The organism is Cognatiluteimonas lumbrici, from assembly GCF_006476065.1.
Lineage (GTDB): Bacteria > Pseudomonadota > Gammaproteobacteria > Xanthomonadales > Xanthomonadaceae > Cognatiluteimonas > Cognatiluteimonas lumbrici.
In genome coordinates this window covers 1-52,288 of the sequence record NZ_ML636798.1, presented here as the reverse complement: position 1 = coordinate 52,288, position 52,288 = coordinate 1, and the positions used below count along the sequence as shown (strand labels likewise).

General features: G+C 70.4%; 66 protein-coding genes (1 of these 66 cut by a window edge). 10 read left to right on the top strand and 56 right to left on the bottom strand.

The features are described 5' to 3' along the window. The 5 genes from miaA to rlmE form a co-directional block, all read right to left on the bottom strand. A protein-coding gene (miaA, locus tag E4F25_RS00325; protein ID WP_140908310.1) for a tRNA (adenosine(37)-N6)-dimethylallyltransferase MiaA crosses the window boundary here: on the bottom strand, positions 1-632 show its 5' portion. It extends 307 nt beyond the left edge of the window; only the first 632 of its 939 coding nucleotides appear in the window; its start codon is at positions 630-632; the stop codon falls past the left edge of the window. Positions 633-640: 8 nt separating this feature from the next. Further along, complete coding sequence (gene putP, locus E4F25_RS00320; RefSeq protein ID WP_140908309.1) at positions 641-2,146, bottom strand: sodium/proline symporter PutP; 1,506 nt, start codon at positions 2,144-2,146, stop codon at positions 641-643. Between the two features lie 93 nt (positions 2,147-2,239). Beyond that, positions 2,240-3,139: a dihydropteroate synthase gene (gene folP / locus E4F25_RS00315; RefSeq protein ID WP_140908308.1), complete on the bottom strand. Its 900-nt coding sequence runs from the start codon at positions 3,137-3,139 to the stop codon at positions 2,240-2,242. 349 nt (positions 3,140-3,488) lie between these two features. Then, positions 3,489-5,375, bottom strand: a complete 1,887-nt coding sequence (gene ftsH, locus E4F25_RS00310; protein WP_140908307.1) for an ATP-dependent zinc metalloprotease FtsH — start codon at positions 5,373-5,375, stop codon at positions 3,489-3,491. 13 nt (positions 5,376-5,388) lie between these two features. Beyond that, positions 5,389-6,021 (bottom strand): 23S rRNA (uridine(2552)-2'-O)-methyltransferase RlmE, encoded by a 633-nt coding sequence (gene rlmE, locus E4F25_RS00305; protein WP_140910233.1) that lies wholly within the window; start codon positions 6,019-6,021, stop codon positions 5,389-5,391. Between the two features lie 53 nt (positions 6,022-6,074). Here rlmE and yhbY point away from each other — a divergent pair, with 53 nt between their 5' ends. Continuing rightward, on the top strand, positions 6,075-6,380 hold the full coding sequence (gene yhbY / locus E4F25_RS00300) for a ribosome assembly RNA-binding protein YhbY (protein WP_140908306.1): 306 nt from the start codon (positions 6,075-6,077) through the stop codon (positions 6,378-6,380). A 1-nt stretch (position 6,381) separates the two neighbouring features. Further along, complete coding sequence (locus E4F25_RS00295; protein WP_140908305.1) at positions 6,382-6,756, top strand: Mth938-like domain-containing protein; 375 nt, start codon at positions 6,382-6,384, stop codon at positions 6,754-6,756. 43 nt (positions 6,757-6,799) lie between these two features. On the opposite strand, the gene E4F25_RS00290 is transcribed toward E4F25_RS00295, so the two are convergent. Genes E4F25_RS00290 through surE form a run of 4 tightly spaced genes read right to left on the bottom strand, consistent with a single transcriptional unit; the run spans position 6,800 to position 9,655 of the window. After that, entirely contained in the window at positions 6,800-7,555 is a 756-nt protein-coding gene (locus E4F25_RS00290) for a peptidoglycan DD-metalloendopeptidase family protein (protein ID WP_140908304.1), read from the bottom strand. Continuing rightward, positions 7,552-8,166: a YqaA family protein gene (locus E4F25_RS00285; RefSeq protein WP_140908303.1), complete on the bottom strand. Its 615-nt coding sequence runs from the start codon at positions 8,164-8,166 to the stop codon at positions 7,552-7,554. The genes E4F25_RS00290 and E4F25_RS00285 overlap by 4 nt, the downstream gene beginning before the upstream one ends. Continuing rightward, a complete protein-coding gene (locus E4F25_RS00280) occupies positions 8,166-8,864 on the bottom strand; it encodes a protein-L-isoaspartate(D-aspartate) O-methyltransferase (RefSeq protein ID WP_140908302.1) in 699 nt (232 codons plus the stop codon). The genes E4F25_RS00285 and E4F25_RS00280 overlap by 1 nt, the downstream gene beginning before the upstream one ends. Beyond that, a complete protein-coding gene (gene surE, locus E4F25_RS00275) occupies positions 8,861-9,655 on the bottom strand; it encodes a 5'/3'-nucleotidase SurE (RefSeq protein ID WP_140908301.1) in 795 nt (264 codons plus the stop codon). Before surE ends, E4F25_RS00280 begins: the two co-directional genes overlap by 4 nt. A gap of 22 nt (positions 9,656-9,677) precedes the next feature. Here surE and E4F25_RS00270 point away from each other — a divergent pair, with 22 nt between their 5' ends. Beyond that, the gene (locus E4F25_RS00270; protein ID WP_140908300.1) at positions 9,678-10,229 is read left to right on the top strand and encodes a Smr/MutS family protein; all 552 of its coding nucleotides are present in this window, start codon (positions 9,678-9,680) and stop codon (positions 10,227-10,229) included. 7 nt (positions 10,230-10,236) lie between these two features. On the opposite strand, the gene truD is transcribed toward E4F25_RS00270, so the two are convergent. The 7 genes from truD to leuS are packed head-to-tail and all read right to left on the bottom strand — an operon-like array spanning position 10,237 to position 17,250. Next, entirely contained in the window at positions 10,237-11,259 is a 1,023-nt protein-coding gene (gene truD / locus E4F25_RS00265; protein ID WP_140908299.1) for a tRNA pseudouridine(13) synthase TruD, read from the bottom strand. Then, positions 11,256-11,735 carry a 2-C-methyl-D-erythritol 2,4-cyclodiphosphate synthase gene (ispF, locus tag E4F25_RS00260; protein ID WP_281283935.1) on the bottom strand — a complete coding sequence of 160 codons (480 nt, stop codon included), beginning with the start codon at positions 11,733-11,735 and terminating at the stop codon, positions 11,256-11,258. Before ispF ends, truD begins: the two co-directional genes overlap by 4 nt. A 4-nt stretch (positions 11,736-11,739) precedes the next feature. Beyond that, complete coding sequence (gene rsfS, locus E4F25_RS00255) at positions 11,740-12,183, bottom strand: ribosome silencing factor (protein WP_140908297.1); 444 nt, start codon at positions 12,181-12,183, stop codon at positions 11,740-11,742. 31 nt (positions 12,184-12,214) lie between these two features. Next, positions 12,215-12,895, bottom strand: coding sequence for a nicotinate-nucleotide adenylyltransferase (gene nadD, locus E4F25_RS00250; RefSeq protein WP_140910232.1), 681 nt, complete (start codon positions 12,893-12,895; stop codon positions 12,215-12,217). A 2-nt stretch (positions 12,896-12,897) separates the two neighbouring features. Beyond that, on the bottom strand, positions 12,898-13,905 hold the full coding sequence (gene holA / locus E4F25_RS00245) for a DNA polymerase III subunit delta (protein WP_220433211.1): 1,008 nt from the start codon (positions 13,903-13,905) through the stop codon (positions 12,898-12,900). Next, positions 13,902-14,438 (bottom strand): LPS-assembly lipoprotein LptE, encoded by a 537-nt coding sequence (locus tag E4F25_RS11495; RefSeq protein ID WP_220433158.1) that lies wholly within the window; start codon positions 14,436-14,438, stop codon positions 13,902-13,904. The genes holA and E4F25_RS11495 overlap by 4 nt, the downstream gene beginning before the upstream one ends. A 52-nt stretch (positions 14,439-14,490) precedes the next feature. Continuing rightward, positions 14,491-17,250, bottom strand: a complete 2,760-nt coding sequence (leuS, locus tag E4F25_RS00240; protein ID WP_140908295.1) for a leucine--tRNA ligase — start codon at positions 17,248-17,250, stop codon at positions 14,491-14,493. 120 nt (positions 17,251-17,370) lie between these two features. Between leuS and trxA the strand changes: the two genes are divergently transcribed. Genes trxA through E4F25_RS00220 form a run of 4 tightly spaced genes read left to right on the top strand, consistent with a single transcriptional unit; the run spans position 17,371 to position 20,274 of the window. Continuing rightward, on the top strand, positions 17,371-18,279 hold the full coding sequence (gene trxA / locus E4F25_RS00235; RefSeq protein ID WP_140908294.1) for a thioredoxin: 909 nt from the start codon (positions 17,371-17,373) through the stop codon (positions 18,277-18,279). Positions 18,280-18,283: 4 nt separating this feature from the next. Beyond that, complete coding sequence (locus E4F25_RS00230; protein WP_140908293.1) at positions 18,284-18,748, top strand: DUF4442 domain-containing protein; 465 nt, start codon at positions 18,284-18,286, stop codon at positions 18,746-18,748. 54 nt (positions 18,749-18,802) lie between these two features. After that, positions 18,803-19,495 carry a DUF502 domain-containing protein gene (locus tag E4F25_RS00225; RefSeq protein ID WP_407062798.1) on the top strand — a complete coding sequence of 231 codons (693 nt, stop codon included), beginning with the start codon at positions 18,803-18,805 and terminating at the stop codon, positions 19,493-19,495. Next, a complete protein-coding gene (locus tag E4F25_RS00220) occupies positions 19,492-20,274 on the top strand; it encodes a queuosine precursor transporter (RefSeq protein ID WP_140908291.1) in 783 nt (260 codons plus the stop codon). Before E4F25_RS00225 ends, E4F25_RS00220 begins: the two co-directional genes overlap by 4 nt. Here the strand turns inward: E4F25_RS00220 and E4F25_RS00215 are convergent. From E4F25_RS00215 to E4F25_RS00200, 4 genes are all read right to left on the bottom strand, one after another. Then, positions 20,174-21,466 carry a DEAD/DEAH box helicase gene (locus tag E4F25_RS00215; protein WP_140908290.1) on the bottom strand — a complete coding sequence of 431 codons (1,293 nt, stop codon included), beginning with the start codon at positions 21,464-21,466 and terminating at the stop codon, positions 20,174-20,176. The two genes, E4F25_RS00220 and E4F25_RS00215, sit on opposite strands and share 101 nt — an antisense overlap. Positions 21,467-21,630: 164 nt before the next feature. Beyond that, complete coding sequence (locus E4F25_RS00210; protein ID WP_140908289.1) at positions 21,631-23,769, bottom strand: putative bifunctional diguanylate cyclase/phosphodiesterase; 2,139 nt, start codon at positions 23,767-23,769, stop codon at positions 21,631-21,633. Beyond that, on the bottom strand, positions 23,766-24,626 hold the full coding sequence (locus tag E4F25_RS00205; RefSeq protein WP_140908288.1) for a phosphate/phosphite/phosphonate ABC transporter substrate-binding protein: 861 nt from the start codon (positions 24,624-24,626) through the stop codon (positions 23,766-23,768). Before E4F25_RS00205 ends, E4F25_RS00210 begins: the two co-directional genes overlap by 4 nt. Positions 24,627-24,757: 131 nt before the next feature. Further along, on the bottom strand, positions 24,758-25,543 hold the full coding sequence (locus E4F25_RS00200) for an RNA methyltransferase (RefSeq protein WP_140908287.1): 786 nt from the start codon (positions 25,541-25,543) through the stop codon (positions 24,758-24,760). Positions 25,544-25,598: 55 nt separating this feature from the next. Between E4F25_RS00200 and E4F25_RS00195 the strand changes: the two genes are divergently transcribed. Beyond that, on the top strand, positions 25,599-26,435 hold the full coding sequence (locus tag E4F25_RS00195) for an inositol monophosphatase family protein (protein WP_140908286.1): 837 nt from the start codon (positions 25,599-25,601) through the stop codon (positions 26,433-26,435). A 3-nt stretch (positions 26,436-26,438) separates the two neighbouring features. Here E4F25_RS00195 and prpC read toward each other — a convergent pair whose 3' ends face one another. From prpC to E4F25_RS00170, 5 genes are all read right to left on the bottom strand, one after another. Next, positions 26,439-27,593: a bifunctional 2-methylcitrate synthase/citrate synthase gene (prpC, locus tag E4F25_RS00190; RefSeq protein ID WP_140908285.1), complete on the bottom strand. Its 1,155-nt coding sequence runs from the start codon at positions 27,591-27,593 to the stop codon at positions 26,439-26,441. Continuing rightward, a complete protein-coding gene (gene prpB, locus E4F25_RS00185) occupies positions 27,590-28,474 on the bottom strand; it encodes a methylisocitrate lyase (RefSeq protein ID WP_140908284.1) in 885 nt (294 codons plus the stop codon). Before prpB ends, prpC begins: the two co-directional genes overlap by 4 nt. Positions 28,475-28,478: 4 nt before the next feature. Next, on the bottom strand, positions 28,479-29,462 hold the full coding sequence (locus E4F25_RS00180) for a malate dehydrogenase (protein WP_140908283.1): 984 nt from the start codon (positions 29,460-29,462) through the stop codon (positions 28,479-28,481). Positions 29,463-29,511: 49 nt separating this feature from the next. Beyond that, complete coding sequence (locus tag E4F25_RS00175) at positions 29,512-30,717, bottom strand: pyridoxal phosphate-dependent aminotransferase (RefSeq protein ID WP_140908282.1); 1,206 nt, start codon at positions 30,715-30,717, stop codon at positions 29,512-29,514. Between the two features lie 81 nt (positions 30,718-30,798). After that, positions 30,799-31,293, bottom strand: a complete 495-nt coding sequence (locus tag E4F25_RS00170; protein WP_140908281.1) for a peptidylprolyl isomerase — start codon at positions 31,291-31,293, stop codon at positions 30,799-30,801. Positions 31,294-31,387: 94 nt separating this feature from the next. Here E4F25_RS00170 and typA point away from each other — a divergent pair, with 94 nt between their 5' ends. Together typA and E4F25_RS00160 are read left to right on the top strand one after the other, a co-directional pair. Then, complete coding sequence (gene typA, locus E4F25_RS00165) at positions 31,388-33,235, top strand: translational GTPase TypA (RefSeq protein WP_140908280.1); 1,848 nt, start codon at positions 31,388-31,390, stop codon at positions 33,233-33,235. Between the two features lie 306 nt (positions 33,236-33,541). Further along, positions 33,542-35,152, top strand: coding sequence for an amidase (locus tag E4F25_RS00160; RefSeq protein ID WP_140908279.1), 1,611 nt, complete (start codon positions 33,542-33,544; stop codon positions 35,150-35,152). On the opposite strand, the gene E4F25_RS00155 is transcribed toward E4F25_RS00160, so the two are convergent. The 31 genes from E4F25_RS00155 to E4F25_RS00005 all read right to left on the bottom strand — a co-directional run. Beyond that, a complete protein-coding gene (locus E4F25_RS00155) occupies positions 35,139-36,164 on the bottom strand; it encodes a WD40/YVTN/BNR-like repeat-containing protein (RefSeq protein WP_140908278.1) in 1,026 nt (341 codons plus the stop codon). The two genes, E4F25_RS00160 and E4F25_RS00155, sit on opposite strands and share 14 nt — an antisense overlap. Next, positions 36,164-37,552, bottom strand: a complete 1,389-nt coding sequence (locus E4F25_RS00150; protein WP_140908277.1) for a class II 3-deoxy-7-phosphoheptulonate synthase — start codon at positions 37,550-37,552, stop codon at positions 36,164-36,166. Before E4F25_RS00150 ends, E4F25_RS00155 begins: the two co-directional genes overlap by 1 nt. Then, entirely contained in the window at positions 37,549-38,073 is a 525-nt protein-coding gene (locus tag E4F25_RS00145) for a disulfide bond formation protein B (RefSeq protein ID WP_140908276.1), read from the bottom strand. Before E4F25_RS00145 ends, E4F25_RS00150 begins: the two co-directional genes overlap by 4 nt. A gap of 64 nt (positions 38,074-38,137) precedes the next feature. Continuing rightward, complete coding sequence (rplQ, locus tag E4F25_RS00140; protein WP_140908275.1) at positions 38,138-38,512, bottom strand: 50S ribosomal protein L17; 375 nt, start codon at positions 38,510-38,512, stop codon at positions 38,138-38,140. A 13-nt stretch (positions 38,513-38,525) separates the two neighbouring features. Continuing rightward, complete coding sequence (locus E4F25_RS00135) at positions 38,526-39,524, bottom strand: DNA-directed RNA polymerase subunit alpha (protein ID WP_140908274.1); 999 nt, start codon at positions 39,522-39,524, stop codon at positions 38,526-38,528. A 16-nt stretch (positions 39,525-39,540) separates the two neighbouring features. Next, on the bottom strand, positions 39,541-40,176 hold the full coding sequence (gene rpsD, locus E4F25_RS00130; RefSeq protein WP_140908273.1) for a 30S ribosomal protein S4: 636 nt from the start codon (positions 40,174-40,176) through the stop codon (positions 39,541-39,543). Positions 40,177-40,190: 14 nt separating this feature from the next. Continuing rightward, on the bottom strand, positions 40,191-40,583 hold the full coding sequence (gene rpsK, locus E4F25_RS00125) for a 30S ribosomal protein S11 (RefSeq protein ID WP_140908272.1): 393 nt from the start codon (positions 40,581-40,583) through the stop codon (positions 40,191-40,193). 9 nt (positions 40,584-40,592) lie between these two features. After that, a complete protein-coding gene (rpsM, locus tag E4F25_RS00120) occupies positions 40,593-40,949 on the bottom strand; it encodes a 30S ribosomal protein S13 (protein ID WP_140908271.1) in 357 nt (118 codons plus the stop codon). 298 nt (positions 40,950-41,247) lie between these two features. Further along, a complete protein-coding gene (gene secY / locus E4F25_RS00115; RefSeq protein WP_140908270.1) occupies positions 41,248-42,588 on the bottom strand; it encodes a preprotein translocase subunit SecY in 1,341 nt (446 codons plus the stop codon). A 2-nt stretch (positions 42,589-42,590) separates the two neighbouring features. Next, positions 42,591-43,028 carry a 50S ribosomal protein L15 gene (rplO, locus tag E4F25_RS00110; RefSeq protein ID WP_140908269.1) on the bottom strand — a complete coding sequence of 146 codons (438 nt, stop codon included), beginning with the start codon at positions 43,026-43,028 and terminating at the stop codon, positions 42,591-42,593. Between the two features lie 5 nt (positions 43,029-43,033). Further along, entirely contained in the window at positions 43,034-43,231 is a 198-nt protein-coding gene (gene rpmD / locus E4F25_RS00105) for a 50S ribosomal protein L30 (protein WP_140908268.1), read from the bottom strand. After that, positions 43,224-43,763 carry a 30S ribosomal protein S5 gene (gene rpsE / locus E4F25_RS00100; protein WP_140908267.1) on the bottom strand — a complete coding sequence of 180 codons (540 nt, stop codon included), beginning with the start codon at positions 43,761-43,763 and terminating at the stop codon, positions 43,224-43,226. The genes rpmD and rpsE overlap by 8 nt, the downstream gene beginning before the upstream one ends. A 78-nt stretch (positions 43,764-43,841) precedes the next feature. Next, positions 43,842-44,195, bottom strand: coding sequence for a 50S ribosomal protein L18 (gene rplR, locus E4F25_RS00095; RefSeq protein WP_140908266.1), 354 nt, complete (start codon positions 44,193-44,195; stop codon positions 43,842-43,844). A 32-nt stretch (positions 44,196-44,227) separates the two neighbouring features. Beyond that, positions 44,228-44,755 carry a 50S ribosomal protein L6 gene (gene rplF / locus E4F25_RS00090; RefSeq protein ID WP_140908265.1) on the bottom strand — a complete coding sequence of 176 codons (528 nt, stop codon included), beginning with the start codon at positions 44,753-44,755 and terminating at the stop codon, positions 44,228-44,230. Positions 44,756-44,768: 13 nt separating this feature from the next. Continuing rightward, complete coding sequence (rpsH, locus tag E4F25_RS00085; RefSeq protein ID WP_140908264.1) at positions 44,769-45,164, bottom strand: 30S ribosomal protein S8; 396 nt, start codon at positions 45,162-45,164, stop codon at positions 44,769-44,771. A gap of 58 nt (positions 45,165-45,222) precedes the next feature. Further along, positions 45,223-45,528 carry a 30S ribosomal protein S14 gene (gene rpsN, locus E4F25_RS00080; RefSeq protein ID WP_140908263.1) on the bottom strand — a complete coding sequence of 102 codons (306 nt, stop codon included), beginning with the start codon at positions 45,526-45,528 and terminating at the stop codon, positions 45,223-45,225. A 13-nt stretch (positions 45,529-45,541) separates the two neighbouring features. After that, the gene (gene rplE, locus E4F25_RS00075) at positions 45,542-46,084 is read right to left on the bottom strand and encodes a 50S ribosomal protein L5 (protein WP_140908262.1); all 543 of its coding nucleotides are present in this window, start codon (positions 46,082-46,084) and stop codon (positions 45,542-45,544) included. Positions 46,085-46,095: 11 nt separating this feature from the next. Next, entirely contained in the window at positions 46,096-46,410 is a 315-nt protein-coding gene (gene rplX / locus E4F25_RS00070; RefSeq protein WP_140908261.1) for a 50S ribosomal protein L24, read from the bottom strand. A 14-nt stretch (positions 46,411-46,424) separates the two neighbouring features. After that, positions 46,425-46,793 (bottom strand): 50S ribosomal protein L14, encoded by a 369-nt coding sequence (gene rplN / locus E4F25_RS00065; protein ID WP_140908260.1) that lies wholly within the window; start codon positions 46,791-46,793, stop codon positions 46,425-46,427. Positions 46,794-46,805: 12 nt separating this feature from the next. Continuing rightward, positions 46,806-47,072 (bottom strand): 30S ribosomal protein S17, encoded by a 267-nt coding sequence (gene rpsQ, locus E4F25_RS00060; protein ID WP_140908259.1) that lies wholly within the window; start codon positions 47,070-47,072, stop codon positions 46,806-46,808. Positions 47,073-47,084: 12 nt separating this feature from the next. Next, positions 47,085-47,270: a 50S ribosomal protein L29 gene (rpmC, locus tag E4F25_RS00055; RefSeq protein ID WP_140908258.1), complete on the bottom strand. Its 186-nt coding sequence runs from the start codon at positions 47,268-47,270 to the stop codon at positions 47,085-47,087. After that, on the bottom strand, positions 47,270-47,683 hold the full coding sequence (gene rplP / locus E4F25_RS00050) for a 50S ribosomal protein L16 (protein ID WP_140908257.1): 414 nt from the start codon (positions 47,681-47,683) through the stop codon (positions 47,270-47,272). Before rplP ends, rpmC begins: the two co-directional genes overlap by 1 nt. 3 nt (positions 47,684-47,686) lie before the next feature. Beyond that, positions 47,687-48,436 carry a 30S ribosomal protein S3 gene (rpsC, locus tag E4F25_RS00045; RefSeq protein WP_140908256.1) on the bottom strand — a complete coding sequence of 250 codons (750 nt, stop codon included), beginning with the start codon at positions 48,434-48,436 and terminating at the stop codon, positions 47,687-47,689. A 2-nt stretch (positions 48,437-48,438) separates the two neighbouring features. Then, positions 48,439-48,786, bottom strand: a complete 348-nt coding sequence (gene rplV, locus E4F25_RS00040) for a 50S ribosomal protein L22 (protein ID WP_140910231.1) — start codon at positions 48,784-48,786, stop codon at positions 48,439-48,441. 13 nt (positions 48,787-48,799) lie between these two features. Then, positions 48,800-49,069, bottom strand: a complete 270-nt coding sequence (rpsS, locus tag E4F25_RS00035) for a 30S ribosomal protein S19 (protein ID WP_140908255.1) — start codon at positions 49,067-49,069, stop codon at positions 48,800-48,802. Between the two features lie 5 nt (positions 49,070-49,074). After that, a complete protein-coding gene (gene rplB / locus E4F25_RS00030; RefSeq protein ID WP_140908254.1) occupies positions 49,075-49,902 on the bottom strand; it encodes a 50S ribosomal protein L2 in 828 nt (275 codons plus the stop codon). A 10-nt stretch (positions 49,903-49,912) separates the two neighbouring features. Then, complete coding sequence (gene rplW, locus E4F25_RS00025; RefSeq protein ID WP_140908253.1) at positions 49,913-50,209, bottom strand: 50S ribosomal protein L23; 297 nt, start codon at positions 50,207-50,209, stop codon at positions 49,913-49,915. Beyond that, positions 50,206-50,808 carry a 50S ribosomal protein L4 gene (rplD, locus tag E4F25_RS00020; protein WP_140908252.1) on the bottom strand — a complete coding sequence of 201 codons (603 nt, stop codon included), beginning with the start codon at positions 50,806-50,808 and terminating at the stop codon, positions 50,206-50,208. Before rplD ends, rplW begins: the two co-directional genes overlap by 4 nt. Positions 50,809-50,820: 12 nt before the next feature. Next, a complete protein-coding gene (gene rplC, locus E4F25_RS00015) occupies positions 50,821-51,474 on the bottom strand; it encodes a 50S ribosomal protein L3 (RefSeq protein ID WP_140908251.1) in 654 nt (217 codons plus the stop codon). A gap of 11 nt (positions 51,475-51,485) precedes the next feature. Next, on the bottom strand, positions 51,486-51,797 hold the full coding sequence (rpsJ, locus tag E4F25_RS00010; protein ID WP_140908250.1) for a 30S ribosomal protein S10: 312 nt from the start codon (positions 51,795-51,797) through the stop codon (positions 51,486-51,488). Positions 51,798-52,161: 364 nt separating this feature from the next. Further along, positions 52,162-52,288: EF-Tu C-terminal domain-related protein (locus E4F25_RS00005; RefSeq protein WP_455423388.1), on the bottom strand; the 127-nt coding region annotated here is incomplete at its 5' end.

Below are 52,288 nucleotides of genomic sequence, written 5' to 3'. Positions count from 1 at the left end.
CGGGCGATGCGCTCGTGCAACACCGAACGGTCGGCCGGAGCCAGCACCAGCTGGAGCACGCGCACCGGCAGCCGCGGCCGCAACCCCTCGCGCTGCCACGCGCTGATCGGCCGCCCGCTGAGGCGGTACACCTCGAGCGCGCGCTGGATCCGCTGGGCGTCGGTGGCGTGGATGCGCGCGGCGGCTTCCGGGTCCACCTGCGCGAGCTCGGCGTGCAGGGCGGCCCAGCCGCGCCCGGCGGCCTCCCGTTCCAGCATGGCGCGCATGCCGGCATCGGCGCCAGGCATTCCCGCGAGCCCGCGCAGCAGCGCGCGGAAGTAGAGGCCGGTGCCGCCGGCCAGGATCGGAAAACGCCCGCGCGCGACGATGTCCTCGATCGCGGCGCGCGCGTCGCGCTCGAACTCGGCCGCCGAGTACGCCTGCCACGGATCGCGCAGGTCGATCAGGTGGTGGCGCGCGCGTGCCTGCTCGGCGGGACCCGGCTTGGCGGCGCCGATGTCCAGGCCGCGGTACACCAGCGCCGAATCGACGCTGACCACTTCGCCGCCGTGGCGCTCCGCCAGCTCCAGTGCCAGCGCGGTCTTGCCCGAGGCGGTCGGCCCCATCAGCGCGAGCGCGGGCGGGCGTTGCATGGCCGGGCTCAGTAGCCTCCGCCGAGCTGCGCGCGGACCTTGTCGTGGGTGCGCTGCACGTGGCCCGGCGGCTCGGGTCCGAGCAGGCTCACCACCACGATCGCGACCAGCGCCGAGAAGAAGCCCGGCACCATCTCGTACAGCTGGCTGCCGTACTGGTCCACCGCGACCTGCTTCCAGGCGATGACCACGATCGCGCCGGTGAGCATGCCGGCCAGCGCGCCGGCGCGGGTCATGCGCTTCCACGACAGCGACACCAGCACCAGCGGGCCGAAGGCCGCGCCGAAACCGGCCCAGGCGTAGCTGACCAGGCCGAGTACGCGGCTCTCCGGGTCGCGGGCGATCCAGATCGCCACCAGCGCCACCGCCAGTACCATCGCGCGGCCGACCCAGACCAGCTCGCGCTGCGAGGCCAGCGGGCGCAGGAAGCCGCGATAGAGGTCCTCGGTGAGCGCGCTCGAGCACACCAGCAGCTGGCACGACAGCGTGCTCATGATCGCGGCCAGGATCGCCGACAGCAGCACGCCGGCGACCCACGGGTCGAACAGCAGCGTCGCCAGCGCGATGAAGATCCGCTCCGGGTTGCCCCCGAGCGCCCCGACCTGTTCCGGGTTCATGGCGAAGTAGGCGTTGCCGAACAGGCCCACCGTGATCGCGCCGGCCAGGCACAGGATCATCCAGGTCATGCCGATGCGGCGCGCCCGCGGGATGGTCGCGAGGCTGTCGGCGGCCATGAAGCGGGCGAGGATGTGCGGCTGGCCGCAATAGCCCAGGCCCCAGGCCAGCAGCGAGACGATGCCGACGAAGCCGAGTTCGCCGCCGCGGAACCAGTCCAGCTTGGCCGGGTCCACGTGCTCGATCATCGCCAGGCTGTGGCCGAGCCCGCCGGTGCTGAAGATCACCACCACCGGCGTCAGGATCAGCGCGAAGATCATCAGCGTGGCCTGCACCGTGTCGGTCCAGCTGACCGCCAGGAAGCCGCCGACCAGGGTGTACAGGATGGTCGCCGCCGCGCCCCACCACAGCGCCTGTGCATAGGGCAGCCCGAACACGCTCTCGAACAGGCGCGCGCCGGCGACGATGCCGCTGGCGCAGTACACCGCGAAGAACACCAGGATCACCAGCGCGGCGATCACGCGCAGCAGCTTGCCGGTGTCGGCGAAGCGGTTGGTGAAGTAGTCCGGCAGCGTCAGCGCGTTGCTGGCGTGCTCGGTGTAGACCCGCAGCGGACCGGCCACGAACTTCCAGTTGGCCCAGGCTCCCAGCACCAGGCCGAGCGCGATCCAGGCTTCCGACACGCCGGCCAGGTACAACGCCCCGGGCAGGCCGAGCAGCAGCCAGCCGCTCATGTCGGAGGCGCCGGCCGACAGCGCGGTGACGTAGCTGCCGAGCGAGCGCCCGCCGAGGATGTAGTCGTCGAAGCTGCGCGTGGAGCGCCAGGCCCAGAAGCCGATGCCAACCATCAGCAGCAGGTAGGCGGCGAAGGTCACGAGCAGCGGCGTCGATGCGGTCATGCGGTTCCCCTGTAGGAGCGGCGCGCGCGCCGCGACCGGTGTTCCGGCCGCACAGGGTATCGCGGCGCGAGCGCCGCTCCCACAAGGCGGATGCTAGTCGTCGTCGGGCCAGCGGATCGCGGGGGGCGCGGGCTCGGCCCGGGGCATCGGCTGGGCGGCGACGGCGTTCCAGACCTCCAGCGCGTCCACCGTGGCGGCGACGTCGTGCACGCGCAGGATCCGCGCGCCGCGCTGCGCGGCGACCAGGTGGGCGGCGACCGAGCCGTGCACGCGTTCGCGCGGGTCGTCGCGGCCGGTGAGCTCGCCGATGGTCCGCTTGCGCGACAGGCCGGCGAGCACCGGCACCCCGAGTTCGGTAAAGCGTTCGAGTTGCGCGAGCAGCAGCAGGTTGTGGTCGCGGGTCTTGCCGAAACCGAAGCCCGGGTCCACCACGATCCGCTTCTTGTCGATGCCGGCCATCTCCGCGGCGAAGATGCGCTCCGCCAGGAAACGGTGGACCTCGGCGACGACGTCGTCGTAGCGCGGGTCGTGCTGCATCGAGCGCGGCTCGCCGAGCATGTGCATCAGCACCACCGGCACGCCGAGCGACGCGGCCGTTTCCAGCGCGCCTTCGCGGCGCAGGGCGTAGACGTCGTTGAGCATGCCGGCGCCGGCTTCCACCGCGGCGCGCATCACCTCCGGCTTGGAGGTGTCGACGCTCACCGGCAGCCCGGTCTCGCGCGCGAGCTGGGTGACGACCGGCACCACGCGGCGCAGTTCTTCCTCGAGGGGGACTTCCTCGGCACCGGGACGGGTGGATTCGCCGCCGACGTCGAGGATGTCGGCGCCCTCTTCGGCCAGCCTCAGCCCGTGCGCGACGGCGTCCTCCAGGCTGGCGTGTTCGCCGCCGTCCGAGAACGAGTCCGGAGTGACGTTGACGATGCCCATGACCCGGGGGCGGTCGAGCTTGAGGATGCGGCCGGCGCAGTCGAGCTGGGGGGCGGTGTCGAACATCCCGAGAGCATACCCGCAGCGGACGCGGTGGCATGCGCGGACCCCCGAAGTGCGAGCTTCGGGTAGGCGCTCTCGCGGGAAAGGCGGTGCCCCTGCCCTCCTCCAGAGCGTTTTGAGTCGTCGGTCAGGGGCACCGCCTTCCCCGCTACGCTTCCCGGCACTCGAAGCCTGCGGCTTCTTGTAGCCGAGCATGCGCTACTCGCTTGAGGTACGCGCTGCCGGGTGGGGTAGCCCTTTGGGCGAAATCAAGGAGGAGGCCGAAGGCCGGGGGACATTCGCCCAAAGGGCTGCCCCACCCGGCAAGAAGCGCCGACCCGAAGCGGGCCGGCGTCGCGGCGCAAGCGCCGCCCTACACTTCGGCGGGGCCGCCGATGGTGATGGTCTTGGGGCGCTCCTTGGCCGGGCCGCCGGGGCTCCAGCCCATCGGCGGCGGCGGGTCGCGGCCTTCCATGATCGCGTCGATCTGCGGCACGTCGATGGTCTCGTACTCCAGCAGCAGCTTGGCCATCGCGTGCAGCTTGTCGAGGTTCTCGGTCAGCAGCTGGCGGGTGCGGCCGTAGGCGCGGTCGAGGATGTCGCGCACGACCTCGTCGATCTTGCGCGCGGTCTCGTCCGACACGTTCTTGTGCTGGGTCACCGAGCGGCCGAGGAACACTTCGTCCTCCTCCTCGCCGAAGGTGATCGGTCCCAGCTCCGACAGGCCCCACTTGGTGACCATGTTGCGCGCCATCTTGGTCGCGCGCTCGATGTCGTTGCTGGCGCCGGTGGTGACCTTGTCCTCGCCGAAGATCAGCTCCTCGGCCACGCGCCCGCCGTACAGCGAGCACAGCTGCGATTCGATCGCGGTCTTGTTGTAGCTGTACTTGTCGCCCTCGGGGAGGTACATGGTCACGCCCAGGGCGCGGCCGCGGGGGATGATCGTGACCTTGTAGACCGGGTCGTGCTCCGGCACCAGGCGGCCGACGATCGCGTGCCCGGCCTCGTGGTAGGCGGTGAGCGTCTTCTCCTGCTCGCTCATCGCCATCGAGCGGCGCTCGGCGCCCATCATGATCTTGTCGCGGGCCTTGTCGAAGTGCTCCATGCGCACTTCCTTGGCGTTCTCGCGCGCGGCGAACAGCGCCGCCTCGTTGACCAGGTTGGCGAGGTCCGCGCCGGAGAAACCCGGGGTGCCGCGCGCGACCACCATGGCCTCGACGTCGTCCGCCAGCGGCACCTTGCGCATGTGCACGCGCAGGATCTGCTCGCGGCCCTTGACGTCGGGCAGGCCGACCACGACCTGGCGGTCGAAGCGGCCCGGGCGCAGCAGCGCGGGGTCGAGCACGTCGGGGCGGTTGGTCGCCGCGACCACGATCACGCCCTCGCCGCCCTCGAAGCCGTCCATCTCGACCAGCAGCTGGTTGAGGGTCTGCTCGCGCTCGTCGTGGCCGCCGCCGAGGCCGGCGCCGCGGTGGCGGCCGACCGCGTCGATCTCGTCGATGAAGATGATGCACGGCGCGTGCTTCTTGGCCTGCTCGAACATGTCGCGCACGCGCGAGGCGCCGACGCCGACGAACATCTCGACGAAGTCGGAACCGGAAATAGAGAAGAACGGCACCTTGGCCTCGCCGGCGATGGCCTTGGCCAGCAGCGTCTTGCCGGTGCCCGGCGGGCCGACCATCAGCACGCCGCGCGGGATCTTGCCGCCCAGCTTCTGGAACTTGGTCGGGTCGCGCAGGAACTCGACCAGTTCGGACACTTCCTCCTTGGCCTCGTCGCAGCCGGCGACGTCGGCAAAGGTGATCTTGGTCTGGTCCTCGTTGAGCAGCTTGGCGCGCGAACGGCCGAAGGACATCGCGCCCTTGCCGCCGCCCTGCTGCATCTGGCGCATGAAATACACCCAGATGCCGATGAACAGCAGCCAGGGCAGCACGTTGATCAGGATCATGCCCAGCGAGAGCCCGCTCGACGGCGGCGCCTGCACCAGGCGCACGTCGTGGTTCAGCAGGTCCGCGACCAGGTCCTTGTCGTTCGGCGCATAGGTGGTGAACTTGCTGCCGTCCTTGCGCTCGCCGGTGATGGTGGTGCGGTCCTCTGCGATCTTGACCTGGGCCACGCGGTCGGCCTGCACTTCCTGCACGAACTGGTCGTAGGTCAGCGGCTGGGTGGCCGCGGACTTCGGGCTGAAGCTCTGGAACACTAGCATCAGCACGGCGGCGACGACGACCCAGAGCAGCAGGTTTTTCACGAGATCGTTCATTTGGCAGGGGCGTTCACTTTGGGCTGGACAACTTGTCCTGGGCGAGGGCGTAGACCTCGGGCGAGCGCCTGCGCGAGGCGGCAGGCTTGCGGATGGACACTTTCGCATACCTGCGCCGCAGTTCCCGCAGGTAGTCGTCGAACCCGGCGCCCTGGAACAGCTTGATCAGGAAGGTCCCGCCCGGTCGCAGGTGGTTGTCGGCGAAGTCCATGGCCAGCTCCGCCAGGTACATCATGCGCGGCTGGTCCACCGCGTCCATGCCACTTTTATTGGGGGCCATGTCGGAAAGCACAAGGTCGACCGGGGCGCCGCCCAGCGTCGCTTCCAGTTCCGATAGGACCGCATCCTCCCTGAAGTCGCCATGAAGGAACTCGACCCCGGCCAGCGAGGGCATCTCCAGGATGTCCAGCGCGATCACCCGCCCCTGCTCGCCCAGCGCCTGCCGCACCCACTGCGACCAGCCCCCGGGAGCGGCGCCGAGGTCCACTACGGTCATGCCCGGCTTGAGGAAGCGGTCGCGCGCGACCAGCTCCTCGAGCTTGTACGCCGCACGCGAGCGCATGCCCTCGGCCTGCGCCTTCTTCACGTACGGGTCGGAGAAGTGCTCCTTCAGCCAGCGTTGGCTGGACTTGCTGCGCGTGGCCATGGTCGCGGCCATGATACCCTGCGGCTCCCGCCCCGCCGTTGATTTTCCCTGCCATGCCGACCGCCCTGACCGCCGCGCAGACCCGCTTCCTCCGCGGCCAGGCGCACGACCTCCGGGCGATGCTGCAGGTCGGCGGCAAGGGCGTCACCGAGGCCCTGCTGGCCGAACTCGACCTGGCGCTGGAGCACCACGAGCTGGTCAAGGTGAAGGTCGCCGCCGCGGACCGCGAAGAGCGCGACGCGCTGGTCGCGCGGCTCGCCGACGGCACCGGTGCCGCGCTGGTCCAGCGCATCGGCCACGTCGCGGTGCTCTACCGCCCGTCCACCGACCATCGGCAGATCGTGCTGCCGCGCGCCTGAGATGCAGCTCCACCAGGAACGCCCCGACTACGCATACGTGCTGCGCGGCGCCGGCGGCGACACCGCCACCGTCAACGATCGCGTGCTCCGCGAGAGCTTCATCCTCGCCCCGGACCGGCTGCTCGAGGGCTGGGGCGTGCGCGACGTCGCCAGCCTGGGCATCGCCGACCTGGAGCCGGCGCTGGCGCTGCAACCCGAGGTGCTGGTGCTGGGCACCGGCGCGGCGCAGGCATTCCCGCCGCCGGAGACCGTGGCCGCGTGCCTGGCGCGCGGCGTCGGCCTCGAGGCGATGACCAATGCCGCCGCCGCGCGCACCTACACGGTGCTGGCGGCCGAGGAGCGGAAAGTCGTGGCGGCGTTCGTTTTTCCGCTGTAGGAGCGCGCCTTTCGGGCGATCGCGGCCAAGGGCCGCTCCCACCTCAGCGCTTCGGCAGGTAGTGGAGCGGATCCACCGGCTTGCCGTCGTAGCGGATCTCGAAATGCAGCATGTCGCGCGCGGCCCCGCTGTGGCCGAGCTCGGCGATCTGCTGTCCCGACTTCACCGCGTCGCCCTCCTTCACCAGCCGCGCGCGGTTGTGCCCATAGGCGCTCAGCCAGTGCTCGTCGTGCTTGACGATGACCAGCTCGCCGTAGCCGACCAGGCCCGACCCGGAATAGACCACGACGCCGTCGGCGGCCGCCCGCACCGGGGCGCCCTCGCGACCGGCGATGTCGATGCCCTGGCGGGTGGGCTCGCCCGGGACGAAACGCGAGAGCAGCGTGCCGTCCACCGGCCAGTGCCAGGCGAACGGACTGCTCGGCGGGGGCGCGCTGGGCCTGGGCGCCGGCCGCGGCGGCGGCTTCGAGCTGCCCGCGCTGGCGCCGCTGCTGCCCGCGGTGGCGGAGCCGCCGCCCGGATACAGCCGCAGGCGCTGGCCCGGATAGATGGTGTACGGCGGCGGGATGCCGTTCCACGCCGCGAGGTCGTGCAGGGTGATGCCGTTGTCGGTGGCGATCCGGTACAGGTTCTGGCCGCGCTGGACCGTGGTGGTGACGCCGTACTTCGGCGTGGACACGGTCACCGGGCCGCGCTGGCTGCCTCCGCCGGCGCTGCGCTTGACCACGTGGCTGCTGCCGCACGCGGCCAACAATAGTGCCGCCACGACCACTGCCCCGATCCGTCCCAGTCGCCTCATCCGCCCTGTGCCCTCCACACCAGGTAACCGGCCACCGCCACCAGCGACGCCACCGCGACCCAGCCCAGCGGCTCGACCCAGCGGTGCAGCGCCGCCGCCGCGCGCGGCCCGCCGAGCCGGATCGCGCCGGCCAGCAGGTACACGCGCTTGCCCCGGCCGATGAACATGCTCGCCATGAACGGTACCAGCGGCACGCCTACGATGCCTGAGGCCCAGGTGAAGAACTTCAGCGGGATCGGGGCGAAGCCGGCGAGCACCAGGATCCAGAATGCCTTCCAGGGCGATTCCGCCGCGACCCCGCGCAGGTAGACCACCTGCTCGTCGATCTTCTCGATCCAGCCCAGGCTCGCCAGCAGCGGCTTGATCGCCTCGTAGGCGAAGTAGCCGAGGGCATAGCCCACCAGCGCGCCGGCCAGCGACCCGAGCAGGCTGATGGTGGCGTAGCGGAACCAGCGCAGCGGCTGCGCGAGGGTCATCGGCGCCAGCATCACCTCGGGCATCACCGGGAAGAAGATCGCCTCGATGAAGCTCAGGAAACCGAGGAAGCGCGGCGCGCTGCGGTGCGCCGCCCACACCAGCGCGCGCTCGTACATCGGCTGGAACAGCTTCATCAGTCGACGAGGCCCGACAGCAAGGGAACGAAGATGACCGGGCCGAGATCGTCGCGGGCGATGTTGCCCTCGGCGTCCTTGCGCAGGCGCAGCAGCGACTGCCCGCCCGCGCCGCCCACCGGCGCCACCAGGGTGCCGCCCGGCGCCAGCTGCGCCGACAGCGCCTCGACCAGTTCCGGCGCGGCAGCGGTGACCACGATCGCGTCGAACGGCGCTTCCTCGGGCCAGCCGATGCGGCCGTCGTCGTGGCGGCTGCGCACGTCCAGGCCGAGCTGGCGGAAACGCTTGCGCGCCTGCCGCAGCAGGTCGCCGATGCGTTCGACGGTGAACACCTGCAGTCCCAGCGCCGCCAGGATCGCGCCCTGGTAGCCGGAACCGGTGCCCACCTCCAGCACCTTCTTCGGCTGCGCTCCGCCCTCGAACAACGCCTCGGTCATGCGCGCCACCACCCAGGGCTGGGAGATGGTCTGGCCGTGGCCGATCGGCAGCGCGGTGTCCTCGTAGGCGCGGGTGGCGAAGGCCTCGTCCACGAACAGGTGGCGCGGCACCGTGCGGATCGCGTTGAGCACGCGCTCGTCGCGGATCCCCGGAAGCCCGCCACCGCCCTGGCGCAGCCGCTCGATCAGGCGGTCGCGCACGCGCTGCGAGGTCATGCCGACGCCGATCGCCTCGGGCTGCAGCCGCATCCGCGCCATCATGCCGCGGCGCCCTTGGCGGCATTGCGCAGCGCCGACTCGAGCCCGCCGACCCAGCTCGCCACCTGCTCCAGCGCCTGGTAGCGCGTGAGGTCGACCTGGATCGGGGTGATCGAGATGTGCCCGGTACGCACGGCGTGGAAGTCGGTGCCGGGGCCGGAGTCCAGCTCGGGGCCGGCCGGGCCGATCCACCACCACTTGCGCCCGCGCGGGTCCTCCTGCTGCACGCAGGGCTCGGCGCGATGGCGGTTGCCCAGGCGCGCGACCTCGAAGCCGCGCACCTCGCTCCACGGCAGGTCGGGCACGTTGACGTTGAGGATGGTGTCGGCCGGGAGCGGATCGGTCTTCAGCCGCGCGATGATCTCGACCACCGCTCGCGCCGCGGTCTCGTAGTGGTTGGGCAGGCGCTCCGCCGTGGCGAGCGACACCGCGACCGCCGGCAGGCCGAGGAAACGGCCTTCCATCGCCGCGGCGACGGTCCCGGAATAGATCACGTCGTCGCCGAGGTTGGCGGTGTTGTTGATGCCGGAGATGACCATGTCCGGCTCGCGCTCGAGCATCCCGGTGATCGCCACGTGCACGCAATCGGTGGGCGTGCCCGACACGCGCCAGGTGCGCTCGTCGAGCTTGACCACGCGCACGGGCATGTCGAGGGTGAGCGAGTTGCTTGCGCCGGAACGGTCGCGATCCGGCGCCACCACGATGACGTCGTGGCCCGCGGCGCGCAGTCCTTCGGCGAGGATCCGGATGCCGGGGGCGTCGACGCCGTCGTCGTTGCTGACCAGTACACGCATGCCCGCCATGATAGCGTGGGCCATGGCCAAAAGCCGCCCGCCCAAGCCACCACGCGAGGACGACGACGCGTCCCTGTTCCGCGAGGCGATCGGACCGGTGCGCACGCTCGCGCCGGTGCCCGAGCCGCCGCGCAAGCCGCCGCCGCGGCCGTCGACGCGGATGGCCGAGCGCGACCACGAGGAGGGGGTCGGCGAGTTCCGGCGCGCGATGACGGCCGACGCGCTTGAAGCCGGCGACGCCCTGCGCTACCGGCGCGACGAGGTCCCCGGGCGCGTGTTGCAGCGCCTGCGCAAGGGTCTGTACGCGGCGCAGGACGAACTCGACCTGCACTGGAGCGACGCAGCCCGTGCCGAGGCGCTGCTGCGGACGTTCCTGGCCGAGGCGCGCGCGCAGGGGCACGGCTGCGTGCGCATCGTCCACGGCAAGGGACTGCACTCGGAGAGCGGCGTGCCGGTGCTGAAGAACCTGGTGGACCGGATGCTGCGCCAGCGCGCCGACGTGCTCGCGTTCCACTCGGCCCCCGCCGCGCAGGGCGGCAACGGCGCGGTGCTGGTGTTGCTGAAGAAGGCCTAGGCCGGCGCTACATCAGTTCGGCGAGCACGCTGGTGGCGTAGGTGCCGGCGGGAAGTTCGAAACGCAATTCCAGCGAGTCGTCGTCCGGCCAGCTCCATGCCAGCTCGCGCGGGCGCAGGCGGGTGGCGCGGCGTTCCTGCGAGAGACCGGCGGCCTCGAGCCCGGCGCGCAGTGCCAGCGATTCGTCGTCGGCCAGGGCGCCGAGCTCCAGTTCGCGCGCGGCGGCGGCGCTGCGCAGTTCGCCCCTGCCCCACAGCGGGCCGGTGGGATGGATGTCGAAATCCGCCAGGCGGACTGCCAGGGCATCATCGAACGGCACCGGCCCGAACACGCTGCGGCTGCCGTCCAGCATCCACACCTCGCCCTCGAGCGCGGCGTCCCAGTGTCCGCCCGCGACGCGCGCGCCCAGCACCCGGTTGAACAGCTGCGAGCGCGCCGCCGACAGCAGGTGCGTGCGCTGCGCGCGCGACATCCGGCGCCCGGAGAACATCGCAAGCGCGCCGGCGACGTTGCCGCCTTCGCGCCCGAAGCGCTGCTCGCCGAAATAGTTGGGGACGCCGCGCGACGCGATCGACCGCAGCCGCGCCTCGACCGCATCGCGGACGCCCTGCACGTCGCGCAGCACCACTGTGAATCGATTGCCCGCGAGCGCCCCGCGCGGCAGCTTCCTGGCGTGCCGCGCCCGAGCCAGGACACGCAGCGTGCCGTCCGCTTCCAGCGGCGCGGTGTCGGGGGCCTCGCGCCCCGGCAGGTGCACGCTGAAGCGCTGCACGGTGACGGCATGCCGGTCCTTGAGCCCGGCGTAGCCGATCGCGGACTCCGGCACCCCCGCCCATTCAGCGATCAGCTTCGCGGCGAACGCGGTGTTGGTGCCGCGCTTCTCGACCGTCAGCAGCAGGTGCTCGCCGCTGCCGCTGGGTGCGAACGCGTCGATCTCCTCGACGCGGAAGTCCTCGGGGACATCGCGGATGCGCCCCTGCAGCACGGGCGCGCCATGCGCCCGCGGCCAGGCGGGCGTGCCTCCGCTCACGCGCGCACGAGCAGGCACACCGCCTGCGCGGCGATGCCTTCGCCGCGCCCGGTGAAGCCGAGCGCCTCGGTGGTGGTCGCCTTGACGCTGACCGCGTCCTCGTGGGAGCCGAGCGCGGTGGCGAGCATGGTGCGGATGGCGGGGACGTGCGGGCCGAGCTTCGGGCGTTCGCAGACCACGGTGACGTCGGCGTTGCCGACGCGCCAGCCGCGCTCGCGCACCAGCGCGTTGCAGTGGCGCAGGAAGCGCAGGCTGTCGGCGCCCTTCCACTGCGGGTCCGAGGGCGGGAAGTGGCGGCCGATGTCGCCCAGCGCGAGCGCGCCGAGCATCGCGTCGCACAGCGCGTGCAGCACCACGTCGCCGTCGCTGTGCGCGAGCACGCCTTGCTCGTGGGGCACGCGCACGCCGCCCAGCATCACGTGGTCGCCCGGCCCGAAGGCGTGGACGTCGAAGCCGTGGCCGATGCGGATGTCCACCGCGTCAGGCGCGTGCGTCGTCGCCGCGGCCGTCCCGGGACTCGCCGTCCTGGGCCTCGATGTCGGGCGGCGGCTGGTCGCCGACCGTCCACAACCGCTCCAGCGCATAGAACTCGCGCACGCGCGGCAGCATCACGTGGACCACCACGTCGCCGAGGTCCACCAGCACCCATTCGGCCTCGCCCTCGCCCTCGACGCCGAGCGGCTGCACGTCGAGCTTCTTCGCGAAGCGTACCACCTCGTCGGCGATCGCCTTGACGTGGCGCGTCGAGGTGCCGGAGGCGATGACCATGAAATCGGTGACGCTGCTCTTGCCGCGCACGTCGATCTCGGTCACGTCGCGGGCCTTGAGTTCCTCGACCGCGGCGTGGACGGTTTGCAGCAGGCGCTCGAGGGGCGGCGGCGGATTGGGGAGTTGCGTGCGGATGACCTGGGCTTGGCTGGTCAAGGGCGTCTGCCGTGGCTGGAAACGGTCGCGATTATACCTGCGGGCCTGCGACGGCCCCGTTGACGCCGCCACCCCGGTAGAGGCCGTGGCGGGCGATGTAGCCGGCGACCGCGGCCGGAACCAGCCCGCGCCAGTCGTCCCCGGCCGCGATCGCCGCGCGGATCGCGCTCGCCGACTGCGGGTGCAGCGGTTGCCGCAGGTACAGCACGCGGCCGGCGGGGGCGAGGCGCAGGGCCCCGGGGTCGTCGACGACCCGGCCGGCGAGTGCCTCGCCCAGCGCCGGGTCGAGGGTCTGCTCCGGGTCGCTCCCGGCGCGGCTGGCGACGACGAAGTGCGCAAGGTCGAACAGCTCCCGCCACGCCTTCCATTGCGGCAACCCGGCGAAGCTGTCGGCGCCGACCAGCAGCGCCACCGGCACCCTGTCCCCGATCTCCCCGCGCAGCGCGCGCAGGGTGTCCACGCTGCGCGACGGTTCGCCACGGCGCAGCTCGCGCTCGTCCAGCAGCAGCCCGGGCTCGCCGGCGATCGCGAGCCGCAGCATGTCGGCGCGCTGCGCGGCCGTAGCCCCAGGGGGCGCGCGGTGCGGCGGATCGGCGGCCGGCATCAGGCGGATGTCGGTGCGCAGCGCGGCGCGCGCGGCGCGGGCGATCGCCAGGTGGCCGTGGTGGACCGGATCGAAGGTCCCGCCGTAGAGCACGAACGGCGCGTGCACGCTCACCCCGCCAGCAGCGCGGCGGCCTTCGGCTCGGCCACCGCGAGCAGCAGGCGCTCCAGTTGCAGCCAGGCGTCGTCCGGCTCCTGGCCGGGGCGCGCGCGGCCCTTGCCGATGCGGTCCACGCGCCCGGCCTCGGCCACGAAGCGCTGCCAGCGCGCCGCCGGATGGCGCGCCAGCGCGCGCTTGTACATCGCCTGCTTCGAATCCCAGATGCGCTGCGCGCGGAACTCCGCGGCCATGTTGCCGCCGCGTTCCTGCGCCAGCGCCAGCGCGGCCCCGCGCTGCAGCTCCATCACTACCATGCCGAGCAGCGCCGGCACCGCCACGCCCTCCGCGCGCAGTCCGCGCAGCATCCGCGCCACCAGCTCCGGGCGGCCGTTGAAGGCGGCGTCCAGCAACCGGAACACGTCGTAGCGCGCGGAGTCGGCGACCAGCGCGTCCATGCGCGTGGCGTCCAGGGTTTCCCCGGCGGCGAGCAGCGCGAGCTTGTCCACTTCCTGCGCCGCGGCCAGCAGGTTGCCCTCGACGCGGTCGGCCAGGTGCTGGACCGCCTCGCGGTCGGCGCGCACGCCGCGCGCGCGCATGCGCCGGTCGATCCAGCCCGCCATCTCGTCGGGACGCACCGGCCAGAACACCTCGACCTTGCCGATGCGCGCGATCGCGTCGGCCCACTTGCCGCCGTGCTCGCGCTTGCTCCAGTCGCCGGCGACCACCAGCAGGACCACGTCCTCCGGCGGTCGCTCGCAGAACTCCAGGATCAGCTCGGCGCCCTGCTTGCCGGGCTTGCCCGAGCCCAGCCGGAGCTCGATCAGCCGGCGCGGGGCGAACAGGCTCGGCGCCTGCAGGGTCGCGAGCACCGGTTGCCAGTCCCACTGCCGAGGGTCGCCGTCGAAGTCGAACACCTCGCGCTCGCCGATGCCCTCGGCGGCGGCGGCCGCGCGGATCGCATCGGCCGCCTCGAGCACCAGCAGCCGCTCGCTGCCGGCGACGAGGTAGGCCGGCTTCAGGGTGCCTCCCCCGCCAGCCGCGAGACGGCGTCGATGCGGCGCAGGATCGAAGTCACCATCTCGCGCCGCATCTCGCGGGCGAGGAGTTCGCGCTCGCCTTCGGTGCCGATGGAGCGCGTGGGCGTCGAGACGTAGTCGCGCGCCAGCTCGATCGCCTGCTGCGGCACGAGATCGGTGCCGTCGGCGCGCTCCACGCCGAAGATCACCGCGTAGCGCAGGGTGAATTCCTGCGAGCGGCCGAACTGGTCGATGCTGATCGGGGTGTTGCCCCAGCGCTCGCCGATGATGCGCAGCGTGGCGTGCTCGCCCTCGGCGGCCGCGGCCCCGGCGGGAACGATCTCGGCCCCGGCGCGCGCCAGCGCCTGCTCGAGGTCGAGCGCAAGCTGGCTGTACGGGTCGCGGCTGTCCACCTGCAGCGGCCCGAGGTCGGGCGGCAGCAGCAGGGCGTCGCGCAGGTGGAAGCCGCAGCCGGCCAGGGCCAGCAGCAGCACGGCCAGTACGGCGGTCGGGGCGGCGCTCGGTCGTCGGATCATCGGGCCAGTCTGTACGAGGCCGGCGGCAGCGGCAAGCGGCGGCGCGTGAAGCTCAGCCGGCGACGATGTTCACGATCTTGCCCGGCACCACGATGACCTTGCGCACCGTGGCATCGGCGAGGAACCGCGCAACGCCCGGCTCGGCCAGGGCGGCGGCCTCGATCGTCTCCCGCGGGGCGTCCGGGGCGACCTCGATGGTGCCGCGCAGCTTGCCGTTGACCTGCACCGCCAGGGTCACGCTGTCGCGCGCGAGCGCCGCGGGATCGGCCACCGGGAACGGCACGTCCTCCAGCAGCGTCTCCGGGTGGCCGAGCACCTGCCACAGGGCGTGGCTGACGTGCGGCGTGACCGGGTTGAGCAGCAGCACCATGGCCTGCAGCGCTTCGTGCCGCACCGCCCTGCCCTGGTCGGACATGTCGTCGAACCTGGCGACGTGGTTGAGCAGTTCCATCAGCGCCGCGATCGCGGTGTTGAAGGCATGCCGGCGGCCGTAGTCGTCGCCGACCTTCTGGATCGCCTGGTGCAGTTGGCGGCGCAGGGTCTTCTGCGCCGGCGTCAGCGCCGCCGGGTCCACTTCCGGATGGTCGGGCTGCGCCGCGTGTTCCACCACCATGCGCCAGAAGCGGCGCAGGAAGCGCGCCATGCCCTCGACCCCGGCCTCGTGCCATTCCAGCGACTGCTCCGGCGGCGCGGCGAACATCGAGAACAGGCGCACGGTGTCGGCGCCGTAGCGCTCGACCATCGCCTGCGGGTCCACGCCGTTGTTCTTCGACTTGGACATCTTCTCGATGCCGCCCACCGAGACCGGCCTGCCGTCGGCCCTGAGCACGGCGCCGGCGACATGGCCCTTGTCGTCCAAGGTCACGTCCACGTCGGCGGGGTTGATCCACTCGCGGTGGCCCTGCGCATCCTCGCGGTAATAGGTGTCGGCGACCACCATGCCCTGGGTCAGCAGCCGGGTCGCGGGCTCGTCGCTGTCCACCAGCCCCTGGTCGCGCAGCAGCTTGTGGTAGAAGCGGAAGTACAGCAGGTGCAGGATCGCGTGCTCGATGCCGCCGATGTACTGGTCCACCGGCAGCCAGTGGTTGGCGCGCGCCTTGTCCACCTGTCCTTCCGCGCCCGGCGAGGTGTAGCGCGCGTAGTACCAGCTCGACTCCATGAAGGTGTCGAAGGTGTCGGTCTCGCGCTCGGCCGCGCCGCCGCATTGCGGGCAGGTCGTCCTGCGCCACTCGGGATCGGCCTTGATCGGGGAGCGCACCCCGGAGAACTCGACGTCCTCGGGCAGCACCACCGGCAGCTGGTCCTCCGGCACCGGCACCGCCCCGCACTCGTTGCAGTAGATCACCGGGATCGGGCAGCCCCAGTAGCGCTGGCGGCTGACGCCCCAGTCGCGCAGGCGGAAGTTCACGCGGCGCCGGCCGCGGCCCGCCGCTTCGAGCTTCGCAGCGATCGCGTCGAAGGCGCGCTCGAAGTCCAGGCCGTCGAACTCGCCCGAGTTCACCAGCCAGCCGTGCTCGGTGTAGGCGGCGTCCTCGTCGATGCCGCGGCGGAAGTCCGCCACCACCTGGACCGCGGCGTCGGTGGCGTAGACGTCGAAGTCGCCGCCGCCGTGCAGCGCCGCGGCCATCGCGTCGGCGCGGCCGCCGGCCAGGTCGGCGGCGATCTCGCGCACCGCGTCGCGGACCGCGCCCGGCACCACCACCAGCTTCACAGGCAGGCCGTACTTGCGGGCGAACTCCCAGTCGCGCTGGTCGTGCCCGGGCACCGCCATCACCGCGCCGGTGCCGTAGCCCATCAGCACGAAGTTGGCGACGTACACCGGCAGGCGCTCGCCGCTGAGCGGGTGGATCGCGCGCAGGCCGGTGTCCATTCCCCGCTTGTCCTGCGCCTCGAGCTCCGCCTCGGACACGCCGCCCTTGCGCAGCTCGGCGATGAACGCGGCGAGGTCGGCATTGCCCTGCGCGGCGCGCCGCGCCAGCGGGTGCTCGGCGGCGATGCTGAGGAAGGTCGCGCCCATCAGCGTGTCCGGACGCGTGGTGAACACGCGCAGCTCGCCGCCGCCGTCCACCTCGAACGCGATCTCCAGGCCTTCCGAGCGCCCGATCCAGTTGCGCTGCATGGTCTTGACCGGCTCCGGCCAGCCGTCGAGCGTGTCCAGCCCGTCCAGCAGCTCCTGCGCGTAGTCGGTGATCTTCAGGAACCACTGCGGGATCTCGCGCTTCTCCACCAGCGCGCCGGTGCGCCAGCCGCGGCCGTCGATCACCTGCTCGTTGGCGAGCACGGTCTGGTCCACCGGGTCCCAGTTCACCACCGAGTTCTTGCGATACGCCAGGCCCTGCTTCATCAGGCGCACGAACATGCGCTGCTCGTGCACGTAGTACTCGGGCCGGCAGGTGGCGAACTCGCGCGACCAGTCGATCGCGTAGCCCATCGCCTTGAGCTGGGCGCGCATGTGCTCGATGTTGGCGTAGGTCCACTTCGCAGGCGCGGTGTGGTTCCTGATCGCGGCGTTCTCGGCCGGCAGGCCGAACGCGTCCCAGCCCATCGGCTGCAGCACGTTCTTGCCGGTCATGCGCTGGTAGCGGCTGATGACGTCGCCGATGGTGTAGTTGCGCACGTGGCCCACGTGCAGCGCACCCGAGGGGTACGGCAGCATGGACAGGCAGTAGTACTTCGGCTTCGACGGGTCCTCCACCACCTCGTAGGCGCGGGTCCGGTCCCAGAAGGCCTGCGCGGCCGCCTCAACTGCGGCGGGCTGGTAGGCGGCGGGATCGGCGGGACTGGGGGCTTCGGCGGACACGGCGTTGCGCATGCGGGAGGGACCGGCAAGCCTACCGCAGCGCGGCGCCTTTCGCCCAATCCGCGCGCGCGGGCGGTTGGATTCCGCGCCCGGAAGCCCCATCTTGCAGGCATCGCCACCGGGACCGCTTCCATGACCGACGCCACCGCCAGCAAGCCGCACGTGTTCGACGCCACCACCGATCGCTTCGAAGCGGACGTCATCCAGCGCTCGCTGCAGGTGCCGGTGCTGGTCGACTTCTGGGCGACCTGGTGCGGGCCGTGCCGCACGCTGGGCCCGATCCTCGAGAAGCTGGCGGCCGAGTACAACGGCGCGTTCGAGCTGGCCAAGGTGGACGTGGACAAGGAGCAGCAGCTCGCCGCCGCGTTCCAGATCCGCTCGGTGCCCACGGTGGTGCTGGTGAAGGACGGTCAGCTCGCCGACGGCTTCCCCGGCGCGCTGCCCGAAGGCCAGCTGCGCGAGTTCCTCAAGCACCACGGCATCGAGCCGGCTCCGGCAGCGCCGGTGCTGGAAGGCGTCGAGGGCCTGGCGACTGGCGCGCAGGCGGCACCGGCGGCGCCCCCGGTGGACCCGCACGCCGAGGTGGGCCGCCTGCGCAAGGCGGTCGAGGCCGCGCCGGACGACGACCAGCTCAAGCTCGACCTGGCGCTGGCGCTGCTCGCCACCGGCGGCGCGAAGGAAGCGGCGCGGCTGATCGACGCGTTGCCCGCCAACCTGGCGACGGACGAGCGCGCGGTGAAGGCGCGGGCGCGGCTCGGCTTCGCCGCCACCCTGCAGGACGCGCCGCCGCCGGAGACCCTGCGCGCGGCGATCGACGCCGACCCGGGCGACCTGCGCGCCCGCTACCTGCTCGGCGTGCACGAGATCGTGTCCGACGATCCCGAGGCCGGGCTCGAGCAGTTCCTGGAGATGCTGCGGCGCGACCGCGGCTTCGACGACGGCCTGCCCCGGCGCGCGCTGATCGACGCCTTCCGCATCCTCGACGACGAGGACCTGGTCGGCCGCTACCGGCGCCGGATGTCCTCGCTGCTCCTGTCCTGACCGCATGCGCACGTTCCCGGCGCGCGTCCTGCGCCACGGCCTCAACCTGTGGCCGCCGTTCCTGTTCACCGGCATCCACGTCACCCACCTCGGCGAGGACTTCCGCAGCGCGCGGGTCGAGCTGCGGATGCGGCCGTGGAACCGCAACTACGTCGGCACCCACTTCGGCGGCTCGCTGTTCGCGATGACCGACCCGTTCTGGATGCTGCTGGTGATGCACGCCATCGGCGACGGCTACATCGTCTGGGACAGGGCCGCGGAGATCGTGTTCGAGAAGCCCGGGCGCGGCACCGTCTCGGCCGAGTTCCACGTCGAGGACGCGGTGCTGGACGAACTGCGGGCGGCGGCCGCGGGCGGCGACAAGGTGCTGCGCTGGTTCGAGACCCCGGTGCGCGACGCTTCCGGCGACACCGTCGCGCTGGTGCGCAAGCAGCTCTACCTGCGGCGCAAGCGGCCGAAACCGGCGTAGCCGGCCGGACCACCTGCGTGTAGCGACGGCCGCGCCGGCCCTACAATGCCGGCCATGGGGACCTCGCCAAGCCTGGGACAACGACTGCAGCGCCTGTTCCTGACCGGACTGCTGACGCTGCTGCCGATCTGGCTGACCTGGATCGTGGTCAAGTTCGTCTTCGGGCTGCTGTCCGACCTGGGCCGGCCGCTGGCCGGGCCGGTGCTGGCCAACCTCGCGCAGGCCAGCCCGCGTGCCCTGTGGTGGCTGCAGGATCCCTGGGTGCAGACCGGGATCGCGCTGCTGGCGACGGTCGGGGTGATCCTGCTCTCCGGCTGGATGGCGCGGCGGGTGCTGGGCCAGCGGCTGCTGCGCTGGTTCGAATCGCTGGTCGCACGCATCCCCCTAGCGAGCACCATCTACGGCAGCGCGCGCAAGCTGCTGGACATCCTGCAGACCCAGCCCGACGGCACCCAGCGCGTGGTGCTGATCGACTTCCCGCACGACCAGATGAAGTCGGTGGGTTTCGTCACCCGCGTGATCCGGGAGCGCGGCAGCGGCCGCGAGCTGGCCGCGGTGTACGTGCCGACCACGCCCAACCCGACCTCGGGTTACCTGGAGATCGTGCCGGTCGAAAAGATCACGCCGACCGACTGGACCGTGGACGAGGCGATGGCCTTCATCATTTCCGGCGGCGCGGTGTCGCCCGATGCCATCCCCTTCTCGGTGGCTTCGGCCAAGGCGCCGCCGCGGGACCCGGAGACGTGAGCGCGGCGGTCGGCCAGCGCCTGCTGGACGACCGCGCCACGCGGTTGTTCATCGCCCTCGCCGGGTTCTTCTGCGTCAACGCAGTGCTGGCGGAGTTCATCGGGGTCAAGATCTTCGCGCTCGAGGACACCCTCGGCATCGCCCCGCTGCAGTGGAACCTGTTCGGCCAGGCCGGCTCGCTCAGCTTCACCGCCGGCACCCTGCTGTGGCCGATCGTGTTCATCATGACCGACACGGTCAACGAGTACTTCGGCAAGCGCGGCGTGCGCTTCGTGAGCTGGCTGGCCGCGGGGCTGATCGTGTACGGGTTCGCGTTCGCCTACGTTGCCATCCACCTAGCGCCGGCGTCGTGGTGGGTCGGGATCGCCGGCGACCAGGGCGTGCCCGACTACCAGGCCGCGTTCGCGGCGGTGTTCGGCCAGGGCCTGTGGACCATCTGCGGCTCGCTGGTCGCGTTCCTGGTCGGGCAGGTCATCGACGTGCACGTGTACCACCGCATCCGCCGGCGCACCGGCAACCGCCACGCCTGGCTGCGCGCCACCGGTTCGACCGCGGTCTCGCAGCTGGTGGACAGCTTCGTGGTGCTGTACATCGCCTTCGTGCTGGGGCCGCAACAGTGGCCGACGTCGCTGTTCCTCGCCGTCGGCACCGTCAACTACGCCTACAAGATGGCCGCGGCTATCGCGCTGATCCCGCTGCTCTACCTCGCGCGCGCCGGGATCCATCGCTACCTCGGGCGTGCGCGTGCGGACGCGCTGCGCGAGCACGCCGCGGCGTAGCCGGCTGGCGCTTGCCGCCGCCGTTCTTCGGGATCGGCGCGTCCAGGCGGATCGGCCTGGCCGGGGCGTAGCCGTCGACCACGTCCATCTCCAGGTCCACCTTCAGCAGCTTCTGGATCTGGTTGAGCAGGCCGCCCTCTTCCGGCGACACCAGCGACAGCGCCTCGCCCTGCGCGCCGGCGCGGCCGGTGCGGCCGATGCGGTGGATGTAGTCCTCCGCGACCATCGGCAGGTCGTGGTTGACCACCAGCGGCAGGTCGGGGATGTCCAGGCCGCGCGCGGCGACGTCGGTCGCCACCAGCACCCGGGCCTTGCCGGCCTTGAACAGGTTCAGCGCCTTCTGCCGCTGCGCCTGGCTCTTGTTGCCGTGGATCGCGACCGCGCGCAGGCCGGACTTCTCCAGCTGCTCGGCGAGGCGGTTGCAACCGTGCTTGGTCTTGCCGAACACCAGCACCTGGTCGGCGTGGCGGCGCGCCAGGATCTCGACCAGCAGGTCGCGCTTGCGGACGGCGTCCACCGGGTGCACGCGGTGCACGATGGTCTCGGCGATGGTGTTGCTGGCCGCGACCTGCACCTGGCGCGGGTCGCGCATGAACTCCAGCGCGAGCGCCTTGATCCGCGGCTCGAAGGTGGCCGAGAACAGCAGCGTCTGCCGCTCCTTCGGCAGCCGGCCGAGGATGCGCTTGATCGGCGGCAGGAAGCCCATGTCGAGCATCCGGTCGGCCTCGTCCAGCACCAGCACCTCGACCGCGTCGAGCCTGGCGCTGCCACGTTCCATGTGGTCGATCAGGCGCCCGGGGGTGGCCACCAGGATGTCGGTGCCGCGGCGCAGGTTGTCCACCTGCGGGCCCATGCCGGCGCCACCGAACACGGTGGTGACGTTGAGCTGCAGGTGGCGCCCGTAGGTCTTGAGGCTGTCGGCAACCTGCACCGCCAGCTCGCGGGTGGGCACCAGCACCAGCGCGCGCGGCTTGCGCGGGCCCTTGGGCGGGGTCTGCTTCGCCAGCCGCTGCAGCAGCGGCAGGCCGAAGGCGGCGGTCTTGCCGGTGCCGGTCTGGGCGGCGCCGAGCACGTCGTGGCCGCCGAGCACCAGCGGGATCGCCTGGGCCTGGATCGGGGTCGGGGTGGAAAAGTCGTTTTCTGCGAGCGCGCGCAGCAACGCGGGCGAAAGCCCGAGCATTTCGAACGTCATGGAAGCTCCGGTCGTGGATGACGGCACCGGAGGTTCCGGGCCGTGCCTGCGCGACGAGAGGACGTTGCGGCGGAAGCGGCTGTGATCAGCCGTGCGCAGTACGGGGCGAATCTTACGCCAGCGGGCCTGAACAGGGAAGCAGCCGCCCCGGACGGGCACCGGGGTCAGGCCAGCAGGGCGGCGAAGGCCTCGGCGTCGACCGGGTGCCCGATCCAGTAGCCCTGCGCGAGGTCGCAGCCGCGTTCGCGCAGGATCGCGTACTGGCCTTCCTTCTCCACGCCCTCGGCGATCACGGTGATGCCGAGCGAATGCGCCATGGCGATGATCGCGGTGGTCAGGGCGAGGTCGTCCGGGTCGCGCAGCACGTCGGAGATGAAGCTGCGGTCGATCTTGACGCCGTCGGCCGGCACCCGGCGCAGGTGGCTGAGGCCGGAGAAGCCGGTACCGAAGTCGTCCAGCCAGACCTTGACCCCGGTGTTGCGCAGGCGCGTTAGCAGGGTCGCGGTGTGCAGCTCGTCACCGAGCACCGCGGTCTCGGTCAGCTCGATGTGCAGTTGGTGCGCGGCCAGGCCGGTGTCGCGCAGGGTCTCCGCCACCTGCTGCGGCAGGGTGCCGCTGCGCAGCTGGCGCGGCGACACGTTGACCGAGATGAACAAGCCCTCGCCGCGCTCGAACTCGCGGTGCCAGCGCACCGCGTCGCTGCACGCGGTCTGCAGCACGCGCGGGCCGATGACGTCGATCAGGCCGCTCTGCTCGGCGACGTCGATGAACACCGAGGGGGCGATGCTGCCCTGCTCCGGGTGCTGCCAGCGCAGCAGTGCCTCGGCCCCGACCAGGCGGCCGTCGCCGAGCCGGTAGATCGGCTGGTACGCGAGGCTCAGCTCGCCGCGCTCCCAGGCCCCGCGCAGGTCCTGCTCGATGCGCACGCTGCGCTCCACGGCCTGGTCCATGGCGCGGCTGTAGAAGCGGTGGCAGCTCTTGCCGGCGTGCTTGGCCTCGTACATCGCGATGTCGCCGTTCTTCATCAGCGCGGTGGCGCTGGCGGCATCGTCGGGGAACAGGGTGATGCCGATCGAGGTCCCGAGGAACACCTGGCGACCGTGGATCATGAGTGGCTGCGCCAGCAGGTCCACGAGCAGTTCGGCCAGGTCGGCGGCGCGCCCGCGCAGGTCGTCGCCGCTGCCGTCGCCGCCTTCGAGCAGGATCACGAACTCGTCGCCGCCGAAGCGCGCGATCAGCGATGCGCCGCCGAAGCCCTCGACCGCGTCGCGGATGCGGTTGGCGAACTGCACCAGCACCTCGTCGCCGGCCTCGTGGCCGAGGGTGTCGTTGACGCGCTTGAAGTCGTCCACGTCGGCGAACAGCAGCGCGAGCTGCTGGCCGGCGCCGCGCAGCTGCATCAGCCGCTGGTCCAGGTTCTCGCGGAACGCGAGCCGGTTGCCCAGGCCCGTGAGCACGTCGGTGTAGGCCATGCGGCGCACGTCGCGATCGTGGCGCGCGATGCTCTCGCCCATGCGCCCGAACGCGCGCATCAGGTCACCGACCTCGTCGCGGCGCCCGGACTGCGGGATCGGCGCGGCGAAGTTCCCGGCCTCGATCTCGCGCGCGACGTCGCCGAGCATGCGGATCGGGCCGACCACGGTCACCTGCAGCACCAGCACCGCGACCGCGCCCAGCCCGAGCAGCGCCAGCAGCGCCACCCCCACCCACCACAGGTGGCGGTTGCCGATGTCGCCGAGCCGCTCTTGCAGCGCGTCGCTGGCGCGCGCCTCGTCGGCGCGCACGGCATCCAGCGAATAGCCGATGCGGACGCCGCCGAGGCGCTGGTCGCCAAGCCGGATCGGCGCGGCGATGTCGAGCACGGTCTCGCTCCATTGCGCGTGCACCGATTCGGCCGACACCGCCTCGTAGGCGAGCCCGTCGCGCATCGCCTGGCCGTAGGTGGGGATGTCGCCGGAACCGTCGTGGATGATGTTGCCGCTGGGGTCGTACACCAGCACGTAGCCCACGTCGGGCTGCCGCAGCGCGGCGCGGGTGATGTCGCCGATCTTGTCGAGGTCGAAGTAGTACAGCGGGTTCACCAGCGAATCGGCGACCTGCGCCGCCTGCGCCTTGCCGTGCTCGCGCAGCCGCTCGAACACCAGTTCGTGCATCGCCTCGCGGCTATGGCCGGCGACCTGCTTCTGCACCGCGCCCTGGCGTTGCAGCATCAGCACCACCACCGCCAGCATCAGCAGCAGGGTGGCGCCCACCAGCACCGAGAGCTTGGCCTGCAGCCCGCGCGGGCTCCACTGGAACCTCATTCGACCTCCGCGCGCACGCGCGAGACCCCGGCGGCGAGCTCGCGCAGCGCCGCCTGTGTGTCCCGGTCCACCGGCAGGAAACGGGTGGTGCGGAAGAAGCGCTGCAGGGCCTCGCGCGCGTCGGGATCGTTGCCCGCCTCCAGCAGCACCTCGCGCAGGCGCTCGCGGATGCGCGCGTCGAGGTCGCCGCGCACCATCTCGAGCGCACGCGGGTACGGTTCGCTGCGCGCGATCACCACCAGGTCACGGCGGTAGGACGGCGGCATGCGCAGCGGGTTCTCCCAGTCGAGGTTGCTCATGGTGCCGGCGTCCACCAGGCCCTTGTGCACCCAGGTCGCGATGTTCAACTCGGAGCCCGCGAACAGGTAGCCGACCGCGCGCGGGTCGGGCTTGTCCATCGGCGAGAGCAGCAGCTGCATCGGCAGCCCGGACTGGAGCAGTTCCACCGCGGGCACGACGTAGGCGCTGGTGGACGAGGTGTTCTGGAACGCGATGCTGTGGCCGCGCAGGCCGGGCAGCGAGCGGATCCCGCTGTCGCGGCGGGCGAAGGCCAGGCTGCGATACGAACTGACGCCGTCGCGCTCGGTCAGCAGCAGCGGGACCGCGCCGGCGCGCTCCTGCAGGCGCATCGCGTTGGCCGAGGTCTCGGTGACCCAGTCGACGCGGCCGCGGCGCAGGTAGCTGGACATCTGCTGCAGGTCGCCGGCCATCAGGATCCGGCCCTCGGTGATGCCGACGTCGGCCATCCGCGGGACGATGTAGTCGAGCAGCGGCTTGAGCTGCTCGTAGTGCGCCTTGGGATCGTCGCTGACCCGGCCGAGCACCAGCACGTGCGGGTCGTTGGCCGCGACCGGCATGCTCCATGCCAGCCCCCCCAGCGCTACGAGGAGCCACGTCGAGAGTCGCTGGATCAGGCGCAAGCAGGGCTTCCGTGTGAAGGCCGCGTCAAGGCTAGCCGAAACCGCCGTCCCATGACAGCGGGCGGTGGTCACTCCGATGCGTCGCCCCCGCCTCTGGCCAGGCGCGCCATGCGCTGGGCGTCGGCCAGCACGCCGCGGAGCAGGCGCACCTCGCGCACGTCCAGCCCGGCCCGGAGGTAGATGCGGCGCAGCTTGCGCATGGCCGATTCCGGGGCCCTGCCCTTGTGGAAGTCGATCGCGTCGAGGGTGTCGGCGAGCTGCGCGAACAGGCCTTCGAGCTCGGCGTGGCTGGCCGGCGGGTCGCGCGGGGCGCCCGCCGGCGCGGACCCGCCCGCGAGCATGGCGGCGCGCAGTTCCCAGGCCAGCACCTGCACCGCGGCGGCCAGGTTGAGCGAGCTGTAGCCGGGATCGGCGGGGATGTGCACCGCGCCGTGGCAGAGCTGCAGCTCGTCGTTGTCCAGCCCGGTGCGCTCGCGCCCGAACACCAGCGCCACTTCGCCTCCGGCCGCCGCATGGGCATGCATCGCCGCGGCCGCCTCGCGCGGCCCGCTCTCGGGCAGCGGCACGCGCCGGCTGCGCGCGGTGCAGCCCAGGACCAGGGTGCAGTCGGCCACCGCGGCGGCCAGCCCGGCGTGCACCGTGGCGGCGTCGAGCAGGTCGTCGGCGCCGGCGGCCAGCGCCCGTGCTTCCGGGTGGGGGAAGCGTTCCGGGGCGACCAGCACCAGCCGCGACAGCCCCATGGTCTTCATCGCGCGCGCGGCCGAGCCGATGTTGCCCGGATGCTGGGTGCCGACGAGCACGATGCGGATGCGCGGGGCGGCCTGTGCGGCCGGCTGGTCAGCCGAGTGGTCCATCGGCCAATGGTAAACTTTGCGGTTCCCCCGTTACCGCCCACAGGCCATTCCCGCCATGCTCAAGCCCGTCGTCAACGTCATGGTCAAGGCGGCCCGCGCGGGCGGCGGCGTCCTGCTGCGGCACATGAACAAGCTCGACGCCCTGAACATCGTCGAGAAGGACCGCATGGACTACGCCAGCGAGGTCGACGGCCTCGCCGAGGAGGCGGTGGTCAAGGAACTTCGCCGGGCCTACCCGGAATACGCGGTCCTCGGCGAGGAAGGCGGCGCGCAGAAGGGGCGCGGCGCGGCGCTGCCGTCGAAGCCGACCTGGGTGATCGACCCGCTGGACGGCACCAGCAACTACCTGCACGGCTGGCCGCACTGGTGCGTCTCGATCGCGCTCGTGGAGAACGGCGAACCGCAGCACGGCGTCGTGTTCGACCCGCTGCGCAACGAGCTGTTCACCGCTAGCCGCGGCAGCGGCGCCGCCCTCAACGACCGCCGCATCCGCGTCAGCGAGCGCAAGGAGCTCGCGGGCGCGATGCTGGTGACCGGCTTCCCGCCGCGCGAGCGGGTCCGCGCCGGCGCGCAGCTGGAATGCGTGCGCGAACTGCTGCGCGACGCCGAGGACATCCGCCGCACCGGCTCGGCCGCGCTCGACCTGGCCTACGTCGCCTGCGGGCGCGCCGACGCCTACTTCGAGTCCGGCCTGCAGCCCTGGGACATCGCCGCCGGCGCGCTGCTGGTGCGCGAGGCCGGCGGCCGCGTCAGCGACTTCCGCGGCGCCGCGCTCTCGCGCCTGGACGTGGCCGAGGCCCGCGGCCGCCAGGTCGTCGCCGGCAACGTCCGCATCGTCGACCCCCTCCTCCGCGCCATCCAGACCTCCGGCTACCTCGCCAGCTTCAACTGATCGTCAGCGCTTGGCGAGGGGGACGTAGGGGCGGTCTTCGGGGCCGGTGTAGTTGGCGCTGGGGCGAATGATCTTGCCGTCCTCGCGCTGCTCGATGACGTGCGCGCTCCAGCCGGAGGTGCGGGCGATCACGAACAGCGGGGTGAACATCGGCGTCGGGATGCCCATCATGTGGTACGCGCTGGCGCTGTACCAGTCGAGGTTCGGGAACATCTTCTTGGTGTCCATCATCAGCGTCTCGATGCGCTCGCTGATGTCGAACAGCACCTGGTTGCCACCGTCCGCGCACAGCTTGCGCGAGATCTCCTTGATGATCGGGTTGCGCGGGTCGCCGATGGTGTAGACCGGGTGGCCGAAGCCGATCACGATCTCCTTGCGCTCCATGCGCGCGCGGATGTCGGCCTCGGCCTCCTCCGGCGTGCCGTAGCGGCTGATGATCTCCATCGCCACCTCGTTGGCGCCGCCGTGCTTGGGCCCGCGCAGCGCGCCGATCGCGCCGGTGATGCACGAGTGCATGTCGCTGCCGGTACCGGCGATCACGCGCGCGGTGAAGGTCGAGGCGTTGAACTCGTGCTCGGCGTACAGGACGAGCGACTTGTCCAGCGAATCGGCGTGCAGCTGCGACGGCGGCTCGCCGTGCAGCAGGTGCAGGAAGTGCGCGGCGATCGAGTCGTCGTTGGTCTCGCAGTCGATGCGGCGCCCGTTGCGGGTGAAGTGCCACCAGTACAGCAGCATCGAGCCAAAGCTGGCCATCAGCCGGTCGGCGATGTCGCGCGCCTCGGCGGCGGGGTGGCCTTCGCGCTCGGGCAGCACGGTGCCGAGCACCGAGCAGCCGGTGCGCAGCACGTCCATCGGGTGCGCGTTGGCCGGGACCAGCTCGAGCGCCTCGGAGACGATCGCCGGCAGCCCGCGCAGGCGCTTCAGCTTCGCCTTGTAGGCCTTCAGCTGCGAAGCGGTCGGCAGCTCGCCGTGCACCAGCAGGTGCGCCACTTCCTCGAAGCTCGACTGCGTGGCCAGGTCGTGGATGTCGTAGCCGCGGTAGTGCAGGTCGTTGCCGCTGCGGCCGACGGTGCACAGCGCGGTGTTGCCCGCGGGCGTGCCGCTGAGGGCGACGGACTTCTTCGGCTTCGGCCTGGCCTGCTCGGTTGCTTCGGTCATTTCGGATCCTTCTTGAACAGTTCGTCGAGCTTGTCTTCGTAGGCGTGGTAGCCGAGGAAGTCGTACAGCTCGGCGCGGGTCTGCAGCTGGTCGATGATGTTCTTCTGGGTGCCTTCGCGGCGCACGGTCTCGTAGAAGCCGAGCGCGGCCTTGTTCATCGCGCGGTAGGCGCCGCAGCAGTAGAGCGCGATGTCCACGCCGGCGTCGCGCAGCTCGTCGGTGGTGAAGAACGGGGTGCTGCCGAACTCGGTCAGGTTGGCGAGGATCGGCACCTTCACCGCGGCCTTGAAGCGGCGGTAGTCGTCGAGGGTCTTCATCGCCTCGGGGAAGATCATGTCGGCGCCGGCCTCGACGTAGGCGACCGCGCGTTCGATCGCGCTGTCGATGCCCTCCACCGCGGCGGCGTCGGTGCGCGCCATGATGACGAAGGCGTCGTCGCCGCGGGCGTCCACGGCGGCCTTGACGCGGTCGACCATCTCGTCCTTCGACACCACTTCCTTGCCGGGACGGTGGCCGCAACGCTTCTGCCCGACCTGGTCCTCCATGTGCACCGCGGCGACGCCGATGCGCTCGAAATTGCGGATCGTGCGGGCGATGTTGAACGCCCCGCCCCAGCCGGTGTCGATGTCCACCAGCAGCGGTATCCCGGTCGCATCCACGATCCGGCGCGCGTCGGTGAGCACGTCCTCCATGGTCGAGATGCCGAGGTCCGGCATCCCGAGCGAATTGGCGGCGACGCCGCCGCCGGACAGGTACAGCGCCTTGTAGCCGACCCGCTTCGCCATCAGCCCGGCGTAGGCGGTGATCGCGCCCATCACCTGCAGCGGCGATTCCTCGGCGAGTGCGGCGCGGAAGCGCGCCCCGGCGGAAGCGGTGGCCATGCGCCTACAGCAGGTGCGCGACGCCGGCGCGCTCTTCCTCGAGCTCCGCCAGGGTCCGGTCCATGCGCGCGCGGCTGAAGTCGTCGATCTCCAGGCCTTCGACGCGGGTGTACTCGCCGTCCTTCGTGGTGACCGGCACGCCGTAGATGATGCCCTCGGGGATGCCGTAGCTGCCGTCGGACGGCACGCCCATGGTCACCCACTTGCCGTCGCTGCCCAGCACCCAGTCGCGCACGTGGTCGATCGCGGCGTTGGCGGCCGAGGCGGCCGAGGACAGCCCGCGCGCCTCGATGATCGCGGCGCCGCGCTTGCCGACCTGCGGGATGAACACGTTCTCGTTCCAGTCGGCGTCGTTGATGACGTCCTTCAGCGAGGTGCCGTTGGCGGTGGCGAAGCGGTAGTCCGGATACATTGTCGGCGAGTGGTTGCCCCAGACGATGAGCTTCTCGATGTCGCCGACCGGCACGCAGGCCTTGTTGGCGAGCTGCGACAGCGCGCGGTTGTGGTCCAGGCGCAGCATCGCGGTGAAGTTCTTCGCGGGCAGGTCCGGCGCCGACTTCATCGCGATGTAGGCATTGGTGTTGGCCGGGTTGCCGACCACCAGCACCTTGACGTCGCGCGAGGCGACCTCGTTGAGGGCCTTGCCCTGCCCGGTGAAGATCTTGGCGTTCTCGAGCAGCAGGTCCTTGCGCTCCATGCCGGGGCCGCGCGGGCGCGCGCCGACCAGCAGCGCGACGTCGGCGTCCTTGAACGCGACCCGCGGATCATCCGTGCCGACCATGCCCGCCAGCAGCGGGAACGCGCAGTCCTCCAGTTCCATCATCACGCCCTTGAGCGCGGCCTGCGCCTTCTCCAGCGGCAGCTCCAGCATCTGCAGGATGACCGGCTGGTCCTTGCCCAGCATCTCGCCGGAGGCGATGCGGAACAGCAGCGCGTAGCCGATCTGGCCGGCGGCGCCGGTGACGGCAACTCGGACGGGGGGCTTCATGGGGCGGACTCCGTGTCTTGGATGGGGCGTCTGGGTCGGGCGAACTCGGTCAGGCGAGTTCGGAGAAGAACTCGCGGATGCGCTCGAGGCCGGGCGCGAGCTGCGGCGTCGGGCAGGTGTAGCTGATGCGCAGCGCACGCGGCTCGCCGAACGCGGACCCGGGCACGCAGGCCACGCCCTTGGCTTCCAGCAGCGCATTGCAGAAGTCCACGTCGTTGCCGATGCGCAGGCCGGTGGGGCCGTGGGTCTTGCCGAAATACGCGCTGATGTCCGGGAACACGTAGAACGCGCCTTGCGGGCGCGGGCAGGTCACGCCCGGGATGGCGTCGAACACCGCCATCACCTGGTCGCGCTTGGCCTCGAACTCGGCGCGCTTGCCGTCCGGCACGTCCTGCGGACCCGACAGCGCCGCGACCGCGGCCGCGGTGATCACCTCGGGCAGGCTGGTGATGTGGTTGGAGTTCATCGTCACCACGGCCTTGGCCACGGACTCGGGGCCGGCCATGAAGCCGACGCGCCAGCCGGGCATGCCGTAGGTCTTGGACAGCGAGTCGATGAAGATCACCCGGTCGCGCAGTTCCGGGCGGGCGTGCACGAAATTGTGGTAGCCGACGCCGTCGAAGATCATGCGGTTGTAGATGTCGTCGGTGATCACCCAGGTATCCGGGTGCTTCGCGATGACGTCGGCGAGCGCGGAGATCTCGTCCTTCGAATAGACCATGCCGGTCGGGTTCGAGGGGTTGTTGAACAGGAACACGCGCGGCTTCCTCGCCAGCGCGGCGTCGAGCTGCGCGGGGGTCAGCTTGTAGTCCTGCGAGGCAGGGCACGGCAGCAACTCGATCTTCGCGTTGACGATCTCGGCGATGTCGAGGTAGCTGGTCCAGTACGGCACCGGGAAGGCGATGGTGTCGCCCTCGTCGAGCAGCGCCTCGCACAGGTTGTAGATGACGTGCTTGGCGCCGACCCCGGTGGCGACGTTGGCGCGGGTGTAGCCGGTGAGGCCGATCTTCGAGATGTGCGCGAGGAAGGCATCGAGCAGCGCGTCGCCGCCGCGGTTGCTGCCGTACTGGCCGGAATCGCGCTCGAGCGCCTCGCGGGCCGCGGCGTAGACGTGTTCGCCGGGCAGGAAGTTGGGGACGCCGATGGAGAAGCTGATGATGTCGCGGCCTTCGGCCTTCAGGCGCTTGGCCTTCTCTGCGACCGCCATGATCGCGCTGGGCTTGGCGCGGCCGATGCGGCTGGCGAACTGGGGCATGCGGGACCTCGTGGGAAAGGACGCTGGCAGCCCGGAATTTTAGCATGGCGGCGACCCCCGACCGGGGTCGCCGCCACTGCGTCACGCCGCCAGGATGCGGTTCCACTCCGCGACGCGGTCCGCCTTCGCGGCCAGCGCCGCGTCGGCGTCGCCCTCGATGGTCACCTTGCGGATGCTGTCGCCCTGCTCGACCTTGTCCACCGCTTCCAGACCTTCGACGACCTTGCCGAACACGGTGTGCTTGCCGTCCAGCCAGGGGGTGGCCACGTGGGTGATGAAGAACTGGCTGCCGTTGGTGTCCGGGCCGGCGTTGGCCATGGACAGCACGCCGCGCTCGTGGGCGACGCCGTTGTCGGTCTCGTCCTCGAAGCGGTAGCCGGGGCCGCCGCGGCCGGAGCCCTCGGGGCAGCCGCCCTGGATCATGAAGTCGGGGATCACCCGGTGGAAGTTGAGCCCGTCGTAGAAGCCGCGCCGGGCCAGGTTCACGAAGTTGGCCACGGTCAGCGGGGCCTTGTCGGCCAGCAGCTCGACCCGGATCGGGCCGCGGTCGGTATCGAAGATGGCGTGAAGGGACATCGGGGTCTCCGGCGAGGCTGGGGGGAAGGTATACTAACCGGCTTCCCCCGATTTTCGGCCCGCGCCCAAGGCGCCCTCGCCCGTGCCCGCAAACATGTCCGTCGAACGCCTCCGCAACATCGCCATCGTCGCCCACGTCGACCATGGCAAGACCACCCTGGTCGACCAGCTGCTCAAGCAGTCCGGCACCCTCGACGAGCGCGCGGTGGTGCCCGAGCGGGTGATGGACAGCAACGACATCGAGAAGGAGCGCGGCATCACCATCCTCTCGAAGAACACCGCGATCCGCTGGACCGATCCGAAGACCGGCGAACAGTGGCGCATCAACATCGTCGACACCCCCGGCCACGCCGACTTCGGCGGCGAGGTCGAGCGCGTGCTGTCGATGGTGGATTCGGTGCTGGTGCTGGTGGACGCGATGGACGGGCCGATGCCGCAGACGCGCTTCGTCACCCAGAAGGCGTTCGCGATGGGCTTCAAGCCGATCGTGGTCGTCAACAAGGTGGACCGCCCGGGCGCGCGCCCGAGCTGGGTCCTGGACCAGACCTTCGACCTGTTCGACAGGCTCGGCGCCAACGACGACCAGCTCGACTTCCACACCGTCTACGCCTCCGGCCTGCAGGGCTACGCCGGCCTCGAGGACACGGTGCGCGGCGGCGACATGACGCCGTTGTTCGAGGCGATCACGCAGCACGTGCCGGCGCCGCCGGTGGACCCGGACGGCCCGTTCCAGATGCGCGTGACCTCGCTCGACTACAACAACTACGTCGGCGTGATCGGCGTCGGCCGAATCCAGCGCGGCAAGGTGCGCACCAACATGCCGGTGACGGTGGTCGCCGCCGACGGCACCCGGCGCAACGCCAAGGTGCTGCAGGTGCTCGGCTTCATGGGCCTGGAGCGCGTCGAGGTCGCCGAGGCGCAGGCCGGCGACATCATCGCCTTCTCGGGCATCGAAGGCATCGGCATCTCCGACACCCTGTGCGATCCGTCCGCGGTCGAGCAGCTGCCGGTGCTGGCGGTGGACGAGCCGACCATCTCGATGACCTTCCAGGTCAACGACTCGCCGTTCGCCGGCGTCAAGGAGCGCAGCGGCGGCAAGTTCCTGACCTCGCGCCAGCTGCGCGACCGCCTGGTCCGCGAGACCCAGCACAACGTCGCGCTCAGGGTCGAGGACACAGCCGACGCCGACAAGTTCAAGGTCTCCGGGCGCGGCGAGCTGCACCTGTCGATCCTGATCGAGACCATGCGCCGCGAAGGCTACGAGCTGGCCGTGTCGCGCCCCGAGGTGATCGTGCGCGAGGTCGACGGCGAGGTGCAGGAGCCGTACGAGGCGCTGGTCGTGGACATGGACGAGCAGTACCAGGGGGGCGTGATGGGGCGCCTCGGCGAGCGCAAGGGCCTGCTGCAGAACATGGAGCCCGACGGCAAGGGCCGCGTGCGCCTCGACTACATCATCCCGGCGCGCGGCCTGATCGGCTTCCAGACCGAGTTCCGCACCCTGACCGCCGGCACCGGCCTGCTGTTCCACGTGTTCGACCACTACGGTCCGCGGGTGGAGGGCGAGGTCGGCCAGCGCCAGAACGGCGTGCTGATCTCCAACGGCACCGGCCCCTCCCCGGCCTACGCGCAGATCGCGATGCAGGAACGCGGGCGGCTGTTCATCGAGCCGGGCGAGGAGATCTACGAAGGCCAGATCGTCGGCATCCACAGCAAGGACAACGACCTCACGGTCAATGCCCTGCGCGCCAAGCAGCTGACCAACTTCCGCGCCGCCGGCAAGGACGACGACGAGGGCCTGGTGCCGGCGATCAAGTTCTCGCTCGAGCAGGCGCTGGAATTCATCGACGACGACGAACTGGTCGAGGTCACGCCCCGGCAGATCCGCCTGCGCAAGAAGCTGCGCACCGAGGTGGACCGCAAGCGGGCCTCGCGCGCGGCGTGAGCCAGGCGCTGTTCCCGGCGTGGCGCCCGCGCGCCGCCGAGGCGGAACGGCTGCAACCCCTCGTCCGGGCGCTGCGCGACCAGTTCCGTGCGCGCGGTCTCGGCCCGCGCTCCTTGCGCCGGCCGGACCAGTGGCACGTGACCCTGTGCTTCCTCGGCCACGGCGAGCGCGCCACGCCCGCGCTGCTGGGCGCTGGCCGGCACCGAACTGCCGCGGGCACCGGAACAGGGAACGCTGCTCTAGGCGGCGCCTTGCCCACGCGGCCGCGGCGCGCGATGCTGCCGGTCCGTCCACGGGGAGACCGCCATGAAGCTGCACCGATCGCCCGTCGCGCTGGTCCTTGCCTGCGCGCTGCTCGCCGCCTGCGACCGGCAGCCGCCGGCGACGCCTTCCGAAGCCACGGACACCGCCACGGCCGGCGACAGCACGGCTTTCGCCTTCGAAGAGGCAACCATCGCCCAGCTGCAGGAGCGCATGGCCGCGGGGCAGCTCGACAGCCAAACCCTGACCCGCGCCTACCTGGACCGCATCGCCGCGACCGACGACGCCGGGCCGATGCTCGGCGCGGTGATCGAGCTCAACCCGCGCGCGATGGAGGAAGCCGCCGCGCTCGATGCCGAGCGCGCGCAGGGCAAGGTCCGCGGTCCGATGCACGGCATCCCGGTGCTGCTCAAGGACAACATCGACGCGGTGCCGATGGTCAACTCCGCCGGCTCGCTGGCGCTGGCCGACAACCGTCCCGCCGAAGACGCGTTCCTCGTGCGCCGGTTGCGCGACGCCGGCGCGGTGATCCTCGGCAAGACCAACCTCAGCGAATGGGCGAACTTCCGCTCCACCCGCTCGATTTCCGGCTGGAGTTCGCGCGGCGGGCAGACGAAGAACCCGTATGCGCTCGACCGCAACCCCTGCGGCTCCTCCTCCGGCACCGGCACCGCGATCGCAGCCAACCTCGCCACGGTGGGCGTCGGCACCGAGACCGACGGCAGCATCATCTGTCCGTCGTCGGTGGCCGGCCTGGTCGGGATCAAGCCGACCGTGGGCTTGGTCAGCCGCAACGGGATCATCCCGATCGCCGCCTCGCAGGACACCGCCGGGCCGATGGCGCGCACCGTGGCCGACGCGGCGGCGCTGCTCGGCGCGATGGCCGGCGCGGATCCCGCCGACCCGGCGGGCGCGGCCGCCGAGGGCCACGTCGCCGCCGACTACACCACGTTCCTGGACGCGGGCGCATTGAACGGCAAGCGCATCGGCGTGCTGCGCCAGGCGATGGGCTACCACCCGGACGTGGACGCCGCGACCGAGGCCGCGCTCGAGACCCTGCGCCAGGCCGGGGCCACCGTGGTGGACGTCGAGGTCGCCGGCTACGACGACTGGAACGAAGCCGAATACGCGGTGCTGCTGTACGAGTTCAAGGACGGGCTGGATGCCTATCTCGCGCGCGTCACGGTGGGCCCGGGCTCGCTCGCCGAGCTGATCGAATGGAACAGGGAGCACGCTGGCGAGGCGATGCCGCTGTTCGGCCAGGAGATCTTCGAGGCGGCGCAGGCCAAGGGACCGCTGACCGACCAGGCCTACCTGGACGCCAGGGCCAAGGCGCGGCGCCTGGCCGGCGAGGAGGGGCTGCTGGCGACGCTGCACGAGCACCGGCTCGACGCGATCGTCGCCCCGAGCATGTCGCCGGCATGGCTCACCGACCCGGTGCTCGGCGACCACTTCGTCGGCGCCGGCTACGGCATGGCGGCGGTGGCCGGTACCCCCAGCATCACCGTGCCGTCCGGCGACTCGCACGGGCTGCCGCTCGGGCTGACCTTCATGGGGCCGGCCTGGGGCGAGCCGCAGCTGATCGGCCTGGCCTACGCCTTCGAGCAGCTCACGCACGCGCGCAAGCCGCCGACCTTCGCCGCTAGCGTGGAGTGAGCTCGATGCGGGCAATGCGGCCCTGGTCGCCGCTCGCCCAGCCGACGTCGCCGGCGATGTCCACGGAGTCGTAGCCGGTCGCCGAAAGCGCCTGCCAGCGGCCCTCGCGCAGCAGGTCCACGCCGTTGGGGCCGACCGCGATGCATTGCGGGGACCGGCCATCGAGGCAGGCCGCGCCAGAGCGGTAGCCGTTGGGATCGGGCAGCGGCGAAAGGCTCAATCCCTCGCCGGACACGAATTGCGCCAGCGCCGCGCTGCCCGTCTCCTCGTGCTCGAAATCGCCACCGACCAGCAGCATGTCCTCGCCCACCGGCGTCGCCGAGAAGATCCCGGTCGCCGGCACCCGTGCCGGCATCGGCGCGTCGTACGCGAACCACAGTTCGCCCCCGGAGTCGCCGAGCAGCACCCGCGCCGCGCCGCCCCCGGTCACCACCATGCGCTCGCCCCAGGGAGTCACGGCGATGCAGGTACCGCTGGCGGCATAGGCGGCTTCGTCGGGCAGCGCACGCCGGCCCGGGGCCGGCTCCGCGGGGTGCCAGGTCCGGCCGGCGTCCTCGCTGGTGTAGACCTGGAAATGCCCGTCGACGGGGTCGCCCAGCAACCAGCCGCGATCGCCATCGAAGGCCATGCAATCGAAGAACGCGCGCGCATCGTCATTGCGCAGCGCCAAGGTCCAGGTCGCGCCGCCGTCCACGGTGCGGTACACCCGCGAGGAGGCGCCGGGACCGATCGACAGGACCACGGCGGTATTCGCGTCGAAGCCCTCGACGTCGCGGAAATCGAGTGCTTCGGCCCCGGGGACGCGCAGCGCCTGCCAGTGCGCGCCACCGTCCACGGTGCGCAGCACGGTGCCCTCGCGGCCGCTGGCCCAGGCCACGTTGGCATCCACGGCGGAGATGCCGCGCAGGCGCACGTTGACGCCGGAGTCCTGCGGGACGAGCGTGGCCTGCGCCGCGGCCGTGCCGGCGGCAAGCGCGAGCACGACCGCGGGCACGGCACGCCACCGCCGCATCACGCGCCCCGCGGCGCGGCGAGCTGCGCCTGCTTGCGGACCACCAGCATCGCGACCTCGAGCGCCTGCTCGTAGTTGAGCCTCGGGTCCACGGTGGAGCGGTAGGCGCGTGCCAGGTCGGCGTCGGTGAGGTCGCGCGCGCCGCCGGTGCATTCGGTGACGTCCTCGCCGGTCAGTTCCAGGTGCACGCCACCCAGGCGCGTGCCCGCCGCGGCGTGCAGCTCGAAGGCCTGCTCGAGCTCGCTGCGGATGTTGGCGAAACGCCGGGTCTTGTAGCCGGTGGCGGCCTTCTCTGTGTTGCCGTGCATCGGGTCGCAGACCCAGAGCACGCGACGGCCGTCGCGACGCATCGCCTCGAGCAGCGGCGGCAGCGCGGTGGCGACGTGCTTGGCGCCCATGCGATGGATGAGCGTCAGGCGCCCGGGCTCGTCCCCGGGGTTGAGCATGTCCACCAGCCGCAGCAGCTGGTCCGGCGTGACCGACGGCCCGACCTTGACCGCCACCGGGTTGCGGATCCCGCGCAGGTATTCCACGTGGCCGCCGTCGAGCGCCGTGGTGCGCATGCCCAGCCACGGGAAATGCGTGCCCAGGTTGAACCAGCCCCACTGCCGGGGGACCTGTCGCGTCTGCGCTTCCTCGTAGGGCAGCAGCAAGGCCTCGTGCGAGGTGTAGAAGTCCACCCGGTTGAGGTTGTGCACCTCGCTGCCGGACAGGGTCTCCATGAAGCGCACCGCGTCGCCGATGCCGGCGACCATGCGCCGGTACTCCTCGGCCAGCGGCGAGTGCCCGACCCAGCCCAGGTCCCAGTACTCCGGGTGGTGCAGGTCGGCGAAGCCGCCGTCGATCAGCGAGCGCACGAAGTTCATGGTCATCGCAGAGCGCGCGTGCGCCTTCACCATCCGCCGCGGATCCGGACGGCGCGCGGCGGCGTCGAACGCCGGCGCGTTGACGATGTCGCCGCGGTAGCTGGGCAGCGTGGTGCCGTCCACGGTTTCCGTGTCGGCCGAGCGCGGCTTGGCGTACTGGCCCGCGAAGCGGCCGACGCGTACCACCGGCAGGCGCAGCCCGTGCACCAGCACCAGGCTCATCTGCAGCAGCACCTTGAGGCGGTTGGAGATCACCTCGGCGCTGCAGTCCTCGAAGTTCTCGGCGCAGTCGCCGCCCTGGAGCAGGAAGCGCCTGCCCTCCTGGGCCTCGGCCAGTTGCTGCTTGAGCGCGAGGATCTCCCAGGAGGTCACCAGCGGCGGCAGCGCCTGCAGCTCGCGCAGCACCTGCGCGAGCGCCTCCCGGTCGGGGTAGTCCGGCTGCTGCGCGGCCGGGCGAGCGCGCCACGAGCGTGGCGACCAGCCGTCGTCCGGCGGCACCGGGGCGAGCTTGCGGTCGCTCATCGGCGTGCCCCCCGCGCGACGGCCGGGAACATCGTCGCCAGCACCCACAGCGCCAGCAGCACGAACCACGCCAGGCTCCAGGCCGGCATCGACAGGCCGAGGAAGGTCCAGTCCACGTTCGCGCACTCGCCCGAGCCGGTCAGCACCGTGCGGATGACGCTGGTGATCGGCATCGCCTCCATCAGGAAATCGAGGCCGGGCCCGCACATGGGGACCTGTTCCGGCGGCAGGCCCTGCAGCCACACGTGCCGCCCCGCGATGCCGATGCCGAGCAGTGCCGGCAACAGCGCCAGCACGCCCCAGGCGCGGCGCCCGGCGGTGCCCCGCGGCGCGTGCAGGCCGGCGGCCAGCAGCACCACGCCGAGCGCGGCGAAGGCGATCCGCTGGAAGATGCACAGCGGGCACGGCAACAGGCCGCCCACCAGCTGGGTGTACAGCGCGTAGCAGATCAGCAGCGCGCAGGTGGCCGCGCCGAGCAGGCAGCGCGCGCGGAAGGACCAGCGGAAGGGGTTGGCAGTCATCCGCGCATCTTAAAAGAAAAGCCCCGGCAGGGCCGGGGCTGTTCGTGTCGCGTTGCGCCTCGGGTCACTCCGCCGCGGCCTGCGGGCGGTCAACCAGCTCGACGTAGGCCATCGGCGCGTTGTCGCCGGGGCGGAAGCCGCACTTGAGGATGCGCAGGTAGCCGCCCGGGCGCGCGGCGTAGCGCGGGCCGAGGGTGGTGAACAGGTTGCCCACCGCTTCCTTGTCGCGCAGGCGCGAGAAGGCGAGGCGGCGGTTGGCGACGCTGTCGGTCTTGGCCAGGGTGATCAGCGGCTCCGCGACGCGGCGCAGCTCCTTGGCCTTGGGCAGGGTGGTGCGGATCAGCTCGTGCTTGATCAGCGAGGCCGCCATGTTGCTGAACATCGCATCGCGATGCGCGCTGGTGCGGCTGAACTTGCGTCCGGATTTCTGGTGGCGCATTGCAATTCTTCCTTTAGCCCATCATGCCGTGCGAGGCGATGCCCGCCGGCGGCCAGTTTTCGAGCTTCATGCCGAGGGACAGGCCGCGCTGCGCGAGCACTTCCTTGATCTCGGTGAGCGACTTCTTGCCCAGGTTCGGCGTCTTCAGCAGTTCGACCTCGGTCTTCTGGATCAGGTCGCCGATGTAGTAGATGCTCTCGGCCTTCAGGCAGTTGGCCGAGCGCACGGTCAGCTCGAGGTCGTCGATCGGGCGCAGCAGCACCGGATCCACGCCGGCGGTCGCCGGCTTCGCCGCACCGCGGTCGCGATGGGTGAAGTCGCCGAACACCGAGAGCTGCTCGCTGAGGATGTCGGCGGCGGTGCGCACGGCCTCCTCGGCGTCGATGGTGCCGTTGGTCTCGATGTCGATGACCAGCTTGTCCAGGTCGGTGCGCTGCTCGACGCGCGCGGCCTCGACCGCGTAGGCGACGCGGCGCACCGGCGAGAACGAGGCGTCCAGCATCAGCCGGCCGATCGCGCGGGTCTCCTCGTCCGGCCTGCGGCGGGCGGCGGCCGGCTGGTAGCCGAAGCCGCGCTCGATGCGCAGCCGCATGTTCAGCGCCGTGTCCTTGGTCAGGTGGGCGATGACATGGTCGGGATTGAGGATCTCGACGTTGTGGTCGGTGCGGATGTCGCCGGCGGTGACCACGCCCGGGCCCTGCCTGGACAGGGTCAGGGTGGAGCTGTCGCCGGTGCCCATGCGGATGGCGATGTCCTTGAGGTTCAGCAGCACCTCGAGCACGTCCTCCTGCAGGCCCTCGATGGTGCTGTACTCGTGCAGCACGCCGTCGATCTCGACCTCGGTGATGGCGAAGCCGGGGATCGAGGACAACAGCACGCGGCGCAGGGCGTTGCCCAGGGTGTGGCCGTAGCCGCGCTCGAGCGGCTCGATCACGACCTTCGCGCGGTTGCCGGCGAGGCGCTCGATCTGCGGGCCGCGGGGGCGCAGGACTTGGTTGGCGGTAACCGTCATTCGGAGGTCTCCTGGATTACTTCGAGTACAGCTCGACGATCAGCGCTTCGTTGATGTCGGAGGGCAGGTCGGCGCGGTCCGGCACGGCCTTGAACACGCCGGCGAACTTCTTGGCGTCGACCTCGATCCACGAGGGCGAGAGGTCCATCTGCGAGGACACCGCCAGCGACTCCTGCACGCGGAGCTGCTTCTGCGCCTTCTCGGACAGCGCGATCGCGTCGCCCGCCTTGACCTGGTAGGACGGCAGGTTGACCAGCTTGCCGTTCACGGTCACGCCGCGGTGGCTGACCAGCTGGCGCGCGGCCGGGCGGGTGACGGCGAAGCCCATGCGGTAGACGACGTTGTCCAGGCGGGTCTCCAGCATCTGCAGGAGGTTCTCGCCGGTGTTGCCCTTGCGGGTGGACGCCTTCTTGTAATAGTTGCGGAACTGGCGCTCGAGCAGGCCGTAGATGCGCTTGACCTTCTGCTTCTCGCGAAGCTGCAGGGCGTAGTCGGACAGCTTGCTGCGGCGGGCGCCGGTGCCGGCGCCGTGCTGGCCGGGCTTCTGCTCCAGCTTGCACTTGGAATCGAGCGCGCGCGCCGGCGACTTGAGGCCGAGGTCGACGCCTTCGCGGCGGGCGAGCTTGCAGGTGGGACCGATGTAACGAGCCATTTTCTATCGCCCCCTTAGACGCGACGCTTCTTCGGCGGACGGCACCCGTTGTGCGGGATCGGCGTCACGTCGATGATGTTGGTGATCTTGTAGCCGACGTTGTTCAGCGAACGCACGGCCGACTCGCGCCCCGGGCCCGGGCCCTTGATGCGCACTTCCAGCGACTTCACGCCGTAGTCGAGCGCGGCCTTGCCGGCCTTCTCGGCCGCGACCTGGGCCGCGAACGGGGTCGACTTGCGCGAGCCGCGGAAGCCCGCGCCGCCGGAGGTCGCCCACGACAGGGCGTTGCCCTGGCGGTCGGTGATGGTCACGATGGTGTTGTTGAACGACGCGTGCACGTGGGCGATGCCGTCGGTGACGACGCGCTTGATCTTCTTCTTGACTTTCGCGGCAGCTGGCTTGGCCATGTCGGTTCCTTACTTCTTGATGGCCTTGCGCGGACCCTTGCGGGTACGGGCATTGGTCCGGGTGCGCTGGCCGCGCAGGGGCAGGCCGCGGCGGTGGCGCAGGCCGCGGTAGCAGGCCAGGTCCATCAGGCGCTTGATGGCGACGCCGACCTCGCGGCGCAGGTCGCCCTCGACGGGGTACTTGGCGATCTCCAGGCGGAGGCGCTCGACCTCGGGCTCGGAGAGGTCGCGGATCTTGGTCGACGGCGCAACGCCGGCGGCCTCGCAGACCTGCTTCGAACGGGTACGGCCAATGCCGTAGATGCTTTGCAGGCCCACCCAGACGTGCTTCTGGGCAGGCAGGTTGACGCCGGCAATACGCGCCATGACGCGGTCTCCAAACTGGTTGTCGGCCAGGGCACGCGTCCCCGGCGGAGTGAACTGGAAATTTTAGCAAGATTCCGGGTCGTCTGGAAGCCCAGGCCATCCAACGGCCCAGGCCCGGCATGGGGAGTGTGCCCATGCTCCGGCGACGGCCCGGGGCTGGCCGGCCGGGGCGGAGGACCGCCCTGCCCGGCCCGCGCGCTACTCTGGCGCGCGGATCGGCCCCGGGCCACCCGTGCGCGGAATCGCCGCCCGGGTCGCCCATTTGCCCCTTTCGGGGCTGCCCCTGTCGGGGCTTGTCCTACCTCCTGCCGCCCTTCAGGTTCGCCTTCTTCAGCAAACTGTCGTACTGGTGCGACATGAGGTGCGCCTGGATCTGGGCGATGAAGTCCATCACCACCACGACCACGATCAGCAGCGAGGTGCCGCCGAAGTAGAACGAGGCCCCCAGCTCCGTGCGCATGAATTCCGGCAGCAGGCAGACCGCCACCAGGTAGGCCGCGCCGGCCGCCGTCAGGCGGGTCAGCACGCCGTCCACGTAGTCGGCGGTCGCCTTGCCCGGGCGGATGCCCGGGATCAGCGCGCCGGACTTCTTCAGGTTGTCGGCGGTCTCCTGCGAGTTGAAGACCAGCGCCGTGTAGAAGAAGGTGAAGCCGGCGATCAGGCCGCCGTAGAGCAGGATGTACAGCGGTTCGCCGGGCGACAACGCCTGGCTCGCCCGCTGCAGCCAGGTGGCCGAACCGGCCTGGCCGAACCAAGTCGAGGCGGTCGCCGGGAACATGATGATCGACGAGGCGAAGATCGGCGGGATCACGCCCGACATGTTGAGCTTCAGCGGCAGGAACGAGCTCTGGTTCATGTACGCGCTGCGGCCGCCCTGGCGGCGCGCGTAGTTGACCGTGATCCGGCGCTGGCCGCTCTCGACGAAGACCACGAACCAGGTCACCGCGAGCACGATGAGCACGATGGCGATCACCGCGATCGAGGTCATCTGGCCGTTGCGCGCCGACTCCATGGTGCCCAGCACCGCGCCCGGCAGCCCGGCCACGATGCCCGCGAAGATGATCAGCGAGACGCCGTTGCCGATGCCGCGCTCGGTCACCTGCTCGCCCAGCCACATCAGGAACATCGTGCCGGCGGTCAGCGACACCACCGCGGTCAGGATGAAGCCGATGCCCGGCGAGTAGACCACCGGGATGCCGTTGCTGGCGCCGGAGCTCTGCAGCGCGATCGCGATGCCGGCCGACTGGAAGATCGCCAGCGGGATCGAGCCGAGGCGCGACCACTGGGTGATCTTGCGGCGCCCGGACTCGCCTTCCTTCTGGATCGCCTTCAGGCTCGGGATCACCTGCACCATCAGCTGCATGACGATCGAGGCCGAGATGTACGGGATCACGTTGAGCGCGAACAGGCTGAAGCGCTCCAGGGCGCCACCGGAGAACATGTTGAACATGTCCACGATGGTCCCTTCCTGGGTCTCCATCAGCTGCAGCATCGCCTCCGGGTTGACGCCCGGGACGGGGATGAAGCAGCCCAGCCGGTAGACCAGCAGCGCACCGACCACGAACAGCAGGCGCTGCCGCAGCTCAGTGAACTTGCCGGCCCCGGCCAATCCGCCGAGGGCGCCCGCGCTGCGCGACATCCCTACTCCCCGACCTGGCCGCCCGCGGCCTCGATCGCGGCCCTGGCGCCGGCGGTGGCCAGCAGGCCCTGGAGCACGAACTTCTTGCTGACCTCGCCCTTCTTCACGATCTTGGCGCGCTTGGCGGTGCTGGGCACCAGCTTGGCGGCGCGGAGCGCGGCGAAGTCGACGGTGCCCGCCTCGAGCACGTCGAGCTTGTACAGCAGCACCTCGGCGGTATCCGCGGCCGTGCGCGAACGGAAGCCGATCTTCGGCAGGCGGCGCTGCATGGGCATCTGGCCGCCTTCGAAGCCGGCCTTGATCTTGCCCTTGCCCGAGCGCGCGAACGAGCCCTTGTGGCCGCGGCCGGCGGTCTTGCCGAGCCCCGAGCCGATGCCGCGGCCGACACGCTTGCGCTCGGTGCGGGCGCCGTCAGCCGGCTTGAGAGTGTTGAGCTTCATCTGGATTACTCCTCGACCCGCACCAGGTAGTGGACCTTGTTGATCAGGCCGCGCACCTGCGGGCTGTCCTTCAATTCACGCACGCTGTTGAGCTTGCCAAGGCCCAGTGCCTTCACGGACAGGCGATGGATGCCCTTGGTTCCCCGCAGGCCCTTGACCAGGCGCACCTTGATGGTGCCGGTGGCTTCGTTCTTCTTAGCCATGCTGGAGTTCCTCCACCTTCTTGCCGCGCTTGGCCGCGATGGCGCTCGGCGAATGCATGCCGGTCAGGCCCTTGAGGGTGGCGCGGACCAGGTTGATCGGGTTGCGCGAACCCGTGGCCTTGGCCAGCACGTCCTTCACGCCGACCGCCTCGAGCACGGCGCGCATGGCGCCGCCGGCGATCACGCCGGTACCTTCCGAGGCCGGCTGCATGTAGACCTTGGCCGCGCCGTGGTTCGACTTGACCACGTGCCACAGGGTGCCGTTGTTGAGCTCGACGCGGGCCATGCCGCGGCGGGCCTGCTCCATCGACTTCTGGATCGCGACCGGCACCTCGCGGGCCTTGCCGTAGCCGAAGCCGACGCGGCCGTCGCCGTCGCCGACCACGGTCAGCGCGGTGAAGGTGAACTGGCGGCCGCCCTTGACCGTCTTGCTGACGCGGTTGACCGCGATCAGCTTCTCGATCATGCCGTCGTCGATTTCCTCGCGGTCGCGATTGCGGTCGCGTCCCCGCGGTGCACGTTCGTCTGCCATGTGTTCCTCTCTGGTCTCGGTATGTACGGCTCATGCGGCCGCTTATAGTTGTTGGTCAGTTGCCTGGAGCTTGGTGGATCAGAACTGCAGGCCACCCTCGCGGGCGGCATCGGCCAGCGCCTTGACGCGGCCGTGGTAACGGTAGCCGGAGCGGTCGAACGCGACCCGCTCGATGCCGGCGGCTTTCGCCTTCTCGGCGATCGCGCGGCCGACCTTGGCGGCGGCGTCGACGTTCTTGCCGTTCTTCAGGCCCTCGCGCACGTCGGCCTGGGTGGTGCTGGCCGCGGCCAGGACCTTCGAGCCGTCGGCGCTGAACAGCTGGGCGTACAGGTGCTGGCCGGTGCGCAGCACCGACAGGCGCGGCACGCCGAGTTCGCGGATCCGCGAACGGGTCGACTTGGCGCGGCGCAGGCGGGCGATCTTCTTGTCCATTGTGGGTTCTCTCCGGAAGCTGAAAGCGTGCGTTACGCCTTCTTGGCTTCCTTGCGGATGATGGTTTCGTCGGAGTACTTCACGCCCTTGCCCTTGTACGGCTCCGGCGGGCGGAACGCGCGGATCTTGGCAGCGACCTCGCCGACGCGCTGCTTGTCGGCGCCGCTGACCACGACCTCGGTCTGGGTCGGGGTGGTGATGGTAATGCCCTCCGGCGCCTTGAACAGCACCGGGTGCGAGAAGCCCAGCGACAGGTTCAGGTCCTTGCCCTGCATGGCGGCGCGGTAGCCGACGCCGACCAGCTCGAGCTTGCGCTCGAAGCCCTCGGACACGCCCTTGACCATGTTGGCCACGATCGAGCGCAGGGTGCCGGCCAGCGGCACGTCGGCCGGGTCGGCGGCCGCGAGCTGGGCCTGGCCGTCCTCGACCTTGACCTCGATCCCTTCCGGCTTGTCGATCGACAGCGCGCCCTTCGGGCCCTTCACGGACACCGAACCGGGCTGGATGTTCAGTTCCACGCCCTTCGGGAGGGCGATCGGCTTCTTGGCGACACGAGACATGGTTCCTGCTCCCTTAGGCCACGAAGCACAGGACCTCGCCGCCGACGCCCTGCTGGCGCGCCTGCGCATCGGTCATGATGCCCTTCGAGGTGGAAATGATGGCGACGCCGAGGCCGCCGAGGACCTTCGGCAGCGCGTCCTTGCCGCGGTACTGGCGCAGGCCCGAACGCGAGACGCGATGCAGGCGCTCGATCACCGGCTTGCCTTCGAAATACTTCAGCACGATCTCGAGCTCGGCCTTGGCGCCGTTCTCGATCACGCGCGAGTCCACGATGTAGCCCTCGTCCTGGAGGACCTTGGCGATCGCGACCTTGACCTTGGAGGACGGCATCTTCACCGTCGGCTTGCCGACCGCGGCCGCATTCCTGATGCGGACCAGCATGTCGGCGATGGGATCAGTCATGCTCATTTGGATTCACCTTGTGAGTAGCACCGATATCCGCGCTATGCGAATTCGTAGGGTTGGGTTACCAGCTGGCCTTGCGCAGGCCGGGGACGTCGCCGCGCATGGTGGCCTGGCGCAGCATGTTGCGGCCGAGGCCGAACTTGCCGTACACGCCGCGCGGGCGCCCGGTCAGGGCGCAGCGGCTGCGCTGGCGGCTCTCGGAGGAGTCGCGCGGCAGCTTCTGCAGCTTCACCGAGGCGTCCATCTTCTCCTCGTAGCTGGCCGTCTGGCTGCTGATGATGGCCTTCAGCGCGGCGCGCTTGGCGGCGTACTTCTTCGCCAGCTTCTCGCGCTTGGCTTCGCGGTTGACCATGGAGGTCTTTGCCATTTGCCTGTTCCTGTCAGTTGCGGAACGGGAAGCGGAAGGCCTCGAGCAGGGCCTTGGCTTCCTCGTTGGTGCGGGCGGAGGTGGTGATCGCGATGTCCATGCCGCGCAGCGCGTCCACCTGGTCGAAGTCGATCTCCGGGAAGATGATCTGCTCCTTGACGCCCATGTTGTAGTTGCCGCGGCCGTCGAACGAACGGCCGGACACGCCACGGAAGTCGCGCACGCGCGGCAGCGAGACGTTGACCAGGCGGTCGAGGAACTCGTACATCTTCGCCCGGCGCAGGGTCACCTTGCAGCCGATCGGCCAGCCGTCGCGGATCTTGAACGAGGCCACCGAGACGCGCGACTTGGTCACCACCGGCTTCTGGCCGGCGATCCTGGCCATGTCGGCGACGGCGTTCTCGAGGATCTTCTTGTTGGTCGCGGCCTCGCCCACGCCCATGTTGAGCGTGATCTTCTCCAGGCGCGGGACCTGCATCGGATTGGTGTAGCCGAAGCGCTCCATCAGCTTCGGCACCACTTCGTCCTTGTAGAACTTTTCCAGTCGGGTCGTCATCTCGGCATTCCTCAGGCGTCGAGCGCCTCACCGCTGGAGCGGAACACGCGCAACTTGCGTCCATCCTCCAGCACCTTGGTACCGATGCGCTCGCCCTTGCCGGTGGCCGGGTTGAAGAGCATCACGTTCGAAACATGGATCGGCGCCTCGCGCTCGATCACGCCGCCCGGCTGGTTGGCCTGCGGGTTGGGCTTGGTGTGGCGCTTGACCAGGTTGACGTTGGACACGACGACCTTGTCGCCGTGGACGCTCACCACGTCGCCACGCTTGCCCTTGTCCTTGCCGGCGGTGACGACCACGTGGTCGCCCTTGCGGATACGATTCATCTTCCTTCCTCCGCTCAGAGCACTTCGGGTGCGAGCGAGACGATCTTCATGAACTTCTCGGAGCGCAGCTCGCGGGTAACCGGCCCGAAGATGCGCGTGCCGATCGGCTCGTGCTTGTTGTTCAGCAGTACGGCGGCGTTGCCGTCGAAGCGGATCAGCGAACCGTCGGCGCGACGCACGCCCTTGCGGGTGCGCACCACGACGGCGTCGTAGACCTCGCCCTTCTTGACCTTGCCGCGCGGGATCGCGTCCTTGACCGACACCTTGATGATGTCGCCGATGTGCGCGTAGCGGCGCTTGGAACCGCCAAGCACCTTGATGCACATCACTTCCTTGGCGCCCGAGTTGTCGGCCACGTCGAGGTGGCTCTGCATCTGGATCATTGCAAGGCCTCCTTATTCGGCCGCGCGGGCGAGGATCTCGACCACGCGCCAGTTCTTGGTCTTGGACATCGGCGCGCACTCGGCCACCCGGACCATGTCGCCGGTGTTGCAGGCGTTGTCCGCGTCGTGGGCGTGCAGCTTGGTCGAGCGGCGGATGTACTTGCCGTACAGCGCGTGCTTGACCTGGCGCTCGACGAGCACCGTCACCGTCTTGTCCATCTTGTTGCTGACCACGCGGCCTTCGACCGTGTGCAGCTTCTTGCCATTGTTTTCGGTCATGTCAGCCCGTCCTTACTTCTTCGCACCGAGCAGGGTGTTCACGCGAGCGATCTCGCGGCGCACCCGGCGGGCTTCGTGGGTCTTGGCAAGCTGCCCGGTGGCCTTCTGCATGCGCAGGGAGAACTGCTCCTTGTGCAGCTCGGCCAGGTGGGCCTGCAGCTCTTCGGCCGACTTCTGTCGCATCTGCCTCATGTCCATCAGCGCACCGTCCGGGTCACGAATTGGGTGGTGACCGAGAGCTTGGCGGCGGCCAGGCGGAACGCCTCGCGCGCGGTCGCCTCGTCGACGCCCTCGATCTCGTAGATCATGCGGCCCGGCTGGATCTGCGCGACCCAGTATTCGACGTTGCCCTTGCCGGAGCCCATGCGGACCTCGATCGGCTTCTTGGTGATGGGCTTGTCGGGGAACACGCGGATCCACATCTTGCCGCCGCGCTTGACGTAGCGGCTGATCGAGCGGCGGGCCGCCTCGATCTGGCGCGCGGTCAGCTGCCCGGTGGCGGTCGCCTTCAGCCCGTACTCGCCGAAGCTGACGGCATTGCCGTTCCAGGACAGGCCGTCGTTGCGGCCCTTGTGCATCTTGCGGAACTTGGTTCGCTTGGGTTGCAGCATGGTTTATTCCCTCGCCTCGCCGCGGTCGTTACGATCGTTGCGGCGCGGGCCGCGCGGACGGTCCTGACGATCGCCACGGTCGCCGCGCGGCGTGTCGTCCTGCTTTTCCTGGCCGACCTGGGCGAAGTCGAAGATCTCGCCCTTGTAGACCCAGACCTTGATGCCGATGATCCCGTAGGTGGTACGCGCCTCGGCGAAGCCGTAGTCCACGTCCGCGCGCAGGGTGTGCAGCGGCACGCGGCCTTCGCGGTACCACTCCGAACGCGCGATCTCGGCGCCGTTCAGGCGGCCGGCCACGTTGACCTTGATGCCCAGCGCGCCCAGGCGCATCGCGTTGCCGACGGCGCGCTTCATCGCGCGGCGGAACATGATGCGGCGCTCGAGCTGCTGCGCGATCGACTCGGCCACCAGCTGCGCGTCGAGCTCGGGCTTACGGACCTCGGTGACGTTGATGTGCGCCGGGACGCCCATCATGTCGCTGACTTCCTTGCGCAGCTTCTCGATGTCCTCGCCGCGCTTGCCGATCACCACGCCCGGGCGGGCGGTGTGGATGGTGACGCGCGCGGTCTTGGCCGGGCGCTCGATCAGGATCTTCGAGATCCCGGCGGCGGCCAGCTTCTTGCGCAGCATCTCGCGGACCCGCAGGTCGGCGGCCAGGTACTCGGCGTATTCCTTCTTGCCGGCGAACCACTTGGAGTTCCAGTCCTTGGAGATGCCCAGGCGGATGCCGGTCGGATGTACTTTGTGACCCATGATTACTTCCCTTCGCCGACGACGACGGTGATGTGGCTGGTGCGCTTCAGGATGCGCGTGCCACGGCCCTTTGCCCGCGCCATGAAGCGCTTCAGCGTGGGGCCCTCGTCGACCATGATGGTGGTGACCTTCAGTTCGTCGACGTCGGCGCCCTGGTTGTTCTCCGCGTTGGCGATCGCCGACTCGACGACCTTGCGGATCAGCTGGGCGGCCTTCTTGTCCGAGAACTTCAGCAGGTTGACGGCACGCTCGGCCGACAGCCCGCGCACCTGGTCGGCGACCAGGCGGGCCTTCTGGGGGGAGATGCGGGCGGTGCGCAGGATCGCCTTCGCGCCATTGCCGTTTTGCATGGTCGTCATCTCCTTACTTCCCGGCCTTCTTGTCGCCGCCATGGCCCTTGAAGGTGCGGGTGATCGCGAACTCGCCGAGCTTGTGCCCGACCATGTTCTCGTTGACCAGCACCGGGATGTGGTTCTTGCCGTTGTGGATGGCGATGGTGTAGCCGACCATCTCCGGCAGCACCATGGAACGCCGCGACCAGGTCTTGATCGGCCGCTTGTTGCTGCCCGCGGTCTCCACCTTCTTCATCAGGTGGTGGTCCACGAACGGGCCCTTCTTCAGTGAACGTGGCATGTCGATCAGCTCCTGCGGTCGCGCACGATGAACTGCTGGGTGCGCTTGTTCTTGCGGGTCTTGTAACCCTTGGTCGGGACGCCCCACGGGGTGACCGGATGCGGGTTGCCCTGGCCGGCCTTGGCCTCGCCGCCGCCGTGCGGGTGGTCGACCGGGTTCATGGCCGCGCCGCGGACGGTCGGCTTGATGCCGCGCCAGCGGCTGGCGCCGGCCTTGCCGAGCTTCTCGAGGTTGTGCTCGTGGTTGCTCACTTCGCCGATGGTGGCGCGGCACTCGGCCGGCACCTTGCGCATCTCGCCCGAGCGCATGCGCAGCATCGCGTAGACGCCCTCGCGGGCGACCAGCTGCACGCCGGCGCCGGCGGCGCGCGCCATCTGCGCGCCCTTGCCAGGCTTCATCTCGATGCAGTGCACGGTGGAACCGACCGGGATGTTGCGCAGCGGCAGGGTGTTGCCGACCTTGATCGGCGCGTCGGAACCCGCGATCACCTGCTCGCCGGCCTTCAGGCCCTTGGGCGCGATGATGTAGCGGCGCTCGCCGTCCACGTAGCACAGCAGCGCGATGTGCGCGGTGCGGTTGGGGTCGTACTCGATCCGCTCGACGCGCGCCGGGATGCCTTCCTTGTCGCGCTTGAAGTCGATGATGCGGTAGTGCTGCTTGTGCCCGCCGCCCATGTGGCGGGTGGTGATGCGCCCGTGGTGGTTGCGGCCGCCGGTGCGGCCCTGCTTCTCCAGCAGCGGCGCGTGCGGGGCGCCCTTGTGGAGCTCGGGCGTCACCACGCGGACCGCGCTGCGGCGGCCGGGCGAGGTGGGCTTGAAGGTCATCAGTGCCATGGTTCTATCCTCAGGCCGTGGCCATCACGTCGATCGACTGGCCGTCGGCCAGCTTCACGTATGCCTTGCGCCAGTCGCCGCGGCGGCCGATGCGGTTGCGGAAGGCCTTGCCCTTGCCTTTCACGTTGACCACGTTGACCGCCTCGACGGTGACGTCGAACAGCTTCTCGACCGCGACCTTGATGTCGGCCTTGGTCGCGTCCGTCGCCACTTCGAAGACGTACTGGTTGGAGACTTCCTGCAGGCGCGCGGTCTTCTCGGAGATGCGCGGCGCGCGGATCACGTTGTAGAGCTTGGCTTCGTTCATGCCAGCCACTCCTCGATCTTCTTGACGGCGTCGGCGGTCATCACCACCGAGTCGGCGCCCACGAGCGCGACCGGGTCCAGGCCCTGCACGTCGCGGACTTCCACGTACGGCAGGTTGCGGGCCGACAGGTACAGGTTCTCGGTCGCGTCCTCGGTGACGATCAGCGGGCGCTTGCCGGCGTTGAGTTCCTTCAGCTTCGCGACCATGCCCGAGGTCTTCGGGCTGTCGAGCTCGAAGCCCTCGACCACGGTGATCCGGCCCTGGCGGTTGAGCTCCGACAGGATCGCGGCCATCGCGGCGCGGTACATCTTGCGGTTGACCTTCTGCTCGAAGCTGCGCGGCTTGGCCGCGAAGGTCACGCCGCCGCCGACGAAGATCGGCGCGGTCAGGGCGCCGTGGCGGGCGCCACCGCCCTTCTGCTTCTTCGACTTCTTGGTGGTGCCGGCGACTTCCGAGCGGGTCTTCTGCGCCTTGGTGCCGGCGCGGCCGGCATTGCGGTAGGCGACGACCACCTGGTGCACCAGGTCTTCGCTGAACTCACGGCCGAAGACAGCGTCGGACACCGACAGCTTCTTGCCGTTGTTGATGGCGAGTTCCATCGTCATCTCTCCTTAAACCTTGCTCGACGGGCGCACGACCACGTCGCCGCCCGGCGCACCCGGCACCGCGCCGCGGACCGCGATCAGGCCGCGCTCGGCGTCGACCTTGACCACCTGCAGGCGCTGCGTCGTCTGCTGCACGGCGCCCATGTGGCCGGCCATCTTCTTGCCCGGGAACACGCGGCCGGGGGTCTGGCGCTGGCCGATCGAACCGGGGGACCGGTGCGACAGCGAGTTGCCGTGGGTGGCGTCGCCCATGCGGAAGTTCCAGCGCTTGATCGTGCCCTGGAAGCCCTTGCCCTTGGTCACGCCCTGGACGTCGACGATCTGGCCCGGCTCGAAGATGTCGGCCTTGATCTCGCCGCCGACCTCGAAGCCGCCGATGGCGTCGTCCGCCACGCGCAGCTCCCACAGGCCGCGGCCTGCCTCGACCTTGGCCTTGGCCAGGTGGCCGGCCTCGGGCTTGTTCACCAGCGCGGCGCGCTTGCTGCCGACCGCGACCTGCACGGCGCTGTAGCCGTCGGTCTCGACCGTCTTGATCTGGGTAATGCGGTTCGGGGTCGCCTCGATCAGGGTCACCGGCACGGACTTGCCGTCTTCGGTGAACAGGCGGCTCATGCCGGCCTTGCGGCCGACGATGCCCAGCGCATGCTTCTTCGCGGTCATCCTGGCGTCCCTCAGGTCAGCTTGATCTGGACGTCGACGCCGGCCGCGAGCTCGAGCTTCATCAGCGCGTCCACGGTCTTGTCGTTCGGGTCGACGATGTCGAGCACGCGCTTGTGCGTGCGGGTCTCGTACTGGTCGCGCGCGTCCTTGTCGACGTGCGGCGAGGTCAGCACCGTGTAGCGCTCGATCTTGGTCGGCAGCGGGATCGGGCCGCGCACCTGCGCGCCGGTCCGCTTGGCCGTCTCGACGATCTCGCTGGCCGAGCGGTCGATCAGGCGATGATCGAAAGCCTTCAGCCGAATCCGGATCTTCTGGTCCGCCATGAGGAATTCCTCGAAATAAATCCTAAAGAGCGACAGGCCGGCGGCTGGGTGCGCCGAACCCCGTGTGTTTTGGAGCGTCCTTCGAATGCGTCCTTGCCAGAAACGGGGCAGGCCGGTTGCCCGGCCCGCCAGGAAAGGTCTTGCGGACGCGAAAATGCCCCGTCACGAGTGCCCCGAACTATCTTTCGGGGCGGACGGAGCACTGCCGCGCGGCATTTCCCTGCCTGGCGAAAACGAGGCGCTTCCATGGCCTCATTTCGCTGGTCCGCGGCCGTCCGGGAAGGCAGGGCCGCGGGAAGTCGGACATTCTAGCCGGATCCACGGGGCCCGTGCAAGCCCCGTGAACCTGCCCGGAGGGTCCGGTTTACTTGATGATCTTGGCCACCACGCCGGCGCCGACGGTGCGGCCGCCCTCGCGGATCGCGAAGCGCAGGCCCTCGTCCATCGCCACCGGGTTGATCAGCGTGACCTTCATCTTCACGTTGTCGCCC

Excerpts from the sequence above, each read along its gene's own strand:
- putP (WP_140908309.1), bottom strand. The coding sequence starts at position 2,146 with ATGACCGCATCGACGCCGCTGCTCGTGACCTTCGCCGCCTACCTGCTG.
- folP (WP_140908308.1), bottom strand. The coding sequence starts at position 3,139 with ATGTTCGACACCGCCCCCCAGCTCGACTGCGCCGGCCGCATCCTCAAG.
- ftsH (WP_140908307.1), bottom strand. The coding sequence starts at position 5,375 with ATGAACGATCTCGTGAAAAACCTGCTGCTCTGGGTCGTCGTCGCCGCC.
- rlmE (WP_140910233.1), bottom strand. The coding sequence starts at position 6,021 with ATGGCCACGCGCAGCAAGTCCAGCCAACGCTGGCTGAAGGAGCACTTC.
- yhbY (WP_140908306.1), top strand. The coding sequence starts at position 6,075 with ATGCCGACCGCCCTGACCGCCGCGCAGACCCGCTTCCTCCGCGGCCAG.
- E4F25_RS00295 (WP_140908305.1), top strand. The coding sequence starts at position 6,382 with ATGCAGCTCCACCAGGAACGCCCCGACTACGCATACGTGCTGCGCGGC.
- E4F25_RS00290 (WP_140908304.1), bottom strand. The coding sequence starts at position 7,555 with ATGAGGCGACTGGGACGGATCGGGGCAGTGGTCGTGGCGGCACTATTG.
- E4F25_RS00285 (WP_140908303.1), bottom strand. The coding sequence starts at position 8,166 with ATGAAGCTGTTCCAGCCGATGTACGAGCGCGCGCTGGTGTGGGCGGCG.
- E4F25_RS00280 (WP_140908302.1), bottom strand. The coding sequence starts at position 8,864 with ATGATGGCGCGGATGCGGCTGCAGCCCGAGGCGATCGGCGTCGGCATG.
- surE (WP_140908301.1), bottom strand. The coding sequence starts at position 9,655 with ATGCGTGTACTGGTCAGCAACGACGACGGCGTCGACGCCCCCGGCATC.
- E4F25_RS00270 (WP_140908300.1), top strand. The coding sequence starts at position 9,678 with ATGGCCAAAAGCCGCCCGCCCAAGCCACCACGCGAGGACGACGACGCG.
- E4F25_RS11495 (WP_220433158.1), bottom strand. The coding sequence starts at position 14,438 with ATGATCCGACGACCGAGCGCCGCCCCGACCGCCGTACTGGCCGTGCTG.
- leuS (WP_140908295.1), bottom strand. The coding sequence starts at position 17,250 with ATGCGCAACGCCGTGTCCGCCGAAGCCCCCAGTCCCGCCGATCCCGCC.
- trxA (WP_140908294.1), top strand. The coding sequence starts at position 17,371 with ATGACCGACGCCACCGCCAGCAAGCCGCACGTGTTCGACGCCACCACC.
- E4F25_RS00230 (WP_140908293.1), top strand. The coding sequence starts at position 18,284 with ATGCGCACGTTCCCGGCGCGCGTCCTGCGCCACGGCCTCAACCTGTGG.
- E4F25_RS00225 (WP_407062798.1), top strand. The coding sequence starts at position 18,803 with ATGGGGACCTCGCCAAGCCTGGGACAACGACTGCAGCGCCTGTTCCTG.
- E4F25_RS00215 (WP_140908290.1), bottom strand. The coding sequence starts at position 21,466 with ATGACGTTCGAAATGCTCGGGCTTTCGCCCGCGTTGCTGCGCGCGCTC.
- E4F25_RS00210 (WP_140908289.1), bottom strand. The coding sequence starts at position 23,769 with ATGAGGTTCCAGTGGAGCCCGCGCGGGCTGCAGGCCAAGCTCTCGGTG.
- E4F25_RS00205 (WP_140908288.1), bottom strand. The coding sequence starts at position 24,626 with ATGCCGGTCGCGGCCAACGACCCGCACGTGCTGGTGCTCGGCCGGGTC.
- E4F25_RS00200 (WP_140908287.1), bottom strand. The coding sequence starts at position 25,543 with ATGGACCACTCGGCTGACCAGCCGGCCGCACAGGCCGCCCCGCGCATC.
- E4F25_RS00195 (WP_140908286.1), top strand. The coding sequence starts at position 25,599 with ATGCTCAAGCCCGTCGTCAACGTCATGGTCAAGGCGGCCCGCGCGGGC.
- prpC (WP_140908285.1), bottom strand. The coding sequence starts at position 27,593 with ATGACCGAAGCAACCGAGCAGGCCAGGCCGAAGCCGAAGAAGTCCGTC.
- prpB (WP_140908284.1), bottom strand. The coding sequence starts at position 28,474 with ATGGCCACCGCTTCCGCCGGGGCGCGCTTCCGCGCCGCACTCGCCGAG.
- E4F25_RS00180 (WP_140908283.1), bottom strand. The coding sequence starts at position 29,462 with ATGAAGCCCCCCGTCCGAGTTGCCGTCACCGGCGCCGCCGGCCAGATC.
- E4F25_RS00175 (WP_140908282.1), bottom strand. The coding sequence starts at position 30,717 with ATGCCCCAGTTCGCCAGCCGCATCGGCCGCGCCAAGCCCAGCGCGATC.
- E4F25_RS00170 (WP_140908281.1), bottom strand. The coding sequence starts at position 31,293 with ATGTCCCTTCACGCCATCTTCGATACCGACCGCGGCCCGATCCGGGTC.
- typA (WP_140908280.1), top strand. The coding sequence starts at position 31,388 with ATGTCCGTCGAACGCCTCCGCAACATCGCCATCGTCGCCCACGTCGAC.
- E4F25_RS00160 (WP_140908279.1), top strand. The coding sequence starts at position 33,542 with ATGAAGCTGCACCGATCGCCCGTCGCGCTGGTCCTTGCCTGCGCGCTG.
- E4F25_RS00155 (WP_140908278.1), bottom strand. The coding sequence starts at position 36,164 with ATGCGGCGGTGGCGTGCCGTGCCCGCGGTCGTGCTCGCGCTTGCCGCC.
- E4F25_RS00150 (WP_140908277.1), bottom strand. The coding sequence starts at position 37,552 with ATGAGCGACCGCAAGCTCGCCCCGGTGCCGCCGGACGACGGCTGGTCG.
- E4F25_RS00145 (WP_140908276.1), bottom strand. The coding sequence starts at position 38,073 with ATGACTGCCAACCCCTTCCGCTGGTCCTTCCGCGCGCGCTGCCTGCTC.
- rplQ (WP_140908275.1), bottom strand. The coding sequence starts at position 38,512 with ATGCGCCACCAGAAATCCGGACGCAAGTTCAGCCGCACCAGCGCGCAT.
- E4F25_RS00135 (WP_140908274.1), bottom strand. The coding sequence starts at position 39,524 with ATGACGGTTACCGCCAACCAAGTCCTGCGCCCCCGCGGCCCGCAGATC.
- rpsD (WP_140908273.1), bottom strand. The coding sequence starts at position 40,176 with ATGGCTCGTTACATCGGTCCCACCTGCAAGCTCGCCCGCCGCGAAGGC.
- rpsK (WP_140908272.1), bottom strand. The coding sequence starts at position 40,583 with ATGGCCAAGCCAGCTGCCGCGAAAGTCAAGAAGAAGATCAAGCGCGTC.
- rpsM (WP_140908271.1), bottom strand. The coding sequence starts at position 40,949 with ATGGCGCGTATTGCCGGCGTCAACCTGCCTGCCCAGAAGCACGTCTGG.
- secY (WP_140908270.1), bottom strand. The coding sequence starts at position 42,588 with ATGTCGCGCAGCGCGGGCGCCCTCGGCGGATTGGCCGGGGCCGGCAAG.
- rplO (WP_140908269.1), bottom strand. The coding sequence starts at position 43,028 with ATGAAGCTCAACACTCTCAAGCCGGCTGACGGCGCCCGCACCGAGCGC.
- rpmD (WP_140908268.1), bottom strand. The coding sequence starts at position 43,231 with ATGGCTAAGAAGAACGAAGCCACCGGCACCATCAAGGTGCGCCTGGTC.
- rpsE (WP_140908267.1), bottom strand. The coding sequence starts at position 43,763 with ATGGCAGACGAACGTGCACCGCGGGGACGCGACCGCAATCGCGACCGC.
- rplR (WP_140908266.1), bottom strand. The coding sequence starts at position 44,195 with ATGGACAAGAAGATCGCCCGCCTGCGCCGCGCCAAGTCGACCCGTTCG.
- rplF (WP_140908265.1), bottom strand. The coding sequence starts at position 44,755 with ATGTCTCGTGTCGCCAAGAAGCCGATCGCCCTCCCGAAGGGCGTGGAA.
- rpsH (WP_140908264.1), bottom strand. The coding sequence starts at position 45,164 with ATGAGCATGACTGATCCCATCGCCGACATGCTGGTCCGCATCAGGAAT.
- rpsN (WP_140908263.1), bottom strand. The coding sequence starts at position 45,528 with ATGGCAAAGACCTCCATGGTCAACCGCGAAGCCAAGCGCGAGAAGCTG.
- rplE (WP_140908262.1), bottom strand. The coding sequence starts at position 46,084 with ATGACGACCCGACTGGAAAAGTTCTACAAGGACGAAGTGGTGCCGAAG.
- rplX (WP_140908261.1), bottom strand. The coding sequence starts at position 46,410 with ATGAATCGTATCCGCAAGGGCGACCACGTGGTCGTCACCGCCGGCAAG.
- rplN (WP_140908260.1), bottom strand. The coding sequence starts at position 46,793 with ATGATCCAGATGCAGAGCCACCTCGACGTGGCCGACAACTCGGGCGCC.
- rpsQ (WP_140908259.1), bottom strand. The coding sequence starts at position 47,072 with ATGACCGAAAACAATGGCAAGAAGCTGCACACGGTCGAAGGCCGCGTG.
- rpmC (WP_140908258.1), bottom strand. The coding sequence starts at position 47,270 with ATGGACATGAGGCAGATGCGACAGAAGTCGGCCGAAGAGCTGCAGGCC.
- rplP (WP_140908257.1), bottom strand. The coding sequence starts at position 47,683 with ATGCTGCAACCCAAGCGAACCAAGTTCCGCAAGATGCACAAGGGCCGC.
- rpsC (WP_140908256.1), bottom strand. The coding sequence starts at position 48,436 with ATGGGTCACAAAGTACATCCGACCGGCATCCGCCTGGGCATCTCCAAG.
- rplV (WP_140910231.1), bottom strand. The coding sequence starts at position 48,786 with ATGCAAAACGGCAATGGCGCGAAGGCGATCCTGCGCACCGCCCGCATC.
- rpsS (WP_140908255.1), bottom strand. The coding sequence starts at position 49,069 with ATGCCACGTTCACTGAAGAAGGGCCCGTTCGTGGACCACCACCTGATG.
- rplB (WP_140908254.1), bottom strand. The coding sequence starts at position 49,902 with ATGGCACTGATGACCTTCAAGCCCACCTCGCCCGGCCGCCGCAGCGCG.
- rplW (WP_140908253.1), bottom strand. The coding sequence starts at position 50,209 with ATGAACGAAGCCAAGCTCTACAACGTGATCCGCGCGCCGCGCATCTCC.
- rplD (WP_140908252.1), bottom strand. The coding sequence starts at position 50,808 with ATGGAACTCGCCATCAACAACGGCAAGAAGCTGTCGGTGTCCGACGCT.
- rplC (WP_140908251.1), bottom strand. The coding sequence starts at position 51,474 with ATGACCGCGAAGAAGCATGCGCTGGGCATCGTCGGCCGCAAGGCCGGC.
- rpsJ (WP_140908250.1), bottom strand. The coding sequence starts at position 51,797 with ATGGCGGACCAGAAGATCCGGATTCGGCTGAAGGCTTTCGATCATCGC.